This is a genomic window from Nocardia albiluteola, assembly GCF_018860155.1.
In the GTDB taxonomy this organism is placed as follows: Bacteria; Actinomycetota; Actinomycetes; order Mycobacteriales; family Mycobacteriaceae; genus Nocardia; species Nocardia albiluteola.
Window position 1 is genome coordinate 1 of sequence record NZ_JAHKNI010000021.1, and the last position, 57,671, is coordinate 57,671.

At 68.9% G+C, this 57,671-nt stretch carries 45 protein-coding genes; 29 read left to right on the forward strand and 16 right to left on the reverse strand.

The window, feature by feature from the left end:
• The 4 genes from KO481_RS38220 to KO481_RS38235 form a co-directional block, all read left to right on the forward strand.
• Nucleotides 1–2,717, forward strand: a 2,717-nt coding sequence (locus tag KO481_RS38220) for a condensation domain-containing protein (RefSeq protein ID WP_215923439.1), incomplete at its 5' end; no start/stop codon positions are given.
• Nucleotides 2,718–2,946: 229 nt separating this feature from the next.
• Nucleotides 2,947–15,207: a condensation domain-containing protein gene (locus KO481_RS38225; RefSeq protein WP_215923440.1), complete on the forward strand. Its 12,261-nt coding sequence runs from the start codon at nt 2,947–2,949 to the stop codon at nt 15,205–15,207.
• A 304-nt stretch (nt 15,208–15,511) separates the two neighbouring features.
• The gene (locus KO481_RS38230) at nt 15,512–16,510 is read left to right on the forward strand and encodes an alpha/beta hydrolase (protein ID WP_215923441.1); all 999 of its coding nucleotides are present in this window, start codon (nt 15,512–15,514) and stop codon (nt 16,508–16,510) included.
• A gap of 105 nt (nt 16,511–16,615) precedes the next feature.
• Complete coding sequence (locus KO481_RS38235) at nt 16,616–17,866, forward strand: Nramp family divalent metal transporter (protein ID WP_215923442.1); 1,251 nt, start codon at nt 16,616–16,618, stop codon at nt 17,864–17,866.
• A gap of 187 nt (nt 17,867–18,053) precedes the next feature.
• Here KO481_RS38235 and KO481_RS38240 read toward each other — a convergent pair whose 3' ends face one another.
• From KO481_RS38240 to KO481_RS38250, 3 genes are read right to left on the reverse strand one after another with little or no spacing between them, the layout of a single operon-like run.
• Nucleotides 18,054–18,902: an ABC transporter permease gene (locus KO481_RS38240; protein WP_215923443.1), complete on the reverse strand. Its 849-nt coding sequence runs from the start codon at nt 18,900–18,902 to the stop codon at nt 18,054–18,056.
• Nucleotides 18,899–19,711 carry an ABC transporter permease gene (locus KO481_RS38245; RefSeq protein ID WP_372452181.1) on the reverse strand — a complete coding sequence of 271 codons (813 nt, stop codon included), beginning with the start codon at nt 19,709–19,711 and terminating at the stop codon, nt 18,899–18,901. Before KO481_RS38245 ends, KO481_RS38240 begins: the two co-directional genes overlap by 4 nt.
• A gap of 37 nt (nt 19,712–19,748) precedes the next feature.
• The gene (locus KO481_RS38250) at nt 19,749–20,732 is read right to left on the reverse strand and encodes an ATP-binding cassette domain-containing protein (RefSeq protein WP_215923444.1); all 984 of its coding nucleotides are present in this window, start codon (nt 20,730–20,732) and stop codon (nt 19,749–19,751) included.
• Nucleotides 20,733–21,172: 440 nt separating this feature from the next.
• Here KO481_RS38250 and KO481_RS38255 point away from each other — a divergent pair, with 440 nt between their 5' ends.
• Nucleotides 21,173–22,693, forward strand: a complete 1,521-nt coding sequence (locus KO481_RS38255) for an aldehyde dehydrogenase family protein (protein WP_215923445.1) — start codon at nt 21,173–21,175, stop codon at nt 22,691–22,693.
• Nucleotides 22,694–22,829: 136 nt separating this feature from the next.
• Here the strand turns inward: KO481_RS38255 and KO481_RS38260 are convergent, their stop codons facing one another.
• Nucleotides 22,830–24,086, reverse strand: a complete 1,257-nt coding sequence (locus tag KO481_RS38260) for a TetR/AcrR family transcriptional regulator (protein ID WP_215923446.1) — start codon at nt 24,084–24,086, stop codon at nt 22,830–22,832.
• Between the two features lie 130 nt (nt 24,087–24,216).
• Between KO481_RS38260 and KO481_RS38265 the strand changes: the two genes are divergently transcribed.
• Together KO481_RS38265 and KO481_RS38270 are read left to right on the forward strand one after the other, a co-directional pair.
• The gene (locus KO481_RS38265; RefSeq protein WP_215923447.1) at nt 24,217–25,020 is read left to right on the forward strand and encodes an enoyl-CoA hydratase-related protein; all 804 of its coding nucleotides are present in this window, start codon (nt 24,217–24,219) and stop codon (nt 25,018–25,020) included.
• 56 nt (nt 25,021–25,076) lie between these two features.
• Complete coding sequence (locus KO481_RS38270) at nt 25,077–26,225, forward strand: SDR family oxidoreductase (RefSeq protein WP_245402130.1); 1,149 nt, start codon at nt 25,077–25,079, stop codon at nt 26,223–26,225.
• Nucleotides 26,226–26,389: 164 nt separating this feature from the next.
• On the opposite strand, the gene KO481_RS38275 is transcribed toward KO481_RS38270, so the two are convergent.
• On the reverse strand, nt 26,390–27,589 hold the full coding sequence (locus KO481_RS38275; protein ID WP_215923448.1) for a lycopene cyclase family protein: 1,200 nt from the start codon (nt 27,587–27,589) through the stop codon (nt 26,390–26,392).
• A 113-nt stretch (nt 27,590–27,702) separates the two neighbouring features.
• Between KO481_RS38275 and KO481_RS38280 the strand changes: the two genes are divergently transcribed.
• A complete protein-coding gene (locus KO481_RS38280; protein WP_215923449.1) occupies nt 27,703–28,194 on the forward strand; it encodes an RpnC/YadD family protein in 492 nt (163 codons plus the stop codon).
• Here KO481_RS38280 and KO481_RS38285 read toward each other — a convergent pair.
• Nucleotides 28,172–28,648: a hotdog fold domain-containing protein gene (locus tag KO481_RS38285; protein ID WP_215923450.1), complete on the reverse strand. Its 477-nt coding sequence runs from the start codon at nt 28,646–28,648 to the stop codon at nt 28,172–28,174. The genes KO481_RS38280 and KO481_RS38285 overlap by 23 nt on opposite strands.
• 14 nt (nt 28,649–28,662) lie before the next feature.
• Nucleotides 28,663–29,046: a MerR family transcriptional regulator gene (locus KO481_RS38290; protein WP_215923451.1), complete on the reverse strand. Its 384-nt coding sequence runs from the start codon at nt 29,044–29,046 to the stop codon at nt 28,663–28,665.
• Between the two features lie 128 nt (nt 29,047–29,174).
• Between KO481_RS38290 and KO481_RS38295 the strand changes: the two genes are divergently transcribed.
• From KO481_RS38295 to KO481_RS38390, 20 genes are all read left to right on the forward strand, one after another.
• A complete protein-coding gene (locus KO481_RS38295; protein ID WP_215923452.1) occupies nt 29,175–29,966 on the forward strand; it encodes an amidohydrolase family protein in 792 nt (263 codons plus the stop codon).
• 356 nt (nt 29,967–30,322) lie between these two features.
• A complete protein-coding gene (locus tag KO481_RS38300; protein ID WP_215923453.1) occupies nt 30,323–31,966 on the forward strand; it encodes a hypothetical protein in 1,644 nt (547 codons plus the stop codon).
• Complete coding sequence (locus KO481_RS38305; protein WP_215923454.1) at nt 31,963–32,454, forward strand: FixH family protein; 492 nt, start codon at nt 31,963–31,965, stop codon at nt 32,452–32,454. The genes KO481_RS38300 and KO481_RS38305 overlap by 4 nt, the downstream gene beginning before the upstream one ends.
• 67 nt (nt 32,455–32,521) lie before the next feature.
• On the forward strand, nt 32,522–33,715 hold the full coding sequence (locus tag KO481_RS38310; RefSeq protein ID WP_245402131.1) for a hypothetical protein: 1,194 nt from the start codon (nt 32,522–32,524) through the stop codon (nt 33,713–33,715).
• Entirely contained in the window at nt 33,712–34,260 is a 549-nt protein-coding gene (locus tag KO481_RS38315) for a hypothetical protein (RefSeq protein WP_245402132.1), read from the forward strand. Before KO481_RS38310 ends, KO481_RS38315 begins: the two co-directional genes overlap by 4 nt.
• Nucleotides 34,261–34,750: 490 nt before the next feature.
• A complete protein-coding gene (rpsJ, locus tag KO481_RS38320) occupies nt 34,751–35,056 on the forward strand; it encodes a 30S ribosomal protein S10 (protein ID WP_003938093.1) in 306 nt (101 codons plus the stop codon).
• Nucleotides 35,057–35,070: 14 nt separating this feature from the next.
• Nucleotides 35,071–35,736, forward strand: a complete 666-nt coding sequence (gene rplC, locus KO481_RS38325) for a 50S ribosomal protein L3 (RefSeq protein ID WP_215923455.1) — start codon at nt 35,071–35,073, stop codon at nt 35,734–35,736.
• The gene (gene rplD / locus KO481_RS38330; protein ID WP_215923456.1) at nt 35,733–36,404 is read left to right on the forward strand and encodes a 50S ribosomal protein L4; all 672 of its coding nucleotides are present in this window, start codon (nt 35,733–35,735) and stop codon (nt 36,402–36,404) included. Before rplC ends, rplD begins: the two co-directional genes overlap by 4 nt.
• Nucleotides 36,401–36,706, forward strand: coding sequence for a 50S ribosomal protein L23 (gene rplW / locus KO481_RS38335; RefSeq protein ID WP_040818433.1), 306 nt, complete (start codon nt 36,401–36,403; stop codon nt 36,704–36,706). Before rplD ends, rplW begins: the two co-directional genes overlap by 4 nt.
• Before the next feature lie 33 nt (nt 36,707–36,739).
• Nucleotides 36,740–37,570 (forward strand): 50S ribosomal protein L2, encoded by an 831-nt coding sequence (gene rplB / locus KO481_RS38340; protein WP_215923457.1) that lies wholly within the window; start codon nt 36,740–36,742, stop codon nt 37,568–37,570.
• Between the two features lie 15 nt (nt 37,571–37,585).
• Nucleotides 37,586–37,867: a 30S ribosomal protein S19 gene (rpsS, locus tag KO481_RS38345; protein ID WP_067581272.1), complete on the forward strand. Its 282-nt coding sequence runs from the start codon at nt 37,586–37,588 to the stop codon at nt 37,865–37,867.
• Nucleotides 37,864–38,262: a 50S ribosomal protein L22 gene (rplV, locus tag KO481_RS38350; protein ID WP_215923458.1), complete on the forward strand. Its 399-nt coding sequence runs from the start codon at nt 37,864–37,866 to the stop codon at nt 38,260–38,262. Before rpsS ends, rplV begins: the two co-directional genes overlap by 4 nt.
• Nucleotides 38,263–39,066: a 30S ribosomal protein S3 gene (rpsC, locus tag KO481_RS38355; protein WP_215923459.1), complete on the forward strand. Its 804-nt coding sequence runs from the start codon at nt 38,263–38,265 to the stop codon at nt 39,064–39,066.
• 3 nt (nt 39,067–39,069) lie between these two features.
• Entirely contained in the window at nt 39,070–39,486 is a 417-nt protein-coding gene (gene rplP, locus KO481_RS38360) for a 50S ribosomal protein L16 (protein WP_067819402.1), read from the forward strand.
• Entirely contained in the window at nt 39,486–39,725 is a 240-nt protein-coding gene (gene rpmC / locus KO481_RS38365; protein WP_215923460.1) for a 50S ribosomal protein L29, read from the forward strand. Before rplP ends, rpmC begins: the two co-directional genes overlap by 1 nt.
• Nucleotides 39,722–40,018: a 30S ribosomal protein S17 gene (rpsQ, locus tag KO481_RS38370; RefSeq protein WP_215923461.1), complete on the forward strand. Its 297-nt coding sequence runs from the start codon at nt 39,722–39,724 to the stop codon at nt 40,016–40,018. Before rpmC ends, rpsQ begins: the two co-directional genes overlap by 4 nt.
• A 239-nt stretch (nt 40,019–40,257) precedes the next feature.
• The gene (locus tag KO481_RS38375; RefSeq protein WP_308166941.1) at nt 40,258–41,751 is read left to right on the forward strand and encodes an ATP-binding protein; all 1,494 of its coding nucleotides are present in this window, start codon (nt 40,258–40,260) and stop codon (nt 41,749–41,751) included.
• A gap of 41 nt (nt 41,752–41,792) precedes the next feature.
• Nucleotides 41,793–42,437 (forward strand): DUF6461 domain-containing protein, encoded by a 645-nt coding sequence (locus KO481_RS38380; protein ID WP_215923462.1) that lies wholly within the window; start codon nt 41,793–41,795, stop codon nt 42,435–42,437.
• 519 nt (nt 42,438–42,956) lie between these two features.
• Entirely contained in the window at nt 42,957–44,204 is a 1,248-nt protein-coding gene (locus tag KO481_RS38385) for a DUF6585 family protein (RefSeq protein WP_215923463.1), read from the forward strand.
• A gap of 241 nt (nt 44,205–44,445) precedes the next feature.
• Nucleotides 44,446–44,820 (forward strand): VOC family protein, encoded by a 375-nt coding sequence (locus KO481_RS38390; RefSeq protein ID WP_215923464.1) that lies wholly within the window; start codon nt 44,446–44,448, stop codon nt 44,818–44,820.
• A 3-nt stretch (nt 44,821–44,823) separates the two neighbouring features.
• Here KO481_RS38390 and KO481_RS38395 read toward each other — a convergent pair whose 3' ends face one another.
• From KO481_RS38395 to KO481_RS38430, 8 genes are all read right to left on the reverse strand, one after another.
• Complete coding sequence (locus KO481_RS38395) at nt 44,824–45,222, reverse strand: VOC family protein (RefSeq protein ID WP_215923465.1); 399 nt, start codon at nt 45,220–45,222, stop codon at nt 44,824–44,826.
• Nucleotides 45,215–46,024: a phosphosulfolactate synthase gene (locus KO481_RS38400; protein WP_215923466.1), complete on the reverse strand. Its 810-nt coding sequence runs from the start codon at nt 46,022–46,024 to the stop codon at nt 45,215–45,217. Before KO481_RS38400 ends, KO481_RS38395 begins: the two co-directional genes overlap by 8 nt.
• A 28-nt stretch (nt 46,025–46,052) precedes the next feature.
• The gene (locus KO481_RS38405; RefSeq protein WP_215923467.1) at nt 46,053–47,276 is read right to left on the reverse strand and encodes an acyltransferase; all 1,224 of its coding nucleotides are present in this window, start codon (nt 47,274–47,276) and stop codon (nt 46,053–46,055) included.
• On the reverse strand, nt 47,276–48,796 hold the full coding sequence (locus tag KO481_RS38410; protein WP_215923468.1) for a class I adenylate-forming enzyme family protein: 1,521 nt from the start codon (nt 48,794–48,796) through the stop codon (nt 47,276–47,278). Before KO481_RS38410 ends, KO481_RS38405 begins: the two co-directional genes overlap by 1 nt.
• A 112-nt stretch (nt 48,797–48,908) precedes the next feature.
• Nucleotides 48,909–49,640 carry an SGNH/GDSL hydrolase family protein gene (locus KO481_RS38415; RefSeq protein ID WP_215923469.1) on the reverse strand — a complete coding sequence of 244 codons (732 nt, stop codon included), beginning with the start codon at nt 49,638–49,640 and terminating at the stop codon, nt 48,909–48,911.
• Between the two features lie 191 nt (nt 49,641–49,831).
• Nucleotides 49,832–51,619 carry a hypothetical protein gene (locus tag KO481_RS38420; RefSeq protein WP_215923470.1) on the reverse strand — a complete coding sequence of 596 codons (1,788 nt, stop codon included), beginning with the start codon at nt 51,617–51,619 and terminating at the stop codon, nt 49,832–49,834.
• Between the two features lie 175 nt (nt 51,620–51,794).
• Nucleotides 51,795–52,574 (reverse strand): CPBP family intramembrane glutamic endopeptidase, encoded by a 780-nt coding sequence (locus tag KO481_RS38425; RefSeq protein WP_215923471.1) that lies wholly within the window; start codon nt 52,572–52,574, stop codon nt 51,795–51,797.
• Between the two features lie 154 nt (nt 52,575–52,728).
• Nucleotides 52,729–53,658: an RluA family pseudouridine synthase gene (locus KO481_RS38430; RefSeq protein WP_215923472.1), complete on the reverse strand. Its 930-nt coding sequence runs from the start codon at nt 53,656–53,658 to the stop codon at nt 52,729–52,731.
• 324 nt (nt 53,659–53,982) lie between these two features.
• On the opposite strand from KO481_RS38430, the gene KO481_RS38435 reads away from it, so the two are divergent.
• Nucleotides 53,983–56,100 carry an amylo-alpha-1,6-glucosidase gene (locus KO481_RS38435; RefSeq protein WP_215923473.1) on the forward strand — a complete coding sequence of 706 codons (2,118 nt, stop codon included), beginning with the start codon at nt 53,983–53,985 and terminating at the stop codon, nt 56,098–56,100.
• Between the two features lie 34 nt (nt 56,101–56,134).
• Here the strand turns inward: KO481_RS38435 and KO481_RS38440 are convergent, their stop codons facing one another.
• The gene (locus tag KO481_RS38440; RefSeq protein ID WP_215923474.1) at nt 56,135–57,403 is read right to left on the reverse strand and encodes an alpha/beta hydrolase; all 1,269 of its coding nucleotides are present in this window, start codon (nt 57,401–57,403) and stop codon (nt 56,135–56,137) included.
• Nucleotides 57,404–57,671 lie beyond the last annotated feature (268 nt).

Sequence of the window (57,671 nt, forward strand, 5' to 3'; positions counted from 1 at the left end):
TTCGGTTGACCGGTGAGCTGGATGTGGAGGCGTTGCGGGCGGCGGTGGGCGATGTGCTGGAGCGGCACGAGTCGTTGCGGACGCGGTATCCCGCGGATGGTCTGGGCGGGTTGCCCTATCAGCAGATTCTCTCGGCCGCCGAGGCCCTGCCCGCGGGGCTGACGGTCGAATCCGGCGGCGATCCGATCGCGCGGATCGGTGCGCTGATGTCGACCGGATTCGATGTCAGCCAGGAGGTTCCGGTGCGGGCCCTGCTGCTGGAACAGGACCGCGACTACCTGCTGGCGATGGTGGTGCACCACATCAGCGCCGACGGTGCCTCGCTCGCGCCGCTCGCGCGGGACCTGGTGACGGCCTACGTCGCGCGCGCGCAGGGCGGCCAACCCGGGTGGGCGCCACTGGAAATCCAGTACGCGGACTACGCGGTGTGGCAGCGCGAGGTGATCGGCGACGACGGCGACGAGAATTCGGTCGCGGCACGGCAATTGGACTACTGGCGGGATCGGCTCGCGGTGTCACCGGCCCGGCTCGCAACCGACCGGCCCCGCCCGGTCGTGCCCTCGCTGCGCGGTGCATACATCGGGTTCACCGTGGATGCATCGGTCCACGAGCGTCTGACCCGTATTGCGGGCGAACACAATTCGTCGCTGTTCATGGTCGTGCACGCGGCGCTGGCCGCCGTGCTCGCCGGGCAGGCGGAGTCCTCCGACATCGTCATCGGGACGCCGATCGCGGGGCGTGGGGAACGCGCCCTCGACGACCTGGTGGGCATGTTCGTCAATACGCTCGCGCTGCGGACCACGGTCGAGGCGTCGGACACTTTCGCCGCGCTGGTCGACAAGGCCCGCGAGAGCGACCTTTCCGCCTTCGCGAACTCCGATATTCCGTTCGAGCGGGTTGCGGAGGCGGTGGCGACGGGGGCGGACCCCTTCGCCGCCCAGCGCCTGCTGCAGGTCGTGCTGTCGTTCCAGAACAACGAGCGGCCCACCCTCGAGCTGCCCGGCCTGACCATCGCCGCGGTGGACACCGACGCCGTCGCGGCGAAGTTCGATCTGCAGGTGAACGTCGAGCCGCACTACGACCCCGACGGTGCGCCCGCCGAGCTGGTCGCGGTATTCACCTATGCCACGGATCTTTTCGACGAGTCGACGGTCCGGCGGTTGGGTGAACGGTTCGAGCGGATACTGACGGCGGTTGCTGTCGATCCCGAGCTGGTTGTCGGGGCGATCGAGCTGCCGACATCCAATGGCGAGGTTGGCGCTGCACTCGACGGCGCTGCGCATGAAATTGTCGCGCGGGACGATGTTGCGCTGGATGGTGGCGCACAGGGCGTTGCTGCGCTCGATGGCGGTGGACAGGGCGTTGCCGCGCGAGATGGCGCTGTGCAGGGTGTCGGCTCGGACGATGGCGCTGAGCAGGGCGTTGCCGCGTATGTCGCTGCAGCACAGGGTGCTGCGGCAGCCGACGGCACTGAGCAAGGCGCCGGCGCACACGACGGCATTGCGCAGGGTCCTGACGCGAACGATCGCGCTCCGCAGGGAGCTGGCCCGGACGCTGACGCAGTGCCGGGTGCTGGCGGCGATGACGGTGCCGCACAAGGTGCTGCCGCGCACGATGGCGCTGAGCAGAGCGTTGCGGCGCCGGGTGTTGCCGCGTACGACGGTGCCGCACAAAGTGTTGGCGCACCCGACGGCACCCAGCAGGGCGTTGCGGCGCCGGGTGTTGCCACAGATGACGGTGCAGCACAGAGCAGTGCCGCGCACGATGCCGCTGCATCGGGCGCTTCGGCCCACGGCGCGCTCACTCATGAGCGAGTCGCCGAAAGCGCCCCCGCCGCAACCGAATCGGCGGCGGCAACTGTCTCCGCGACCAAGTCCACCGGTACCGCGCTGGCGCAGGTCCTCGCGGGGATCGTGGAGGAGGATCCCGAGAGTCCCGCACTGGTGTCCGGCGGAGACGAGGTGTCGTATCGCGAGCTGGATGCCCGGTCCTCGCGGCTGGCGCGGGTACTGATCGGGCGGGGCTGCGGGCCCGGCGTGGGGGTGGCGGTGCGGCTGGACCGCGGGATCGATGCCACCGTCGCCACCTGGGCGGTGCTCAAGGCAGGTGCCGCGGTGATCCCGGTGGGAGCGGATATGGTGCTGCCCACCGCATCCGGGGCGGACACCGTGCCCGGGATCGAGGTCGGGCTCGCGGCGCTCGCGCCGGTGCCGGCGGAACACCTGGACGGCATCGACTGGGTGGTGCTCAGAGATCCGGCCGTCATGTCCGAGATCGCCGCCGAGTCGGCCCGGCCGGTGACCTACGCCAATCGGATCGGCGCCCTGCGCGGCACGGATCCGGCCTTCGTCGCCGAGCACCGGGTCCTCGGATACGACGAGCTGGCCGCGGCCGTGGACGGATTGCGGTCGGGTACAGAGCTGACCTTCGAATCGCGGACGTTCCATCAGGGTCCGCCCGGAGCGCTCGCGGCGCTGCTGGAGATCCTGGCGGCCGGTGCGGCGGGCGCCTCGATGGTGCTGCCCGCCGAGGGCACCGCGGCGGCGCTGGCCGAGGAATGGGTGACCCACCTGTTCACCGATCACGACGGGCTGGCGCGGCTGGATCCGGAACCGCTGGAGGATCTGCAGGCACTGGTTCTGGATAGGGGTCCGGAACCGGTCTCTGGTTTTGGTGCGGCCGAAACGTTTATGGTGCTGGACGAGTTGGTGGGCTGAAATCAGGCCCACCGGGTGACCATCCGGTCTTTGTACCGGACAATGGTCTGATTCCGCGGGCGGTTACCCTCCGGCCGCGGGATCTCCGCACGGCGGTGGCATCCGCGACCGCCGTGCTCGATTGATCGTGGGTGGCGCTCTAACCAGCGCATGAGCAACAAACAGGCAGGGTGAGCAACGTGCTTCGGGTGGTTGGACGGCGCAACGTGACTCGGCGAGTGATTATCCGATGACGCGTTCGTCCCGCACTCGCCCGTCACGCGGTCGCCGGGCGCGCGTCACCACCCTGCCGCAGCTGCTGTCGACTGCGGTCGAGGCCGATCCCGACGCGATCGCCGTCGTCCTCGCCGACGCCGAGACCACGCTCGCCGAGCTGACCTACGCCGAGCTCGACGAGCGGTCGACCCGGGTGGCGCGCCTGCTGATCGGGCGCGGCATCGGGCCGGAGGATCTGGTGGCGGTGGTCGTGCCGCGGTCGCTGGAGGCCGTGATCGCGGTCTGGGCGGTGGCCAAGTGCGGCGCGGGATTCGTCCCCGTGGATCCGGACGCCCCGGCGCAGCGCATCGCGCGGATCGTCGCCGACTCGGGTGCGGTGCTGGGCCTGACCGTCGCGGCCGCCCGCCCCGGGTTGCCCGCGGCGGCGAACTGGCTGGCCATCGATACCGCCGAATTCGCGATGGAGCTGGAGGAATTCGCCGCCGACCCGGTCACTTACGCCGACCGGCTGCGCCCCTTGCGGGCCGAACATCCCGCCTACGCCGTCTACACCGCCGAGGATGCCGTGCCCGGCATCGTGGTCACGCAGGCCGGGCTGTCGGGACTGTGTGACGAGCAGCGGATCCGCTATCACGTCGACGGGGATGCCCGGACGCTGGCGTTCGCGGCGCCCGCGGATCACGCATTCGTGCTGGAGCTGCTACTGGCCATCGGGGGAACGGCCGCGATGGTGGTGGCCGCGCCGACGGTGCACGAGGGTGCCGAGCTGGCCGCGCTGCTGCTGCGCGAGGACGTGACGCACGCGTACCTCGCGCATGGTGTGCTCGAATCGGTGGATCCGGCGGGACTGGACGAGCTGCGGGTGGTGATCTGCGGCGGACTGCCGGCGCCGGAGCTGGCGCAGCGCTGGGCCGGACCGGTCAGCCCGGGGCCGTTCGGCGCGGCCGACCGGCAGGTTCTGCACGGATACGGTGCGGCCGAGACCACTGTCATGACCCATGTCGGCCCGCTCGGCGAGCCGTCGGTCGGCACCCCGGTGCGCGGCATCGCCGAATACGTTCTGGACGAGCGGCTTTCGCCCGTGGCAGAGGGCGACGTGGGCGAGTTGTACATCGCCGGTGCACAACTGGCCCGCGGCTACCGACGACGTCCGGTGCGCACGGCGCTGCGTTTCGTGGCGAATCCCTTCGCGGCGCCCGGGGGACTGCCCGGGGAGAACGATATGCGGCTGTTCCGAACCGGCGATCTGGTCCGGCGAACGGCCGAGGGGACGCTTGAATACGTAGGTCCCGCAGGTGTCGTCGATGAGGCGCGCGACGACGCAGCGAAGGCAGAGGCCCCGGACGACGGCCCGAGTTGGCTGGTCGGAAGGCACGATACGGTCGATGAGATCGGCGTGCGTGCGGTGGATGCGGCCAAGGCCGAGTTGGGGGACACCGCGGGGGTAGCGGTCGCCGCTATGAGCGAGGCGCCGCGTGCAGACGAGGCGGGCGCGCATACCGATGCAGGTGGCCGTTCGGTGACATCCGAGCGTGCGGGGGCCGGGGCGGCGCCGGACGTGCGCGAGGTGAGTGCCGAGAGCGGCGCTGGGCTGGACGCGCTCGAGGGCGCTGACGCTGCGCACCGAATCCCGTTGGGGCCTATGACGCGTCCGTCTACAACTGTGGAGTTCGAGGACACAGTCCTTCCCTCGGTGCCGCTATCGCTTGCGCAGCAGTCGATGTGGGAGATCAACCGGGGCGATCCGGAGTCGCTGGCCCACAATGTGTGCTTCGCCGTGCGGATCGGCGGGCACGTGCGGGTGGAGGCGTTGCAGGTCGCGGTCGTCGACGTCATCGAGCGGCACCAGATGTTGCGGACCGTGTATCCGGCGGTGGGCGACACCGGATCTCAGGCCGTGCTGCCGCTGGATCAGGTGCTGGCGGATCTGACGCCCGCGGAGCTCACCGAGTCCGAGATCGAGGGCTGGCTGGCCGACTACGCGCGGATCGCCTTCGATGTGACGGTCGAGGTTCCGGTGCAGATCGGGATCGCGGCGGTTGCGCCCGACGACCATGTGGTAGCGGTCGTCGCCCATCGCATCGCCGCCGACGAGGCCAGCATCACGCCGTTCCTGCGCGATCTGGCCGTCGCGCTGCTCGCCCGGCGCAACCGGGCCACGCCGCGCTGGGCGCCGCTGCCCCTGCAGTACGCCGACTTCGCGCTCTGGCAGCGCACGGTCCTCGGAGACGAAACGGATCCCGAGTCGGCCGCCGCGCGCGAGATCGAATACTGGCGAACGACTATGGCGGGAGTCGCGGAGCTGCGGCTGCCGGTCGACCGGCAGCGGCCGCAGATACCGCGGTCCGGGCGGGGTGCGGAGTATTCGTTCACCGTGGCGGCCGGGGTCCATGCCGGGCTCGAGGAACTCGTTACCGGCACGGGCGCAACGCTTTTCACCGCCGTCCATGCGGGATTCGCGGCATTGCTGGCGCGGCTGTCCGGGAATGGCGACATCGTCGTCGGGTCGAGGGTTGCGGGCCGCGGCATTCGCGAACTCGACGGGACCATAGGACTTTTCGAGAACACGGTGGCGCTGCGCACCCGGGTCGATGCGGCCGCCTCGTTCGCCGATCTGCTCGCCGGGGTGCGGCGCAGCGATCTCGAGGCGTTCGCGCACGCGGAATTGCCCTTCGCGCGCGTGGCGCGGGCGCTGCCGGTGGGCGAGGTCGCGCCGTGGCCGCGCGCGGCGCTGGTGGTGCGCGCGGCGGATCAGCCGCAGCTGGCGCTGCCGGGCCTGTCCGCGACGGGCGTGGAAGTCGCGGGCACGGACAGGCCGTGCGAGCTGCGGCTGGCCGTGGTCCCCCGCCGCGACGGCGATGCGCCGGGCGGGCTGTCGGCGACGTTCACCTACGATACCGAGCTGTTCGACGAGATCACCATCGCCGGATTCGCCGAGCGCCTGGTGCACCTGCTGACGGCCGGCGTCGCCGATCCGCGACGGCCGATCGGCGACATCGATCTGCTGCAGCCCGACGAGCGGGTTCGAATCCTCACCGCCTGGAACAACACTCGGTATTCGGTCGAGCCGGGACTGCTGCTCGATGGTTATCGGCAGGCGGTGCAGCAGGTTCCGGATGCGGTCGCGATCTCCTGCGGCGATGCGAAGCTGACCTACGCGCAGTTCGATAGTCGGGTCAATCAGCTGGCGCGCCTGCTCATCTCGCGCGGAGTCGGTCCGGAAACCGCGGTGGCACTGGCGATCCGCCCGTCCACGGAGCTGCTGGTCGGGATGTACGCGATCCTGACCGCCGGCGGTGCGTTCGTGCCGGTGGATCCGGACGATCCGATCGAGCGAATCGCGCACATCCTGGACGTGGCGCGGCCGGCGTGCGTGGTCACCACCGTCGCGGATACTGTTCCCGCGCCGGTCGATACGCAGGTCCTGCGGCTGGACACGATGGATCTGGGCAGATTCGATCCGAGTCCGGTGCGACCCGACGAGCTGACCGGCTCGCTGTTGCCCGGCCATCCGGCCTACTTCATGTTCGCCGGGGACGGCCACGGCGCGGTGGTCTCGCATGCGGCGATCGATCACCAGCTCGAATGGATGCTGGCGGCCTATCCGCTGGACAGCACGGACGTATACCTGCACCGGTCCGCCGCGACCCGCGCCCGCTCGCCGTGGGGATACTTCCTGCCCCTGCGGGTGGGCGCAACGCTGCGCCTGGCACCGCCGGAGGGGCGCCTCGATCCGCTGTACCTTGCGGAAACGATTGCCGCGCAGGGAGTTACGGTAACCGATTTCGCTCCCTCGGAACTGGCACTGTTCGCCGGGCGCACCGCGCCGGGTATCTGCCCGACGCTACGGGAGATATTCGTGATCGGCGAGGCGCTGACCGGACAGACCGTGGCTGCGCTGCAGCGGATCTGCGATGCCCGGGTGCATCATCTGTACGGGCCCGCAGGGGTCGCGGTGTCGGTGATGTACTGGCCCGCCGATGGTGCGGATCGCTCGAATGTGCCGATCGGCCTGCCGCAGTGGAACACCCAGGTCTACGTGCTGGACGACCGGTTGCGCCCGGTTCCCGTCGGCGTGCCCGGCGAGCTGTTTCTCGGCGGCGCGCAACTGGCCCGCGGATTTGCCGGACGGCCCCCCGCGACCGCGGATCGCTTCGTGGCCAACCCCTTTGCGGACGGCGATGCCGCGGGCTCCCGCCTGTATCGCACCGGTGATCTCGTGGTGTGGCGGGAGGGTGCCGGTGAGCTGCCCGCGCGCCTGGACTACCTGGGCCGCACCGATCCCACCGCCGAGGAATCGACCGAAGGTTCGGTTTCGGCCGCGTCGTTGGTGGATGCGCTGCGGCCGCACACGGATCGGCCTATCGACGCCGAGGACGAATCCGCGCCGGAGCAGTCCCCGCAGCATCGAATCGATCCGGTGTCGCCGGGGATCGGCGATCCGCTGCCGCACTCCGAGCGGCGGGCGGAGCCGGGGTATCGGGCGGATGCCGAGAGGTCCTCTGAAGGGACCGAGATCCCGGATCCGGCAACGATTTCGGAGTCGGAAGCCGGCACGAGCGATCAGCTACCCGAGCGGATGACGGGGCTCGAATCGGCCTCGCCGCACGAATCGACACCGGCGTGGTTGCAAGGGCACGAGCGCCCGCGGGAATGGGCGCTGGATCGCGAGTCACGAAATACCGCAACGGATTCGATGTCGTGGTCGGCCGGCTCGGAGTTGGCGGAACGGGCACTGGAGTCCGCTGTGGAATCCGAGGCGCAGGCGGATGCTGCGTCGCCGGGGGAGTCGCGATTGCGTGAGTCCTTCGAGGAGTCACCGGCGTCCGCGGAGGCTGTCGCGCCGGAGCGGACACCGGATTCGCCCGAGGATTCCCGGACCGAGGCGGATGCGCTCCCTTACCGGGAGCCGCTCGAGTCCCTCGTAGAGCTGCGGGCTGACGGGGAGGGGACGCCCTCCTGGGCGAAGCGGCCCGACTATCCCGTAGCCGAGTCGGAGTTCGGTGCCGAGGCCGTGCCGCCGTGGGCGATGCGGTCGCACGGGTCCGTCGAGGAGTCCGAGTCCGGTTGGGACGCCGGGCCATCGTGGCAGGCTCGGTCGGGCGAGTCAGCCGTGCCGTCGTGGGACAGGTCGTCGTACGGGCCCCTGGAGGATCTGGACTCGCCGGCGGACGCTGCGCCGCAGCAGGAGTCGGCGTCGTCCGGGCCCACTGAGGAACCGTCGATGCCATCGCGGCGGGAGTCGGTGACGTCGTCCGAGCCTCTTGCGGAGCCGCAGGCGCGGTCGGAGGCCGGTTCGGCGTGGCGGGCGCGGACGCTCGGGTCCGGCGTGAAGTCCGAGGCGTCGCGGGCGAAGACCGCGTGGCGGGCGGATCCGGCACGGGAGTCGAACGTCCGGGGGCGCGAGCTGCTCTCGCCGGCGCAGGAACGGATGTGGACGCTCAATCGGGCTGATCAGGTTGTCGGAGCGCGTGTTCCGGCCGCTTACCATCTGCCGTTCGTGCTGCGGCTGACCGGCAGCCTGGACGTCGAGTCGCTGAGTGCGGCCCTGGACGATGTGATCAACCGGCACGATGTGCTGCGCACCGTGTACCCGGCCGTCTGGGAGGGCGGGGCGGGCGTCTCGCGTCCGGGGCGCACGGTGATGGCCGCTCAAGCGCGGCCCGAGAACCCGGCGGCACAACGGATTACGGCGAACGAGGTGTTGGCCGCGGTCTGGGAGCTGGCCGCCGCGCCGTTCGATGTGACCACCGAGGCACCGCTGCGGGTCCGGTTGTTCGAGATATCCGATCTGGCGCCGGGCTCCCGCCGCGAATACGTGCTGGCCGTGGTGGTCCACCACATTGCGGCCGACACCACGTCGCTGGAGCCGCTGATCTCCGACCTGATGGCCGCGTATGCCGCGCGAACCGCCGGTCATGCACCGCGGTGGGAGCCGCTGCCCGCGCAGTACGCGGATTACCTCCTGCGGCACGAGGAGTTGCTCGGTGCGGAGTGGGATCACGAATCCGTTGCCGCCCAGCAGATCTCCTACTGGCGTCGGCAGCTCTCCGGCTTGCCCGCGGAACTTCCGCTGCCCGTGGACCGCATGCGTCCGGACGTGGCCACGCTGGCCGGCGCGCGGACCGGTCTGTACATCGAGGCCGCCGTCCACGCCGCCCTGCTGACCCTCGCGGACCGTTCCGGCGCAACGTTGTTCACCGTCGTCCATGCCGCCCTGGCGACCCTGCTGGGACGCCTGACCGGGAGTGACGACATTCCGCTCGGTACCCCGGTCTCCGGTCGCGGCGAGGGCGAATTCGATGACCTGATAGGGACGTTCGTCAATACGGTCGTGCTGCGGGCGCGCCTGAACGCGGCGGAACCGTTCACCGACCTGCTGATCCGTCAGCGGGAGATGGAGGCGGAGGCCTTCGCGCACTCCGACATTCCCTTCGCCAGGCTGGTGCGGGCGCTCGACGCCGAGAGATCCACCGCGCACCACCCGCTGTTCCAAGTCGGCGTGTCGGTGCGCAGCCGCCCCCGCCTGGCGGTGGAGCTGCCCGGGCTGACCGTCGATGACGTCGACACCGACCTCGAGGTCTCCCACTTCGACCTGAACCTGGCCCTGACCGAGACGCACGACCCCAACGGCATTCCGACCGGCATCGACGGCGAACTCACCTACGCCACCGATCTTTTCGCCGGCAGCACCGCCGAGGCCATCGCCATCGATCTGGTCGAGCTGCTGACCGCGATCGCCGATAACCCGGCGATCTCGGTGGGCGGCAACGATATCGACGCCCAGTACGAGGAAGCGCAGTACGCCGAACACGATTCGAACTCCGATGCCCCGTGGTGGTCGGTGGAGTCGGGGCAGGAGTCCCGCGAGTGGAGCGATGCGCCGGTGGACTCGTGGGAGGACGGCCACGCGTCCGGTGAATCGGTCGCGGCGGCATTCGAGGCCGGACACTCGGATCGCGCCGAGTACGAGGTGGATTCGGGCGAGTCCTCCGAACCCTCCGAGCCCGAAACGGCGTGGCGCTCTGCCGATGCGAGCCCGGACGGTCCCACGCTCGCCTCGCTCCTGGACCATGTCGCCTCGGCCGAACCCGATGCGGTCGCGATCGTCGCCGAGCTGCCGCAGGACGAGGGCGGCACGGCGGAATTCACGCTCGGTGACCTCGACGCGCGGGCCAATCGCCTGGCGCGGTACCTGATTTCGCTCGGTGTCGGGCCCGACTCGCTGGTTGTGCTGGCCCTTCCCCGGTCCGTGGATCTGGGTGTGGCCGTGTACGCGGTGGCGAAGGCCGGTGGCGCGGCCGTGCCGATCGATCCGGACGGGTCCGTGGAACGCGGCCACGAGATTCTTGCCGCCGCCGAACCGGTCTGCGTGCTGACCGACTCGGATCACCCCTTCGCGGAGCTGGATCGCGCCGGGTCGGGCGCCGATGCGCCGACCCGGCTGCTGGTCCCCATCGGCCGCCGGCCCGTGCACACGTCGCAGGGACAGCCGACTGTTATCCGGGTCGACGAGCTGAATCTCGAGGGTGTGCCGACCCATCGGCTCACCGACGACGACCGGATCGCTCCGTTGCACGCGCAGCATCCGGCCTGGGTGGTCTTCCCGTCGGGTACCGAGCGGGTCGTCGTCTCGCATGCGGGGGCCCTGGGCCAATTGCATGGCGATACTGCCGAATTCGGGCTCGACGGCGCGCAGGCGGCGTTGCTGCGGTCCGCCTCGGCCTTCGATGTCTCGGTGTGGGACTTCTGGACCGCGGTGGCGGGCGAGCAGATGGAGCTCGCCGCGGAGGCCGCCCGGCCCCGGACCCTGCCCGACCTCATGGCCGCCGCGGTGGCGGCCAATGCGAACAGTCCGGCCGTGGTGGCCCGTGGGCGCAGCTTCAGCTACGCCCAGCTCGATGTCGCGTCCTCGAAGCTCGCGCGGCGCTTGATCGAGCTCGGCGCCGGTCCGCAAGTGCCGGTGGCCGTGGCGATTCCGCGCTCGCTCGAGGCATTGGTGACGGTGTGGTCGGTCGCCAAGACCGGCGCGGCGGTCGTGCCCGTCGAACCGTTCCTGCCGCACGAGCGCATCGGCGATCTGGTCGCCGATTCCGGTGCGGCCCTCGGTGTCACCGTGCGCGGAGTATCCGCCGGACTGCCGCGGATCGGGCACGAATGGGTCGTGCTCGACGACCCGAATTTCGCGGCGCAGGTCGATTCGCGCTCCGGCGCGCCGATTACCGACGCCGAACGCGTCACCGCCCTGCATCCGGACGACGGTGCCTACGTGCTCTACGGTGCCGGCGATGCCGACCACCAGCAGGGCGCGGTGGTTGCGCACGGCGACCTGGCCCGGCTGTCCGGGCAGGCCGAACACTATCGGCTGCACCATGATTCGCGGATCCTGGCACTGGCCGCGCCGTCCTCGGACGAGGCGGTGCTGGAGCTGCTGCTGGCACTCGGCGCGGCCGCCACGCTGGTCGTCGTGCCCGCGGCCGTCGACGGCGGCCCGGAGTTGGCACGCCTGATCGGCGCCGAGCGGGTGACCCACGCGTTCCTGCCCGGTTCGGTCATGCGCTCGATGGACCCGTCGGCCCTTGCCGGCCTCGAGGTCATCGTCACCGACACGACCGAGACCGACGACGCCCACGATGCCGAGGAGCCCGCGGAATCCGCCGCGCCGGTCGAGCCCTCGTACCCCGTCGAGGCCGCCGCCGCTGTGGTGCCCGAACCGGTGCCGGCCCGCGCGCAGACCCCGGCCGAGCGCATCATCGCCGAGGCCCGGGAGCAGGCGAGCGCCGCCGGATTGGATATCGCCGCCGCCCCCTCGGCCGTCTGGCAGCTCACCCAATCCGAGGACCTCCGCGACCACGTCTCCCTCCCGGTTACAGGCGATCGTGAGGCGTACGAGTCCAAGTCCGCCGACGGCGTATCCGCCCCGCCGGAATCCGACGGCAATGCTTCCTCCTCCACCGGGCTCGCCGGCGGTGCGTCGCGGACAGATCCGGCCGAGTTCGCGGATTCACCGACCCGCGAATCGATCCGGACGAATTCGGTCGGCGATGTCCTGTCGTCCGGGGTGGGCGATCGTGGTGTACCCCAGGTAGATCCGGCTGAGCCGGCGCAATCGCACTCCGGCACCGGTGGCGAGATCTCATCGCCGGCAGATCCCATCGAGGCCGCCGAGCTCGTCAGCGGCACGGGGGATTCCGACGACGCCACGGTCCGTCCGACCCCGCCCCGGGCAGGCGAGGAACCGGATAAGGCCGGGCGACTTCCGCACAACGGCAGCGAGCACTCGGATCGCGCCGATGCACGACCCGCGGGCGTACTTCCGTTGTCGCCGCGCGCGATTCGAGTACTGGACATAGACCCGTCCGGCCGCGAGATCCGCGCCCTTTCCCTGGACGTCCCCGAGGACTGCCCCGCCGAGGGCGTCCTGACGGCGGCGCAGGGCCTGCTGGATCGGCATCCGCTGCTGTCCGCGCGCCTCGCGGTCGCCACCGGGTCCGGCCCGAATGCGTTGCGCACCTGGGCGCCCGCCTTCGCGCGGGGTACCCGGGACGCGCGCCTGGTGCTGGACGATGCCGCGCCACGGGCATCGGTGCGGCAGTTCGTCCGTGCGGAGGGCGTCGCGGGTGTGGCCCTGCGCGCGCTGACGGCGGAGCTGGATCCCGCGCACGGTCGCAACATTCGCTTCGGGCTCATCGCCGATCCGGAAACCGATGTGGCGCAGGGGAGCGTGGCGACGGTGGTGATCGTCGCCAACGGCCTGGTGGTGGACGACTCCTCGTGGCGGATCATCATCGACGAGCTGTGTGCCGCCTGGTCCGGCCGCGGCGCGCCCTTCGGTACCCCGAGCACACCCGACGGTGTCGCCCGCGGGCTGGCCGAGCGCGCGACCGACGCGTCGGCAACGGGTGAGATGTTCTGGTGGCGGCGCACGCTCGCCGGGCTGCCCGCCGAGACACCGCTGGACGGGGCGGATCTGATCACCCGCGGCCGGGTCTCGCTGACCCTGACCACAGAGGGCGCCGCCGCGGTGGACGCGGTCGCCGCGGCCTACCACGCGGAGGTCCAGGACGTGCTGCTGGCGGCGCTGGCGCTGGTGCCGCGCTCCCGCGGCACCGATGCCCTCGGCGCGGTGGTGCAGCTGCCCGCCGACGGGCGATCGATAGGTGGACCCGAATCCGTCAGGGTCGTCGGCGGATTCACCGCCGCGTACCCGCTGCCGCTGAACGTGGACGACATCGATATCGATGACGCCCTGGCCGGTGGCCCCGCTGCGGGCACGATCATCTCCCGGGTGAAGGAGCAGCGCCGCGCGGTGCCCGCGGGCGGCATCGGATACGGACCGCTGCGCTATCTCAATCCGGCCACCGCCGACGAGCTCGCCGCACTGCCGAACGGCCGCACGGCATTCCGGTACCGCGATCTACGGCCGGCCCGTGCCTACCCCGATACGCCGCCGGCCGATCTGTTCCTCGACATCACCGTCGACGCCACCGAGGACGGGCTGCGGGCCCGCTTCGACTACGCCTCGGCGGTTTTGGAGGCCGATGAGGTGAAGGAGCTGGCCGGGCACTGGGTCCGGGCACTCGGCGGCCTCGCCGAGCACGGGACCCGCCCGGACGCGGGCGGTTTCACGCCGTCGGACTTCCCGCTCGTGCCGCTGGCTCAGTCCGATATCGATCGACTGCTGCTGGCCCAGCCCGAGCTCGCGGATCTCTGGCCGATCACCCCGCCGCAGACCGATTTGATCGCACCACCGTCGGATTCGCCCACCCCGCAGGATGATTCGTCATCGGACGGTCATTCCGCGGCGGTCCTGCAGCTGCCGCAGCGGCGCGCGGGTCAGCGTGAGTCCGACTCGGAGACGCCCCTCCCGCAGCTGCCGCAGCGCCGGGGAGGCACTCGAACCCCGCCGTCGGATTCGGTGAAGCCCCGTGCCGAGCTGCCCAGGCGGCGGCCGGAGTCGTCAGTGGCACAGGAGGATTCGGCCAGCGATCTCCGCACGCGGATCGGCGAATCGTCCGCCACCCAGTTTGCGGTCGACCTGAACGGTCCGCTCGACGACCGCCGGATGCGATTGGCGGCCCAGGCCGTGCTGGACCGGCACGACGGCCTGCGTGTGGTGTTCGCCACGGCCGAGGGCGATCCGGTTCAGCTGGTGCTGGAATCGGTCGACGTAGCCTGGCGCACGCTCGATTTCACCGACATGGGCGAGGTCGGCGCCCGGACCGAGGTGGTCCGGTACGAGGCCGCGGATCGGCTGGCGCCCTTCGATCCCGAGCGCGCGCCACTGCTGCGCTTCGCCCTGCTCCGGTCCGCGCGCGAGGTCCATCGGATGCTCGTTACCGCTCACCCGCTCCTGCTCGACGACCGGTCCCTGCGCCTGGTCATGCGGGATCTGCTGACGGCCTATGCGCGCGGTCCACGCTCGCGCCAGCTCCCGGCGGTGTATCCGTACCGCGCGTATCCGGCCTGGCTGGCGATGCGCGACCTGCATGCCGCGCGCACGGCCTGGTACGCGGCGCTGTCCGGCTACGACGAGCCGGTGATGCTCGCGCGCTCGGCTCCGGAGCGCGAGATCTCCTCGGCGACCGCGCGTGTCGATCTCGATCTGGGTGCCGGCGATATCGCCCGACTGTCCGAATTGGCCGCGCGCCCGGGCATCTCGGTGCGCACGGTGGTGCAGGCGGCGTGGGGCCTGCTGATCGGCCGCACCGCCGATCGCGACGACGTGGTGTTCGGCCTGGCCGTGCCCGGACGGCCCGCGGCGGTCCCGGATTCGGACGCCATGGTGGGCCGCTTCGGCGGTGTCGTCCCGGCGCGGGTGTGCCCGGAGGCCGGTGAGACTGTCACGGAGTTGCTGCGGCGGTTGGGATCCGAGCAGGACCAGCTGCTCGGGCAGCGCTGCCCGGCGCTGCGCGAGATTCGCGAATCGCTGGGCATGGAACAGCTTTTCGATTCCGTGGTGGTATTCGCGGACGCGGCCGATCGGGTGGAGCTGACCGGGATACTCGACGGCATCGCCGTCGCGGAGGTGGACGGCGAGGCGGATGCGATATCCGCGTTCGGCTATCCGATCACCGTCGCCGTGGCGTTGAACGGAGCGGTGCACATCTCGCTGCGGTACCGGTGCGGCGCGATCAGTGAGCCGGTGGCGAATTATCTGGCATACGGACTTTCGGCACTGATCCGGCAGATCGCCGAGGCGCCGCAGGCCCGCGTGGCGGACCTCGATACGCGGATTGATGCCATGCCCGCCGATGCCCCCGCGGCCCGGTGAGCCGGATCCGCACCCCTCTACATGGGCATTCCGGGGTGAAACTGATTCGGACGCCGGGGATCCGGCATGATGAGGCGCCAAGAGGACAAGTGATTGCCCTTGGTGCGCCGGGCGCAAAGCCCGTATGGTCGCAGGCGAACACTCGACCGGCCCGCGGGGGCGCCGGGGTGTCCGGCCCTGCCCCGGACTGCTGAACCGATACAAACCGATAGTGAAGGTGTGAATTGTGATTCGTCGACACTTCCGGCGCGGTGTCAGAACCGCTGCCGTCCTAGCGGCCGCCACGGGGCTTCTCGCAGGTGTCGTGGCGGGAGTCGGCGCGACGACGGCCGCGGCGGCCGATCCGATCATCACGGGCAAGGCCCTGCTGGCGGATCCGACCGCGCCCGACGGTTCGAAAATCACCAAGGCCACCTACACCGACAACCGCAACATCCGCCTCTACGTGCACTCCGCCGCGATGGACGAGACCTATCCGGTGGATGTGCAGCGCCCGGCCGACGCCTCGGTCCCGCGCCCGACGCTGTACCTGCTCAACGGCGCCGGCGGCGGTGAGGACGACGCGAGCTGGGTCAAGAAGACCGACATCGTCGACGGCTTCCTGGCGCCCAAGAACGTCAACGTGGTCCAGCCCATCGGCGGCAAGTGGAGTTACTACACCGACTGGATCAAGGACGATCCGAACCTGGGCCGCAACAAGTGGAAGACCTTCTTCACCGAGGAGCTGCCCCCGCTGATCAACGCCGCGCTGGGCACCAACGGTGTCAACGCGATCGCGGGGCTGTCCACCTCCGGCACCAGCGTGCTGAACCTGGCGATCGCCAAGCCGGGCCTGTACAAGTCCGTGGCCGCATACTCCGGCTGCGCGCAGACCGCCGACCCGGTCGGGCGTGAGTTCGTGAAGCTCACCGTCAACACCTGGGGCGGCGGCAATGTCGTGAACATGTACGGTCCGGACGGTGCCCCGGCGTGGGCCGCGAACGACCCGTATGTGCACGCCGACAAGCTGCGCGGCATGAACCTGTACATCTCCTCCGGCAACGGGCTGCCCGGCCAGTACGACACCATGAACAACAAGTACGCGCTGCCCGGCGCCTACGGCCTGGCCAATCAGCTGCTGATCGGTGGCGTCATCGAGGCCGGGGTCAACTACTGCACCCACAACATGCAGCAGAAGCTGGCGTCGCTGGGCATCCCGGCGACCTTCAACTTCCGTAACTCGGGCACCCACTCGTGGGGCTACTGGAACGACGACTTCCTGAGTTCGTGGCCCGTGCTGTCCCGGGGGCTGGGCATCAAGTAGGTTCCGCCCACCCATCTCCACCACCCCGGCCGCGTGACGCAGTCGGGGTGGTCACTTTTTTAGGCAGCTCTACCGAAAAAGTTCGGTTCCCCATAAAATCTTGTCATGGGTACCGCGCTCGCCTCTCCGTCCACCGTGTTCAACCGGGCGAAGTCGGCGTCGCTGCTGCTCGGCCCGGCCTTCGTGGCGTCGATCGCCTACGTCGACCCCGGCAACATCGCCTCCAATGTCAGCGCGGGCGCGCAGTACGGCTACCTGCTGGTGTGGGTGGTGGTGCTCGCCAACGCGATGGCCGCGCTGGTGCAGTACCTCTCGGCGAAGGCGGGCCTGGTCACCGGCCGCTCGCTGCCGGAGCTGGTGCGCGATACGTCCGGGCGCCGGATGCGGCTGGCCTATTGGGCGCAGGCCGAATTGGCCGCGATGGCCACCGATCTGGCCGAGGTGATAGGCGGCGCGATCGCCCTGCAGCTGCTGTTCCACCTGCCGCTGGTGCTGGGCGGGGTCATCACCGGTGCGGTATCGATCGTGCTGCTGGGCGTGCAGAACCGGCGGGGGCAGCGGACCTTCGAGCGGGTGATCATCGGCCTGCTGGCGATCATCTCGATTGGATTCGTGGCCAGCCTGGTGATCTCGCCGCCGCCGCTGGGCGCCACCGCGGGCGGGCTGCTGCCGCGCTTCGAGGGCACCCAGAGCGTGCTGCTGGCCGCCGCTATCGTCGGCGCGACCGTGATGCCGCACGTGATCTACCTGCACTCGGGAATGTCCGTGGAGCGGCACGGCCACCCCGAGCCCGGACCGGTGCGCGCGCGGCTCCTGCGGGTGAACCGCTGGGACGTCGGCATCGCGATGGTGATCGCCGGCGCGGTGAACCTGGCGATGCTGCTGATGGCCGCGCACACCTTCGGCGGTCGCACCGACATCAACACGATTCAGGACGCGTACCACGCGGTACACAGCTCGCTCGGGGTCACCGCCGCGCTGCTGCTGGCGATCGCCCTGCTGGCCTCGGGCCTGGCCTCGACCTCGGTCGGTGCCTACGCGGGCGCGATGATCATGGAGGGGCTGCTGCGCCGGCGGATTCCGCTGTTGCTGCGCCGCGTCGTCACGCTGATCCCCGCGCTGGCGATTCTGGCCGTCGGTGTCGATCCGACCCGGGCTCTGATCGTCTCGCAGGTGGTGCTGTCGTTCGGAATTCCGTTCGCGCTGATCCCGCTGGTGCGCTTCACCGGGGACCGCGCGCTGATGGGGGCCGACGTCAACCGTCGTGTCACCACCGCGATCGCGTGGGCGATCGCCGCGGTGATCACCGCACTGAACCTGCTGCTCATCTACCTGACGCTGACCGGCCGGAGCTGAATTGGTGACGCGGCCCGGGGCGCTTGGCGGTCGCCGCGTGCGCACTGCCCACGAGGACAGGGACCCACCGACGAGCGCTACGAGTACCCGGTAGCGGCCGAGATGTCCGGCGGGGCTGAACGTCCATCGCCGGATCCCGCGCCGGTGTGCCCGCCGTCAGGCTGCGGGCACACCGGCGTTCGGGTTTCTACCCGCTGCTCTCCGCAGCACGCCGGTACCCACGAATCGCCGGGACGGCGAAGATCACGATCGCCCCGAAGGTCCACGCGAGGGTCTTCAGCAGCGGCGCGGTGATCGGCCCGTCCCAGCACAGCCCGCGCATGGCGTCGATCGCGGTGCTCATCGGCTGATTCGCCACGGTCGACTGAAGCCAGGTCGGATACGCCATGACGGGTACGAATCCGGAGTTGAAGAACATCAGCAGGGTGCTGAAGATGCCGACGGTGTTCACCAGCAGCACCCCCTCGGAGATGGTGGCCAGCGCGGTCACCAGTACCGCGAAGGCGACGCCGAACAGGACCGGCAGCGCGATCATTCCCAGCGCGGCGAGCGGTCCGTTCCAGAACCGGAATCCGATGCAGATGCCGACCACGATCACGAAGAGCGTGGTGATCAGCACCCGGATCGCCTCGGCCAGCAGCCGTCCCGTGAGTCCGGCCGCGCGGTGGATCGGCATCGTCCAGAACCGGCCCAGCAGCCCGGTGAACTGCTCCTTCTTGAAGCCCAGCCCGCTGACCACCGCCCCCGACATCGCCGCCACCACCGTGATCATCGGAACCGTGCCGTACACGCTGGGCATGCCCGTCGCGTTGCTGATCGAATCGCCCAGCACGACGCGCAGCATCAGCAGCGTCAGCGCCGGATAGATCAGGGTCTGAATGGTGGTCGCCGGGTCGCGGGCCCACACCTGGAGCAGCCGCTTGCACTGAATCAGGCTGTGCCGCACCAGCGTCGAGGCGGCCCGCTCGGACCGCGGCTCGACGATCGGCAACGGCGCCGATCCCAGCGTCGCCTCGGTCTCCATCACCGTACTCATTCGCGCCTCACACTCGCCCAGACCGCCAGCGGCACGAAGCAGACCGCGAGCGCGGCCAGCCACACCAGCGGCACCCACAGCACATGCCAGCTCACCCCGCCCGCCGCCATGTCGCGCATCGCGAAGGAGAACTGCGAGATCGGCTGGTTGCGCACGAACGGCCGGATCCAGTGCGGGAAGCCCGTTTCCGGGACGAATCCGCACGACAGCATCCCGAAGATCAGCGTTGGCAGCGTCAGCGCCTGGCTCAGCGATTCCGGGCTCTTGGTCAGGCAGCCCAGCGCGTCGGCGCCGATCGCCAGCACCGTACCCACCGCCAGCGAGGACAGGCAGAACAGCACCGACTGCCCGACGCTCGCGTGCAACCGGAATCCGATGATGAATCCGAAGATCAGCGCGGCGATCAGCGAGGTCACCGAGCGCACCAGGCCCGCGGACAGCCGCGCGGCCAGCGGCACCAGCCGCCCGACCGGCATGGTCTGCAGCCGGGTGTTCAGCCCGCTCGCGGTCTCGAACGCGGCGATCTGCGCATTGGACATCATCGTGAACGACATGGTCTGCAGCACGATGATCGGCATGACGAACTGCCCGTAGTCGATGCCCTGGATCTTCATCACCCACCGCAGCGGCAGGTAGAACCCCAGTGTGAACACCAGCGGCGCGACCACCGCGACGACCAGTTCTCCCTTGGTGGCCATGGTCCGGATGATCCGGCCGGTCAGCGCGCGCCACTGCGCGAGGGCGGACAGGCGCGCGCCGGGCAGATCGGCGAACAGTCGCACCGCGGGTGCGGTGAGTTGATCGGTCACTGCCGCGGCCCCGCCTCGCCGCGCTCGGATGAAGCGTTCACTCGTGCCCGCCCGAATGTCCGGTGATGGACAGGAAGACGTCGTCGAGCGAGGGCCGTCGCAGCCCGATGTCGATGAGCTCGACCTCGGCGCCGTCGAGTCGGCGCAGCGCCTCCGACAGGGTCGCGGCGCCGTCCGGGGCCGGGATCGAGATGCGCTCGGGCGCCTCGGACAGCTCCCCGCGCAACCCCTCGGGCACCAACTCGCCCAGCGCCGTCACCGCGGCGGGCACCTTGGCCGGATCCAGCGGCACGATCTCGCAGTAGCTGCCGCCGGTCTTCTCCTTGAGCTCGTCGGCGGTGCCCTCGGCGATGACCGTGCCCCGGTCGATGACGATGATGTTGTCGCTGAGCACGTCGGCCTCTTCGAGGTACTGCGTGGTCAACAGGACCGTGATGCCCTGGAGCTTGAGCGCGTTCACCAGATCCCAGACGCCCTGGCGGCTGCGCGGATCCAGTCCGGTGGTGGGCTCGTCGAGGAAGACCACCTCCGGCCGCACCACCAGTCCGCAGGCGATGTCGACGCGGCGCCGCATGCCGCCGGAGTAGCCGCGCACCGCGCGCTTGCCCGCGCCGACGAGGTCGAACTCCTCGAGCAGGGTGTCCGCGCGCCGGCGGGCGGCCTTCTTGCCTAGGCCCATGAGCCGGCCGAACAATTCCAGGTTCTCGCGGCCGGACAAATTCTCGTCCAGGGCCGCGTACTGCCCGGTCATCATGATCGACCGGCGCACGCCCGCCGGGTCGGCGATGACGTCATGCCCGGCCACCGTGGCGCTGCCGGAGTCCGGGCGCAGCAGGGTGGACAGGATCTTGACCATGGTGGTCTTGCCCGCGCCGTTCGGGCCGAGAATGCCCAGCACCGATCCGCGCGCGGCGGCGAAACTGATGCCGCGCAGCGCGTGGACCTCGCCGAAGGATTTGCGGACATCGGTCACCATGACCGCGGTTTCTGGCGGTGACTCTGCTTCGTCCAAGCTCGGCATCAACTCTCCACTAGGGCCGGGGCGGCGGGCTCGCCGATGGGTGCGTCCCGGTTGGTGATCCCTTCCACAGGGGGCGATGTTACTGGTTGGGGTGCGGATGGGTGCATGGCCGCGCGGGGGCGCCCGGGTGTGAAACAGCTTGAAGTCGTATCGCCCCGGGTGAACGCGGCGGGCGGCATTCGGCCGAGGATCGAAAGAGTGTGGTGTTACTCACATTTTGAGAAACTGGTCGGTCCGGGGTGGGATCGGCGCAGGCTATGCACAGACCGCGCGGTTTGTGAGGTGTTATCGGTTCTTGTCCGACGGGCCGGGACGCCCCTAACCTGGCGATAGGGGGCGCGAGAGTCCGCACGGATCTGCGGCTCCCTCGTCCGGCCCCTTGATGGGCGAGCGGGAGGGGCTCGCTGCCGAAGGTACAGGCAAGCGAGAGGGTGAGGGCGATGGCAGACTCGACCCGCAGAGTGAACGACGAGCGCGCGCCGGCGCGCCCCTCCAGGGTGCTCACCTCCTACGATCCGCGCACCGGGGAATTCGTCGGCGACTACGCCATGATGGGCCCGATCGAGCTGGCGCGCACCGTGCGATCCGCGCGTTCGGCCGAGAAGTGGTGGGGATCAATCGGATTCGCCGGCCGCAGGCGCTGGCTGCTGGACTGGAAGCGCGCCATCTCCCGCCGCGCGAGCGAGCTGGTCGACCTGGTGTGCACCGAGACGGGCAAGCCGGAGATCGACGCGGCTATCGAGGTCATGCTCGCGGTGGAGAATCTCGACTGGGCCGCCCGCAACGCCGAACAGGCCCTGGGGCGCCGGCGCCTGGGCGCCACCTGGCTCACCCGCAGCCAGCGCGCCTCGGTCGGCTACCTGCCGCTCGGGGTGGTCGGTGTGCTCGGGCCGTGGAGCAATCCGGTCTTCACCCCGATGGGCTCGATCGCCTACGCGATGGCGGCGGGAAATGCCGTGGTGTTCAAGCCCAGCGAGCTCACTCCCGGTGTCGGGGTGTGGCTGGCCGAGAGCTGGGCCCGGCTCGCACCGAATCAGCCTGTGCTGCAGGTGGTTACCGGCGACACCGCGACCGGCTCCGCGCTGTGCCGCTCCCGGGTCGACAAGATCGCCTTCGCCGGCTCGGAAGCCGGTGCGCGCGAGGTGATCTCGCTGTGCGCACGGAACATGACCCCGGTTGTCGTCGAGCGCGACGGCAAGGGCGCGATGGTGGTGCAGGTCGACGCGAAACTGGACGACGCCGCCGACGCGGCGGTGTTCGGGGCGATGTCCAATGCCGGGCAGAGTCCCGCGGGCATCCAGCGCGTCTACGTGGCGGAATCGGTCTACGAACCGTTCCTGAACAAGGTCGCCGCCCGGGCCGCCAAGCTGCGTCCCGGCGGGGATCGCCGCGCCTCCTACGGGCCGATGATCTCCGAATCGCAGATCGAGGTGGTGCGACGGCAGGTCAAGGACGCGATCGCGCGCGGCGGCCGCGCGGTGGTCGGCGGCCTGGAATCCATCCGCGAGCCCTATGTCGAGCCCATCGTGCTGGCCGGGGTCCCCGAGGACAGCACGGCGATCACCGGCGAGGCGGCCGGGCCCGTGCTCATCGTGAATTCGGTGGCCACCATGGACGAGGCCACAGAACGTATCAACGCCGCCGAGCACGGCCTGGCGGTAGCGGTGTTCACCCGCGACGTCCGCATGGTCCCCGAATTCGCCGAGCGCATCAAAACCGGTGTGGTGACGGTCAATTCGTCGATGGCCTATGCGGGGATCCCGGCGATGCCGTTCGGCGGCGTCGGCGAATACGGGCAGGGCCACACCCACGGCGAGGCGGGCCTGCGCGAGTTCAGCCGGACGCTGGCCATCGCTCAGAAGCGTTACAGCGCACCGGTCGATCTGTCCACCTTCGACCGGCATCCGCGGCACCTGCGGCTCGCGCGGGCGTTGTTCCGCCTCCGTCACGGACGCGGGTAGTAACGCGTCGTCTCGGCCGCGTCTCCGGTCGTCCCGTCGCGCGTTGGGCCCGAACAGCAGTGATCCGCTGTGTCCTGGCACATTCCGGTGCGATGTGCGCCGCAGGGACGGCAGGGCGTCGGGCCCACCGCGAGTCCTATTCGGCGGCGGGTGATTCCGTGCCCAGCAGGACCGCGCGCATCAAAGCGTGCACGCGGGCAAGGGATTCCGGACGGCGGTCGAAGCGCATCCCGCGACCGACGTCGACCACCTGCGCGATGGCGGCGTGCACGCGGAAGCGGGCCTCGGGCTGGTCGCCGTCGAGCAGATTCGCCCACTCGAGCACGTTCTGGCGCTGCACCGCGCGCAGCTTGTGCTGTTCGGCCGCGGGCAGATTCGAGAATTCGGCGAAGTAGACCGGCAGGATCTCCGGCGTGGCGAAAGTGAGCCGGGCGAAGCGGTCCGCGATGCGCAGCGCCGCGTCGGCGCGGCTGGTGGCCTCGGCCAGCGCCTCGGAGTTGGCGATCGCGACCCGCTCGCCGGTGCGGTGGAAGGCCGCGGCCAGCAGATCGGACTTGCTGGGGAAGTAGCGGTACACGCTCGAGGCGTTGATGCCCACGGCCGCACCGATCTCCTCGATACTGGCCTCGTGGTATCCCTGCCGGCCGAAGATCCGGATCGCCTCGAGGAGCAGCTGTTCGCGCTTGGAGCTCAGCGGCAGTCCGCGCATCCCGGCCTCGGGCGCGGGCTCGACGGGCGCGGGCGGCAGGTCCACGCGCAGGATCGACCAGCAGATGTCCTGCAGCAGATCGATCAGCCGGGCGTTGGCCAGCGGGGTGCGGTGCAGGGTGATGCTGCCGATCGCACCGAGCATGCCGGTGCCCAGCACCGCGACGTCGGCCGCGTCGGCCTCGGGGCGCAGCGCGGCGATCGCCGACTCCACGGTCTCGTGCAGGGCGGCGTAGACGACCCGGATGCGGCGGCGGTCCTCGGGCTCGAGATAGCGCCGCTCCCACCGGTACAGCCCGCCCTCGCGGCGCACCTCGATGGTGTGCTCGGACAGGGCGCGGATCAGCGAGGTGAGTCTGGATTCCGGGTCCGCCGCCGGATCCTCGGCAGAGCGGGCGGCCTCGAGCAGCAGTTGTGCGCCGCCCTCGGCGGCCGCGACCAGCAGCGCGTATTTGTTCCTGAAGTGCCGGTAGAGGGCGGGCCCGGAGATGCCGACCTCGGCGGCGATCTCGTCGACGCCGACGGGGTGGTAGCCGCGCTCGCTGAACGCCCGCGCCGCGACCCGCACGATTTGTGCCTTGCGGTTCTTCGGCCGCCGACGCACGCCAGTGTCGGCCCGGCCGTTCGTTCCCGCACCGTCCGGTCGCGCGGAAGCGAGTCCGGACTCGCTGCGATCCGCGACCATGCACTCTCTCCTTCGCCCGCGCCGCCGCCTGTTGACAGCGCCGCACAAGTCAACATAAGTTAACCACAATTCGCAAAGTTAACCATCATTCCGCCGCCGGCGGCAGCGACGGGCGAGCTTGGGAGTAGTTATGAGCAACATCGAACAGTCGACCGCTCCGACAACCCTGCAGGTCGTTCACGACGACCGCGTCCTGCGGATCACCATTGCCAATCCCAAGCGCAAGAACGCCATCAACTACGACACTATGGTCGCGCTCGGCGACGCGTTCGAGGCCGCGGGACAGGATCGCACGGTTCGCGCGATCGTGCTCACCGGCGAGGGCGGGGACTTCTGTACGGGCGCGGATCTGTCCGGCGCGGTGGCGGAGGCGCAGCGGGGCATCACCCCCGAGATGACGATGGACGCCGCGAACCGCCTGGTGCGGGCGATCGTCGACGCACCCGTTCCGGTGATCGCGCGCATCCGCGGCGCGGCGGCCGGGGTCGGTGTGGCCCTCGCGCTGGCCGCGGACCTGACCTACGCCAGCGAGGAGGCGTATCTCCTGCTGGCCTTCGTCAACATCGGACTGATGCCCGACGGCGGCGCCGCGGCCATGGTCGCCGCCGCGGCCGGACGCCCCCTGGCCGCGGAGATGGCGCTGCTGGGCGAGCGGCTGCCGATCACCGAGGCGGCCCGGCACAAGCTGGTCACCGCCGTGCTGCCCGAGGCCGAACTCGACGCGCGGGTCGAGGCCGTCGCGGCCAAGCTGGCCCACGGGCCCCGCCGCGCCCTCGAACTCACCAAGCGCGCCCTCAACGCGGCCGCGCTGACCTCCCTGGACGACGCGCTCGCCGCGGAGAAGACGGGCCAGAGCGAGCTGCTGCAGTCCCCGGACTTCCTGGAGGGCGCCTCCGCCATGCTGACCAAGCGCAAGGCGGTATTCGCGGACTGAATGCTGCTGCGCGCGCGTTTCGGTTACCGCGATACTTCGCGCGATAGTGTGGGCGCATGGCTTACCTGGTGACTGGCGCGACCGGGTGCATCGGTCGGTATCTCGTCTCGGAGTTGCTGAAGCGTAGCGATGAAATCCACGTGCTGGTCCGGCCCGGCGCGGACTGCGCCTACCGGTTCGACCGGTGCGCGCGGGAGTGGGGCGGCGGCGACCGGGTCCGGCCGGTGCGCGGGGACCTGGGTGCGCCAGGGTTGGGTATCGAATCGGAATGGATTGCGGCGCATCGTGGTTCGATCGACCACGTGATACACCTGGCGGCCGGGTACGATGCGGCGGAAGCGGCGCGCGGCCCTGGGGGCGAGGGCGTGATCGGTCCGACATCGGGCCGAGCGGTCGGCGGTGGCATCGGAGCCGGCCGCAGTGGTGCGGGCTGCGTCGCGGCATCGGATCGCACGGCGTCCGCGGCGGGCACCGCGCGCGTCGTCGAGTTGGCCGAGCAGCTGGAAGCCGGTGCGCTGCACCATATGTCGAGCATCGTGGTCGCGGGGTCGGCGGCCGGGCTGTTCGGTGAGAACATGTTCGACGCGGGGCAGACGCTGAGCACAGCCGAGCAGCGCGCCGCGTTCGAGGCCGAGCGGATTGTCCGCGAGCGCTGCGCAGTGCCCTGGCGGATCTACCGGCCCTCGATTGTGATCGGCCATTCCCGCACCGGCGAGATCGATCGGATCGCGGGGCCGTACTACTTCTTCCGGCTGCTGCGGATGGCGGCCCAGCTGCCCCGGATCCTGCCGCTGCTGGTGCCCAAGCTGGGCGAAACCAACATGGTCCCGGTGGATTTCGTGGTGCGGGCGCTGGGTCACCTCGTGCACCTACCCGGCGCGTCCGGGACCACCTACCACCTGGTCGATCCGCGCCGGCAGAGCGCCGCGGAGGTGCTGAACCTCTTCGCCGACGAGGCGGGCGCCCCGCACCTGGTCGAGGTCATGCCGCGGCAGACGCTGGACATGCTGCGCCGGGTACCGGGTGTCGGCTGGGCGCTGCCGTACCTCGGCGTGCCGCGTGAGGTGCTGGAGCAGAACGAATTCGGCTGCTGGTTCGACCGCCGCAACACCACCGCGGCGTTGGCGGGCACGGATATTCGGGTACCGCCCCTTGCCGGGTACGCCCCGATCATCTGGAAGTACTGGGCGGAGAATTGGGTCTGACCAAGTGTCGTCAGCGGCACCGTCACCGGCAGCAGCGTGATGCGGCCCGTCGGGGGCGTTGATTGCGCCGAGCCGGCACGCGACTGCGCACTGGACCTCGTGCCCCGGGTCGTCGGCGATCGCTCGCAGCGCTGGAGACAGACGCGGCGTTGAAGGCCTACTTCTCAGACCTCATCGAGTACCGCGGGCTCCTGGTCGTATTCGTAACCCACCCAGCGGTTCCGGTTGGTCCAGCCGACCAGGTCGTAGCGCCAGTGGAACGGCCAGGTGCGGGCCACGGTCATGAACAGCACGGTGGCGAGCGGGGCGTAGTCGTCGTGCGCGGAGAGCAGGGCGCGCTGCTGGCGGGGCGAGGCGGTGAAGAACGCCTCGAACATCGAGATCGACTGGGCGGTGGTCAATCGGCCCAGGCCGTACAGGCCCCGCTTGCGCATCCAGTACACCAGCCGGGCCTGCCGCGGCCACAGCGCCCGGACGGGATCCCGACCCGTGCGCAGCGCGTCGATTGCGGTGTCCACCAGGGCAAGTGAATCCGCCACGCTGTATCCGGAGCACGGGTGCATCATGCCGCCGCGGGAGCCGAACGGCACCGCCCCGCCCGAGCGGGCGGGCGGCGGGGGCTGATCCAGTGGATAGTGCGCGGCCTCGGTCGGCTCATCACCGCGCAGCCGGATGCCGTGCGCGGCCAGGCGATTCAGCGCGCGGCGACGCAGCTCCCGCTGCGGCATGCCGCCCCGCAGTCCCAGGCTGGTCTCCTCGAAGATCACCGTGCCGTCGCCGAGCGGCACCGAGTACAGGAACGACGGCGGCTCGTCCGGGCCCGCGCCGTTCTCCGGGCGCCAATCCAGCAGCAGCCCTTCACCGTCCGCGACCATCGGTGCGGCGGTCTCGGCGTCGACGAAGATGCCGTGTGCGCTGGCGGTGCGGCGCGCGCCGGGCGAGGGCAGTCCGCGGGTGTCGAAAACCGCTGCGGCCGTGATGGTCGTGCCGTCGTTGAGCTCGACGCGGTGTGCCCCGACGGCGGTGGCCCGCCCGGTCAGCACGGTCGCGTCGTCCAGTGGAAGCGCCTCGCGCAGACCCGGTTTCGACAGCACACAGTACGGCCGCTCGATCCGGTGCGCGGATTTCGTCCACACCGTCGGCGCCTCGATGCGCTGCGCGATCGCCTCCCGCGGCAGCCACTCCGGCAACTCGTCCACCCAGCACGAAAAGGTCGGCGGCCACAACCGCTCCGGCCGCGGATCCACCGCCACGACCCGCATCCCCGCCCGCATCGCCCGGTGCGCCAGCGCCCGCCCCGTGGGCCCGAGCCCCACCACACAGAGATCGGCTTCCGCGACACGCTGACCACTCATGCGTTTCATTCAATCAGGCGAACGTGGAGTCGCCGCACCCGTGCCACGACCGTTGGGAATCGCGGCCCGTCCGTTCGGCGGCCGGATCGGGCGGCACAGTTCGAGGCGACGAGGTTGTCCGGGTGTCGTCACCGTTCCGGACACCGCGTTTCGCGGCCTCGCGATGGAAGATCAACACACCCGGAAAACTGGCATTACCGATCTGGAATATCCAGTGCGGCAACAGTTTTGACCTGTCGGTGGGTCCGTGTACGGTGCGTGGCATGGCTCCCGATCCGTCCTGTCGGCATGATGCGCTGTTCCGCCCAGCCGAGCTGGATCAGTTCGCCGACCAATTCCCGCCCGCCGCCACGGAGGTCATCATGACAACCGGCGAAATGCTGCGCGCGGAAGGGCGCGATCAAGGACGTATCGAGGGACGTATCGAGGGACGGGCAGCGACACTACTCAAACAGTTCGCGCTGAAGTTCGGCCCGGTTTCCGAGGCGGTCGAGCGGGCCGTGCGTGCGGCCGGGATTGATCAGCTCGACGTATGGACCGAGCGGATACTTACCGCTGCAACTGTCGACGAGGTACTCGCCTGGCACGGGGTTATTTCGGCGTCACCCAGGTAGTTATGTCGGCGTGGACGACCTCGACGCCCGACTTGTCGTAGATCGACACCGGCACGATCAGGTCGCGGCCCTCGGTGATCTCGGAGAAGTCCGGGATTTCGGGGAGTTCGGCGACCGCCCGCAGGCCGGAGTCGGCCTTGGCCAGGTATTGGACGTTCATGGCCTTGGGGATCCAGCGGTGGGTGGTGGGGACAGTCGCCTCGCTGAGCATGCCCATCGCCACCTCGGCCAGGTTGCAGGCGGCGATGGCGTGGAAGGTGCCGAGGTGGTTGTGGATGCCGAACCACTTCGGGGCGGTCACTTCGCACAGGCCCGGTTGGAGCCGGTTCACGTTCGGGACGACCGTGCCGAAGTACGGCACCCGGACGACCATGCCGAGCGAGAACAGCGCGTGCCCGATGCGGTTGTCGGGCAGCTTCTTCCAGCCGCGGTAGGTGGCGGTCTCTTTCGTCATGCCGACATCTTACTTCAGAGTAAGTTACTTGGCGTGTGCTCCTGGCCCGCGGCGCGCTCGGTGGCGGCGATGGTCGCGCGCAGCATGTGCCTGGCCCGCGTCAGCTCGTCCGCGCGCTGGTCGAGGTCGTCGAGACGGGCGCGAAGCGTGTCCAGCACGCCCGGGCACGGCCGCAGCGAACTGTCGTCCCGGGTGCAGGGCAGCACCTGCCGGATCACGGCGGTGGGCAGCCCGGCCGCCAGCAGTACGCGGATTTGGCCGACCGACTGTTCAGCGGATTCGTCGTAGTCGCGATAGCCGTTGGCGCGGCGGGTCGAATCGAGTAGTCCCGCGCGCTCGTAGTGCCGCAGCAGGCGCTCATTCACACCGGTCCGCCGGGCCAACTCTCCGATCAGCATCAATTTTCCTGTTCTCCGGTGCCCTCGAATCGCCTGCCGGGCTTGACCTTCCAACGGTGTCAGGGTTCAACACTGGTTCGGCGGCAGTATTCCGCGGCCTCGAGGCCCCAGACGACCAGGAGCTATCAGTGATCATCGATGCGCATGGCCATGTCCACGATCCGGTCGGGACCCACCTCGCGCTCCTCGACGAGGCGGGCGTGGACCAGGCGGTGTTGTTCGCCACCCGCCCGCATCCCGAGCGTGCCACCGACCTGCCCTCGTACCGGCGCGAGATGCGGGTGCTGACCGAGGCGATGAGCGGCAATGCCGGGGCGGGCGGACCCGACGGCCACCGGATCGCGTGGCGCGAACTGGACGAGGCCCTGGCCGCGCATCCGGACCGATTCATCGGCTTCCGCTCGGTCCGGCTCGACGAGTCCGCCGAGCAACTCGCGGTCGCGATCGAGCGGGATGTGGTCGGCGGCGGCTACCGCGGCATCGGTGAGCTGACTCCGCCGCCGGGCCGCGCCGGCCTGCTCGAACCGGTGCTGCGGGCCGCATCCGACCACGGCGTCCTGCCGGTGGTCGTGCACGGCGCCGCACCCACCGCGGACGCCGATCTGGTGACCCTGGCCGAGCTCGCGCGCCGGTATCCGACAGTGCCCCTGATCGTCAGCCAGCTCGGCGGCGCACACTGGCTGACCGCGATCGAGCTGGTCCGCGATACCCCGAACATGTACCTGGAACTGTCGACCGCGGGCATCGTCTTCGCGGTCCGCCTGGCCATCACCGAGATTCCCGACCGCACCCTTTTCGGCTCCGACGCGCCGTACGGCGATCCGCTGCTGTCCCGGCAGACCATCGAACGAGTGACCCCGCCCGGTCCCGTGCGGGCCCGCGTCCTCGGCGAGACCCTCGCCGAACTGCTCGGCCTGTAACTGGCTGGCATACTCGGGCCTCACATCGCGCGTGCACGCCACCGCCGATGCTGCCGTGACGGACAGCCCGGGGTGGGTCATCTGGTTCGCGATCGGCGTGCTGTCGGCACTTGTGGCGGTGGGGCTCGGCACCGCCCGGCTCGGTGACGCTGGACTCGGGGTCGGTCGGGGCTGTACCCGGAGATATTCGGGGCGCGCATCACTCGTGTGGGGGAGGCAGGATCACCTTCTGTGGTGATGAATTCGTTCGCGCGGGGTTCATACGATGGGGCGGTGCGGGGAACCAGTAGTGCGTTGCCGTCGGTCGCGATCGCGGGAACCGTCGTGGCGGTGTCGAGCGCGGACGAGGTGAGGCCATGACCGGCGGGCGGTGGTCCGGGTGGGTCCGGGTTCCGTTGCTGTTGTGGGGGTTCGGGCTGCTCATGCTGGTTGGCGTTGCGCCCGCGGTTGCGGATGCGCCGTCGGCGGGTGGGGATGTTTCGGTGGCGCAGACGCTGGGGGATCGGGAGTTGACCGTTGTGCTGCGGCGGGTTACCTCGGTGCCGGGGCCGTTGCAGGTCGAGGTGGTTACCCATGCGGGTACGGCGGGTGGGCAGCTGACGCTGGATGCCACGCCGACCGGGGCCTCCTCGGCGACCTCGACGTTGCCGGCGCCCGGTGCGCCGACCAGCCGGGGGACGGTCGACCTCGGTGCTGCGCCGGGGATGTATTCCGCGACGTTGCGGGTGGATCGGCCGGGGCCCTGGGAGCTGGCGGTCGGCGACGGAACTCGCGTGGCGCGCATCCCCTTCATCGTGCCCAAACAGGTGACCACGCCACCGGAACGCCTGGTGTACGGCGGATTTCTGGCCGCGGGCGTGCTGCTGCCGGTGTCGATCGTGGTCGCGGTGCGGGCGCGGCGCACGGCCTGGGCGCTGCTTCCGGCCGGGGGCATGGTCGCGGGGATCGCGGTGGCGGTGACGGCCGGTGTGCTGTCCTCCTCGTTGCCCCTGCCGCCGCAGCCCGGTGTGCAGCTGGATCCGAGCGTGGACAATGTCGGCAACCCGTACGCCCTCGGACAGCCGCTGATCTCGGACTTCTCCCGGCCGCCGGTAATGCTGGCCCTCGGCGGCGCGCCCCTGAGTGCCGGGCGCGCAGGCGATCTCGACCTCTACCTGACCGACGCCGCCACCGGCGCACCCGTCGACGACCTGATCATCGAGGACAGCGCCCTCATCCACCTGCTGATCGTCGGCCCGACCGGTGAGCTGGCTCACCTGCATCCGATCCGGATAGCGCCGGGCCACTACCAGATTCACCTCACTCCGCCCGAGGCCGGACACTACGCCCTGTCGGCCGAGCTGGCGCGCCGCGGTGGCGGCGTGCAGATGGTCCGCGCCGCAACCGGTTTCGACGTCCAACAGGGGAATTCCCCTGCACCGCTGCCGAACACCGCCGCAACGGTCCACCTCGGCGGCACGACTGGCACCGCAACGACCGCCGTCGGCCCCACCCCCATCACCGTCGTGACCACCGACGCCGTCGCAGGCGCCCCGATCACGCTGACCGCCACCGTCGGCAGCGCGGGTGACCTACAGCCCTGGCTCGGCATGGTCGGCCACATGATCGTGGCGGGCCCACTTCCCCCCTCGGACGCCGACATCGGCACCGCCGTCCAGAACGCCCAGGTGTGGGGCCACGCCCACTCCATGGGCGGCATGTCGATGGCGGAAATGAATGGCCCGGGCACCATGCCGGACATGCCGGGAATGACAGGCATGACGAACGCTCCGAGCTCGAGCGCGACCCCTGGCACGAATGGTGGTGCGATGCTGATGCTTCCGGTGAACGGCGACAGCGCACCCGATGAAACGGTGGCCGCCTACGGCCCGGGAGTTCCCTTCACCTATACCTTTACGACTCCCGGCGAATACCGGGTGTGGATTCAGGTCGAGCGCAACTACACCGTGCTGACCATCCCGGTCGTGCTGGACGTCGCCGCATCGGGGGCGTCGCGATGAACTGGCAGTCGGCAACGAATTCGCACGCCCGGCCGGTCGCTGGCCATACCGCACTGCCACAATCCGAACCCGGCGGCGGCCGTCGTCTCGAGGTCGCGGGGATCGTCGTTGTCGTCGCCGCCCTGCTGGCCCTCGTCGGGTGGCTGGTGTGGCCGAGTCCGCCCGGCGCGCTCGTGCTGCACAGCGGCACAACCGATCACATCGTCACCGTCACCGTTGCGAGTCATCGGATGGGGGAGACGAGCATCGATCTGGTGGTCACCGATCGAGCCGGAAAGCCGGTGCCGCGGGCGGTGATCCGGGTGCAGGCGATCGAACCGCGGATGGGGTACTCCGATCCGCCGACCACCTCCACCGAGCTGGGGGCCGGTCGTTATCGCGCGGCGGATGTGTCGTTCATGATGACGGGCCCGTGGAATCTGCAGGTATCCATCGCCGCCGGCGGGGGGACCGATCAACTATCGCTACCGCTATGGATCGGTGGCTGAAGTGAAGGAAAGGAGCGCCACCGATGAGTGAGCGCAGACCGGAGCCCGGTCGCCGGGAGGTGCGGGCATGAGTACAGCCATACCGTTCGACGCGGCCGGACAGTCCGAAAACGTTGGGGGACGGGAGAAACCGGCGGCCCGCCCGATCGCGGTCGCCGCCGGCACCGGCACCGCCGCCCGCGCCGGAGCCTGGGTGGTGTTGCTGGGCATTATCACCACGACCGTCGGCACCAGCTGGGATATCCAGTGGCACAACGACGTCGGCCCCGACACCTTCTTCACCCTGCCGCACCTGTTCCTCTACTCGGGCAGCGCGATCTCCGGATTCGCCGCCCTGGCAATGGTCGTCCTGGCGACCTCGGCCCAGCGCGCAGGCCGGGAGGTGCCGCGCGCGGGCGGCACGCCCATCCGTGTCTTCGGCGGCACCCTCACCGCGCCGATCGGTTACATGGTCGCCGGCGCGGGCGCGGCGCTGTTCCTGCTGTACGGCCTGTTCGATCTGGAATGGCATTCGATCTACGGATTCGACGCGGTGCTGAACACGCCCTCGCATGTGGCGCTGTTCCTATCGATCACCACCACCATGGTCGGCAGCATCATCGTCTGCTCCGCGCACCGCGACGAGCTGTGGGGCCGCGCCGGACTGGTCCTGGCGATCGTGCTGCTGATCTCGTACGCGCCCATCCCGGCCGACGCGCTGAACAACCTGCCGATGCCGGTCGATCCGATCATCGCCGCCACCGTGTTGTTCGCACCGATGCTGCTGATCATGGGTGCGGTGATGATCGGCCGCGCGGGGGCCGCGCTGGCCATCGGGCTCGCGATGAGCGCCGCGCAGGGCCTGCTGTGGTGGTTCTCCCCGTGGGCCGCGCACGTCTACGCCGCGGCCGTCGGGCTGCCGTTGCGCGACGGGCTGCTGCCGTTCCCGCCCTCGTTCCCCAGCATCATGCCGATGTTCCTGATCGTGGCCGCGGTGGCCGTGGAGGCCCTGTTCTGGGTCGCCCGCACGCGGGCATCGAAGCCGATGCGGACGCTGCTGGTGACCGGCCTGGTCTCCGGGGTGATTCTCGGAGCGGGCCTGCCGCTGCAGATGATCCTCACCGACCCCGTGTCGCACCTGCCCGCGTCGTCGTTCCTGACCATCGTGGTCCTGGGCATCCCGTTCGGCCTGCTGGCGGGGTTCCTCGGCGGCCGCTTCGCCGCCATGCTGCGCACCCTCGCGCCGCTGGATCAGGCCCGCACCCCGCGGGAGGCGCGATGACCGGGTGGTGGCGCCGGTTGGGCGTGGTGCTGCTGACGGTCGCCGGGCTGGGGCTGGTCGCGGTCGGTCCCGCCGCCGCATATCAGCCGGTGAACATCGTGCACACCGAACACGTGCAGGTCGGGCCGTACGACGTCACCGTCGGCTTCACGACCTGGCCGATCCGGGCGATGCAGTCGCTGGACTTCACGTTCCTGCCCGCCGACGGCATCGCGGGCAAGTCCGGGACGCTGAAGATCGACGGCCCCGACCGCCGCGCCACCCGCCGGACGATGCCGCTGGTCCGGCACCCCCGCAAGCGCGACTCCTGGGGCCTGGACGTCAAATCCCTGAACGAGCCGGGCACCTACAGCTTCACCTTCACCATCGACGGCCCGCAGGGCCACGGCGAGGGCAGGCTCGGCAATCTCCAGGTGCTCTCCCAGCCCGGCCCGCCGCTCCCGCTGAGCTGGACATTGGGCCTGCTTCCGCTGGCCGGGCTGCTGATCTTCCTGGTGGTGGTGTGGCGCAGGTTGCGGCCGGGCCGGCTGCCACTGACCCTCTGAATTCCGTCGTCCGGCATGCTGGTGGCCGGGATCCACGCCGACCGAGCCGGTCGCGATGGGTCCCGGCCACCGTCGTCCGTATCACAGGGACCCCGATTTGAAGTCGGTATGGGCCCTCGTGCATACTTGTCGGGTTGCCTTCACCGGGTGGCGTCTGTCTGTCGGCCAAAACCGGCGGATACCAGGGCCTATCGGTGGCAGGCGAGCAGTACCCACTCAGTATCGGTGTCGAGTCCGGCGCGGATACGTTCGGGACGCGTTCTACGGCAAGTGGAAAATCCTTCCAGCGCCGAAGAATGAGCGGATGGGCGACACGCCCGACCGCGTGGACCGGATGAACCATGACAGATGAACAGCGGCGATGGATCGGTCGGTACCGGTCGTAGTAGTGAGATGCGTCTGCTGTCTTCGTAGGTTCGGGCATGCAAATGAGGGTGTTTCGGGAGGCGACTTCCGGGACACGACGAAAGCGGAGAAAAGGACACTCAGCGTGGCGGGACAAAAGATCCGCATCAGGCTCAAGGCCTACGACCATGAGGCGATCGACGCGTCGGCGCGCAAGATCGTCGAGACGGTGACCCGCACCGGTGCCCGCGTCGTCGGGCCCGTGCCGTTGCCGACCGAGAAGAACGTGTACTGCGTCATCCGTTCGCCGCACAAGTACAAGGACTCGCGCGAGCACTTCGAGATGCGTACGCACAAGCGGCTGATCGACATCCTCGACCCGACGCCGAAGACGGTGGACGCGCTCATGCGCATCGACCTCCCGGCCAGCGTCGACGTCAACATTCAGTGACGGGGACTTCGAATATGACTGACAACAAGAGCCGTCCGGCCGCGGGCATCCTGGGCACCAAGCTCGGCATGACCCAGGTCTTCGACGAGAAGAACCGCGTCGTTCCCGTGACCGTCATCAAGGCGGGACCGAACGTCGTGACCCAGATCCGCACCGAAGAGCGCGACGGCTATTCCGCCGTGCAGCTCGCCTTCGGCGCCATCGACCCCCGCAAGGTGATCAAGCCGGTCTCCGGCCAGTTCGCCAAGGCCGGTGTCACCCCCCGCCGCCACGTCGTGGAGATCCGCGTCGCCGACGCCGCCTCCTTCGAGGTCGGCCAGGAGCTGTCCGCCGACGTGTTCGAAGAGGGCACCTACGTCGATGTGACCGGCACCAGCAAGGGCAAGGGCTTCGCCGGCACCATGAAGCGTCACGGCTTCAAGGGCCAGGGCGCCTCCCACGGTGCGCAGGCTGTGCACCGCCGCCCGGGTTCGATCGGCGGTTGCTCCACCCCCGGCCGCGTGTTCAAGGGCATGCGGATGTCGGGCCGGATGGGTAACGACCGCGTGACCACGCAGAACCTCTCGGTCCACAAGGTGGACACCGAGAACGGCCTGCTGCTGATCAAGGGCGCGATCCCGGGCCGCAAGGGCGGCATCGTGATCGTCAAGAGTGCAGTGAAGGGTGGTGCCCGGGCATGAGCACCGAGACCAAGACCAACCTGACGCTTCCGGTCAAAGAGCCGGGCGGCAAGACCAACGGCACCGTCGAGCTCCCCGCGGAGATCTTCGACGCGACCGCCAACATCGCGCTGATGCACCAGGTCGTCGTGGCCCAGGAGGCCGCGGCTCGCCAGGGCACGCACGCCACCAAGACCCGCGGCGAGGTCCGCGGCGGTGGCAAGAAGCCGTACCGGCAGAAGGGCACCGGCCGCGCCCGTCAGGGCTCGACCCGCGCGCCGCAGTTCGCCGGCGGTGGCACCGTGCACGGCCCGCAGCCGCGCGACTACTCGCAGCGCCTGCCCAAGAAGATGAAGGCCGCCGCCCTGCGTGGCGCCCTGTCGGACCGGGCGCGTAACGAGCGCATCCACGTGATCACCGAACTGGTTGCGGGACAGGCTCCCTCGACCAAGTCCGCCAAGTCCTTCCTCGCCGAGCTGTCGGAGCGGAAGAACATCCTGGTGGTCGTCGGCCGCGAGGATGTCACCGCGTGGAAGAGCGTGGCGAACCTGCAGGGCGTGCACCCGATCGCCCCCGACCAGCTGAACACCCGCGACGTCCTCAAGAGCGACGACGTGATCTTCTCGGTCGAGGCGCTCAACGCCTTCGTGCACGGCCCCGCCGAAGCTGCACAGGAGGAGAGCAAGTGACCACCATCGCCGACCCCCGCGACATCCTGCTCGCGCCGGTGATCTCCGAGAAGTCCTACGGACTGATCGAGGAAGGCACCTACACCTTCCTGGTGCACCCGGACTCGAACAAGACGCAGATCAAGATCGCCGTCGAGAAGGTTTTCGGCGTGACGGTGACCAGCGTCAACACCGCCAACCGTCAGGGCAAGCGCAAGCGGACCCGCTTCGGTTACGGCCAGCGCAAGAGCACCAAGCGCGCGCTCGTGACCATCTCGGCCGACAGCAAGCCCATCGAGATCTTCGGAGGCTCTGTCGCGTAAGCGGCGGAGAATCCAGAAAGTAGAGAAGAACTCATGGCAATCCGTAAGTACAAGCCGACTACGCCGGGCCGTCGTGGCGCCAGCGTCTCGGACTTCGCCGAGATCACTCGGTCGACGCCCGAGAAGTCGCTGCTGCGCCCGCTGACCAAGTCCGGTGGTCGTAACGCGCACGGCCGCATCACGACTCGTCACCGCGGTGGCGGTCACAAGCGTGCCTACCGTCTGATCGACTTCCGTCGCCTGGACAAGGACGGCATCCCGGCCAAGGTCGCGCACATCGAGTACGACCCGAACCGCACCGCCAACATCGCGCTGCTGCACTACGTGGACGGCGAGAAGCGCTACATCATCGCGCCCAAGGGCATCACCCAGGGCACGAAGATCGAGTCCGGTGCGGGCGCGGACATCAAGCCCGGCAACAACCTGCCGCTGCGCTCGATCCCGACCGGTACCACCATCCACGCGGTGGAGCTGCGTCCCGGCGGCGGTGCCAAGCTGGCCCGCTCGGCCGGTATGAGCATCCAGCTGCTGGGTAAGGAAGGCGCCTACGCCGTCCTGCGTATGCCCTCGGGTGAGATCCGCCGCGTCGACGTGCGCTGCCGCGCCACCGTCGGCGAGGTCGGCAACGCCGAGCAGTCGAACATCAACTGGGGCAAGGCCGGTCGCATGCGGTGGAAGGGGCGTCGCCCTACGGTCCGTGGTGTCGTCATGAACCCGGTCGACCACCCGCATGGTGGTGGTGAGGGCAAGACCTCCGGTGGTCGCCACCCGGTCTCGCCCTGGGGACAGCCGGAAGGCCGTACCCGCAAGCCGAACCGTCCGAGCGACAAGCTCATCGTCCGCCGCCGCGGCAAGAAGCGTTAAGGAGGAGGTTAAGACATGCCACGCAGCCTCAAGAAGGGCCCGTTCGTCGACGAACACCTCCTCAAGAAGGTGGATGTCCAGAACGAGAAGAACACCAAGCAGGTCATCAAGACCTGGTCGCGTCGTTCGACCATCATCCCCGATTTCATCGGGCACACCTTCGCGGTGCACGACGGTCGCAAGCACGTGCCGGTGTTCGTGTCGGAGAACATGGTCGGGCACAAGCTCGGCGAGTTCGCGCCGACCCGCACGTTCCGTAGCCACGTCAAGGAAGATCGGAAGAGCAAGCGGCGATGAGCACTGAAACTCAGAACCCCACCGCGCGCGCGACCGCCAAGCACGTTCGCGTGACGCCGATGAAGGCGCGCCGCGTCGTGGACATGGTCCGCGGCAAGCGGGTCGAGGATGCGCTGAACATCCTGAAGTTCGCTCCGCAGTCCGCGAGCGAGCCGGTCGCCAAGGTCGTGGCCTCCGCCGCGGCGAACGCCGAGAACAACCTGGGCCTGAACCCGGCGACGCTGGTCATCTCGACCGCGTACGTCGACGAGGGCGCCACCATGAAGCGTTTCCAGCCGCGGGCCCAGGGCCGTGCGTTCCGGATCCGCAAGCGCACCAGCCACATCACCATCGAGGTCGAGAGCGTCGCCAGCGCCGCCCCGGCTCGTGCCCGCCGGAAGGGAGGGGCGAAGTAAATGGGACAGAAAATCAACCCCCACGGCTTCCGCCTCGGCATCACCACCGACTGGAAGTCGCGCTGGTACGCCGATAAGCAGTACGCGGACTACGTGAAGGAAGACGTCGCGATCCGCAAGCTCCTGGGCACAGGCATGGAGCGGGCCGGCATCTCGAAGGTCGAGATCGAGCGCACCCGGGACCGCGTGCGGGTGGACATCCACACCGCGCGTCCGGGCATCGTGATCGGCCGTCGTGGCGCCGAGGCCGACCGCATCCGCGCCGAGCTGGAGAAGCTCACCGGCAAGCAGGTGCAGCTGAACATCCTCGAGGTCAAGAACCCCGAGTCCGATGCGCAGCTCGTCGCCCAGGGTGTCGCGGAGCAGCTGTCCAACCGTGTGGCGTTCCGTCGCGCGATGCGTAAGGCCATCCAGTCGGCCATGCGTTCGCCGAACGTCAAGGGCATCCGTGTGCAGTGCTCGGGCCGCCTCGGTGGCGCCGAAATGTCGCGCTCGGAGTTCTACCGTGAGGGTCGGGTCCCGCTGCACACGCTGCGCGCGGACATCGACTACGGCCTGTACGAGGCTCGGACCACCTTCGGCCGCATCGGCGTGAAGGTCTGGATCTACAAGGGCGACATCGTCGGCGGCAAGCGCGAGGTCACTGCGGCCGCGGCTCCGTCCGGTGATCGTCGTGAGCGTCGTGAGCGGCCCAACCGCCCGCGTCGGTCCGGTTCGTCCGGTACCACCGCGACCAGCACTGAGGCCGGGCGCGCCGCCACCGCTGTGGCGGATGCACCGGCTGAGACACCCCAGGAGGGCTGACCCATGCTGATGCCTCGCAAGGTCAAGCACCGCAAGCAGCACCACCCGGGCCGCTCCGGCATGGCCAAGGGCGGCACCGCGGTGTCGTTCGGCGAGTACGGTATTCAGGCTCTGGAGCCTGCGTACGTGACGAACCGGCAGATCGAGTCGGCGCGTATCGCGATGACCCGCCACATCAAGCGTGGCGGCAAGATCTGGATCAACATCTACCCGGATCGTCCGCTGACCAAGAAGCCTGCCGAGACCCGCATGGGTTCCGGTAAGGGTTCGCCCGAGTGGTGGATCGCGAACGTCAAGCCCGGCCGGGTGATGTTCGAGATGAGTTACCCCAATGAGGAGACCGCTCGCGAGGCCCTGCGCCGCGCGATGCACAAGCTCCCCATGAAGTGCAGGATCGTGACCAGGGAGGAGCAGTTCTGATGGCTACCGGAACACCAGCCGCAGATCTGCGGGATCTGGACCAGGAAGCTCTCGTGGCCAAGCTGCGTGAGTCGAAGGAAGAGCTGTTCAACCTGCGCTTCCAGATGGCGACGGGTCAGATGACCAACAACCGTCGGCTGCGCGTGGTTCGTCACGAGATCGCGCGCATCTACACGGTCATGCGTGAGCGCGAGCTCGGTCTGACCACCGGTCCCAAGACTGAGGGAGACGCCGCATGAGCGACACCAAGGGCCCGGCCAAGACGCCGGCCAAGGAGACGGAGCGTGGCAGCCGCAAGGTTCGCGTCGGCTACGTCGTCTCGGACAAGATGAACAAGACGATCGTCGTGGAGCTCGAGGACCGTAACCGGCACCCGCTCTACGGCAAGATCATCCGCACCACCTCGAAGGTGAAGGCGCACGACGAGAACGAGATCGCCGGTGTCGGTGACCGCGTTCAGCTGATGGAGACCCGTCCGCTGTCGGCCACCAAGCGCTGGCGGCTGGTCGAGGTCCTGGAGCGGGCCAAGTAAGGTCCACTCCCGGCCGAGAGTCGTAATACGAAGGCCCGCTTCCCGATTGGGAAGCGGGCCTTCGTCGTATCGAGGGCTCGTGAGCCTCCGGGCTGCGTCTCCCATCGCGATTTCGGAGAACGCGGAACCATACTTCCGTGAACTACAGTGCCGCATGTATGGGGTATCGCTGTGATTGCGCGGTGGAGTAGTGCTGCCTGTTCAGAGGCTGAGTATTTGAGGAAGTATACTTATTGTAAGTGTACTTCCTCAAAATTGGGGGCAGGGTGGCGATAGCGAAGCCGGTCGACATGTTCGATCGAGATCGGGAGTGGCGTGCCTTGACGGGGTTCGTCACCAGCGGGCAGCCGCATGCAACACTCGGCATCGTCTCAGGGAGGCGCCGGCAGGGCAAGACGTTCCTGTTGGAGGCGTTGTGCGAGGCTGCCGGTGGCTTTTACTTCGCTGCCGAGGAGGCAACGGAGACTGAGACTCTGCGGTACTTGGCAGCAGCGGTGGGTGACTTCAGCGGGTCTCCGTTTCCGATCAGGTTCGATGATTGGCGGCAGGCGGTCGATGCACTGCTCGCGATGTCTACCGAACGAGAAGTGCCTGTCGTGATCGATGAGTTCCCCTATGCGGCGCGGGCCAGTCCGGTCCTGCCGTCGGTTATCCAATCGGCGTTGGCGCCCAGGCGGAAGGAGCGGTTGAACTCACGTGCCCGTTTGCTCCTGTGCGGATCGGCATTGTCCTTCATGGGCTCGCTGCTGTCCGGTGACGCGCCACTGCGCGGTCGTGCGGGGCTGGAGTTGATCGTGCCGACTCTGGATTACCGTCTTGCCGCGGAATTTTGGGGAATCAGCGATCCGCGATTGGCGGTTCGGGTGCATGCCGTCGTCGGTGGCACTCCCGCGTATCGGCGGGAGTTTGTTGAAGGCGACGCTCCTTCTGACAATGAGGATTTCGATCCGTGGGTAATCCGCACCGCGCTGAATCCGTCGAGTCCGCTGTTTCGCGAGGCGCGTTACCTGCTCAGCGAGGAGCCGGGGTTGCGAGATCTGGGCCTCTACAACTCGGTCTTGGCGGCGGTAGCGCAAGGCAATTCGACCAGTGGCGGGATTGCGACATACGTTGGCCGCAAGGCCAGTGATATCACCCATCCGCTGTCAGTGCTGGAGGGCTGCGGTTTATTGCGGCGCGAGCGAGATCTGTTCCGCGGCAATCGAATGATCTATCGCATCGCTGAACCATTGTTGACCTTCTATGAGGCTGTTCAGCGCCCGGACTGGAGTGACTGGGAACGCGGCCGAAGCTCGGACCGCCTCTGGGCTCGTCGTCAGCACCGCTTCGAAAGCAACGTGCTGGGACCGCATTTCGAAGAGATCTGCCGTACTTGGGTTTCCGACTACTCTCCCGAGGGCCTGTTCGGTGGACACGTCGGCACGGTTGGTAGCGGAACGGTCAACGACAGCGCGCAGAGGAAGAGCCACGAGGTCGATGTGGTCGTGCTCGGGGAGCGCGCTGACGGTCGCGAAGGCCTGCTATCCATCGGTGAGGTGAAGTGGAACGATGTGATGGGACTTGGCCACCTGGAACGCTTACGGCGAATCCGCGAGCTGTTGTCCGGGAAGTTCGACACCAGCCACACACGGCTGGCGTGTTACAGCGCCGCCGGATTCATGCCCGCTCTGCGGGAAGCCGCCAGTGGCGGAGACGTCGTTCTGGTCGATCTCGGCGACCTTTATCGGGCGTAGCGTGGTTTCGGGGGCCACCCGAAACGAGAGATGAGGTCGGTATGGCTGTGCCCGGATTTCCACCGAACACCCTCGACGAGGAGGGGGTGCCGCTGTGGATCAGCGGGCTGGTGGACGAGGATCCGAACTACAGCGTGCACGTTGTTCGCGGACTCGACCCCGCGGATGCGCTGGAGGCGCTGGGGGCCAAGCTGCGGCTGTTTCGGCCGTGGCAGCTGCCGGACACGCTGGACGATTGGACCTGGTTGTCGGCCGCGCCGCACGGCATCGACCTCGACGAATACTCGACGCTGCTGCTGGCCGGGCGCGTCGGTGAGTGGACGTTCGTCTACGACGACTTCATGGCGACGATGGACGACCAGACCCCAGTGCTGGCCGCCGCCGGCCGGGTCGCGGCGACCAGCACGATGTCCATCAATACCGACGCGAGCCTGACGTACTGCGTCGACGGGGAAAATCTCGCCTGGATCAACGTCGATGACCTCGAACTCGACCGGGGTCTGCCCGCCATGCCGGATGAATTGCGCGCAGCGTTCGAGGCGGCGGGCACCTTCGACCTCGATTATCTCGAGCCCGGGGAAGCCGATTACTCCATCGGCATGCGCGCGGTGAGCGCACTCGCCAACCTGCGCTGCACGCTCGCGGACCTCCGCGGAATTCCGCTGGTGATCACGCCTTTCGGCTGAGCCCGGCCCCGAGGCGCTATTCGAGTGTGACGCTGCTGATTCCGGCGGGCAGGGGTGCGGCGCCGGTCAGCGGGTCTCGCCGATCGTCGGGCCAGATCGAGAGCAGCACGACGACGGCCATGACGAAATGGATTGGGGCGGAGATGCTGTCGGTGAGTCGGGATCAGCAGCAGAATCCCCGCCTGGATCGTGAATTCCAGACCCAGGATCCAGCACAGGGTCGTGAGCAGCCAGCGGGGTAGCAAGGTGTGCCATATTCGGTTGACAGTTTCGGGGCGTCGAATGTGACGGATCGCCTGGGGGGAACCGAAAGTCCCAGCTCGCCGTCGTGGAATCCGGCGAGACTCTTGTTGGAGAGGGATGTTTCACATCCCGTTTTCCGAACCAAGTGTGTCCAGTAGTAGAAACTCTCGGTCCAGTCGAATACGCTTCGCGCGGAGAACCCGCCCATGGAGGGAAGAATTGAACACCCCGAGCATGCTCCAGCGAGGCAACGGGGGAACCGGAGACCGGCGAACGGTGCCCCTGACGCAGCTGATTCATCTGATGGCCGAGTATCAGAAACTGGGCGAACACCGCCAGACGTTTCTGACCGCATCTATGAGGGGCGATACGTTCGTGCGCGCCTGCGGGATGATCGCGGGCGGCTTGGCGATCGTGGCAGGTATCTGCGCTACGGCCGGCTGGTGGGGTGGCAGCGCGACGGTCGCCGTGTTCGCGGTGGTTACCCTGCTGGCCGCGGGATTGCGGGGGAGGCTCACCGGCCACAGCCGCGGCGCGCGGCTCGACCTGTTCGACTACGGTCTCACGGTATTTCGCTCCGGCCAGGAAATCCGCGCCTTCCGCTGGGAAACCCTCGAGGTGCGCCAGGAGGTCATCCCCTTCCACACCAGCGCGGCCCCGGCCACCGAATACTCGTTCGTGCTGACCGGCCCCGGCGGGATGCGCGAGGCCTTCGACGAGCACCAATTCGCCTCCGCCGGCGAATGGGGTCCGCTGATCCAATCCGCGGTCACCGCAACGCAACTGCCGAGTGCGGTCGCCGCGATCGACGCCGAGCTGACCGTGCACTTCGGCGAGGTCGCGGTCGATCTGCGCGAACTGGCCTTCGCGGGATCCAGTTATCCGTGGGAGCAGGTGCAGAAGATCGATTCCCAGGGCGGACTTGTCCGAATCAAATTCGACGGCCGCTGGATCTCGCTGGCCCCGGTCGAATCCATCCCGAATTTCTATATTTTCAACGAGGTTATCGAGCGACTGCGTATTGCCGCCGCCGAAGAACTCGCCGGAGATGTTGCGTCGCAGTCCGTTCGGGACGAGTCCGGAACGGCGGTGAGCGCGGAATCGGAATCCGCTGCGTCGGCAGACGTGAAATTGCAGGAGTCCGAATCGAAGTCGGCCGCGGCGGAATCGGTTGCGGTCAGTGCGAAGTCGGCGCGGTCCGCCGCCGAGCCGGTGGAGCTCTCAGCGGCGGAGTCGTCCGGCACGGAGTCTGTGGCGGCCGAGTCGGTCGAGTCATCGGATACGGAATCGGTTGGGCTCGAATCGAAGTCGACCGTGTCGGAGGCGGTCGACCCGGAGCCGAAGCCGGACGCCGCCGAGTCGATCGAGCAGTCCTCCGGCAGCGACGCCCGCAGGGTGGCATCGGTCCGTACGCAGACGATTGTCGCGGAGCCCGGCGAGCCGGTGCAGGCCGCGGCACACGATGACACTCCGGTACGTAAATCCAAGTCCGCCCGGCGGACACTCGCGGGCCGGCGCCGGTAGCGGCGAGCGGGCGGGAATCTCCGTGGTGGCGCGGGCGCGGCCCGCTGGGCTACGCTGAGCGACGATGACTACCGGGACGGCTTCATGCCACACACGGATCGGTGACCCGGTGCTCCGCTGAGCGCCGTTCGGGCCGACACCGGCCCGTGCCCGATTCACACCGAACCCAGCGCCCCCGCGCGCGCCCGACCTCCGTCGTGATGATCACACGCTCGAAAGATCAACCATGACAGGAGAATTCATGTCCGCACGTTTCAATCACACCATCATCGCGTCGAAGGATCGCACCGAATCCGCGGCCTTCTACCGCGACATCTTCGAGTTCGCCGAGGCGCCCTCGTGGGGAGTTTTCACCAACCTGCTCTGCGAGGACGGGGTCCTGCTGCAGTTCGCCGAACCACCGGTCGAGATCCAGATGCAGCACTACGCCTTCCTCGTCGACGACGAGCTGTTCGACCGCGCCTACGCCCGGCTGTGTGACCAGGGCATCGAGCACGCGGCCGACCCGTTCTTCAAGCGGCCGGGCACCACGAACACCGAGCACGGCGGGCGCGGGGTCTACTTCTTCGACCCCGCCGGGCACGGGATCGAGATGCTCACCAGGCCGTATCTCTGAGGCTCAGTACATCATCCGCGGGTCGAGGTAGTGCTTGAACTCGAGCAGATTGTTCGACGGGTCCCGGAGGACCATCGTGAGGTGCTCCTCCGCGCGGCCCTCGAACCGGGTCGAGACCTCGGCGAAGAACGGAAGCTTGCGCAGCTGCGCGAGGCGCAGCAGCCGGTCGAAGTCGCCTCGCTCGCGGAAGGTGACGCCGAAGTGACGCGGATACAGCTGCGGGTCCGCGTCGATCTTGTCCGACAGATGGCACACCACCTGATCGCCGAAGAAATCCAGCGTGATCCGATCGTCGTAGCGGCGGGCCAGTTTCACGCCGAGGCCGCTGACGTAGAACTCCTGCGCCTCGTCGAGATTCCGGACCGGGATGGCGAGATGGAAGGCGTCGCGCTGGTCACGCATGGGTGGGCAGCTCCTGGTCGACGGCGGGGAGGTCGGTACCGGCGAAATCGGTGAGGGTGTCCGCGCGCAAGCCCAGCCGCAGCGTCTCGAGCCCGATCACCTCATTCGAGTGGACATTGCCGAGGTTGGCGTGCGGTCCGATGCGCTGCAGCAGGTGCACCTGCAGTTCCTTGGTGGGCGCCTCGAACATGACCCGGGTCATGTCGATTCCGGAATCGGCGATCTCCTCGATCAGGCCGTACCGCAATTCGCCGTTGGGCCTGCAGATTCCGCTGCGGCCGCTCTCGCGCGCCTCGGCGATGACGAGCTGGGCGCCCGCCTCCAGATCCTGCTGGATGAATTCGATCCACCGATTCGGCGGCAGCCGCTCCGAGCGCGCCGGATCCTTGAATCCGACCTCGGAGATCACCGTGAACTCGCCGGCGAACCGGCGGATGTAGTGGGCCTTGTCGGCGTTCGACAACGCGATGGCGCCGTTGGAGATCTCCACGGTCTGCGCCCCGGCCTCGTGACAGAACCGGCTCCACTCCTCGATCCTGTCGTTGAGCAGGAACTTCTCGAAAAGTGTTCCGCCGAAGTAGAAGTCGATTCCGTTGCGGCGCAGCGCCGCGATCTTCTCGGGCAGTTTCGGGGTGGCCAGGCAGGTGCCCCAGCCGAATTTGACGACATCGATCAGATCGCCGTAGCTGTCGACGACGTCGGTGAAGTACGCGTTGGGTAGCCCGGGATCGATCACCATGGTCATGCCACGCCGACGCGGTTTGGCATCACGATCGGGCAGTCTCAACGCAGTGGTGTACATGGCATCTCCTCCACGGCCGTCTATCTGTTTATGACTGGTGTGCGCGCTCCCGTCGGAACTTCCGGACGAGGACGAACGGATCGGTGTGCAGCATGGGCCGCCCGGTCAGCCAGAGGCTGCCCGGGATGCGCCGCAGCACCTCGGTGGCCGCGATGGCCATCGTCAGCACGCAGATGTACAGCACGACCGTGCCCCACAGCAGGCCGAAGGCGCTCTGCAGGTCGGGAATTACCGGTGCGAGTATCTGCAGGGCGAGCGGGTGCACCAGGAACACACCGAACGAGCGGTCCGAACCCCACTTCACGATGCGCGCGGTGGCGTGGTCTTCGCGCCGATGAGCGGCCCACCAGCTACTGAGCGTGTACTGGGCGGCGATGATCAGCGTGTAGCAGACCAGCAGGTGCAGCATGAAGACGTTGCTGGCCTGCCAGGGTGCGAGCTCACGGAGCTGCCGGAAATAGATCAGCTCGGACACCACCGTCGCGAGCAGCCCGCCGCCGAGCAGCAGCGGCCCGAACCGGCGGATCGCCGCCGTCACCGACTCGATGTGCCACGCGGCCACCGTGCCGAGCACGACGTAGAACTGGTACGGGAGCACCGTGGCGAACAGGTGATTCCAGATCCCCGCGGGCCGCCCGGTCTCCACTGGCGGATGGACCATCAGATACAGGGCGCCCACCTGCAGGGTCGCGCTCACCGCCAGCACCCAGCGATGATGCCCCCGCGTGGCCCGCAGCAGTTTCAGAATCAGCGGGAACAGCAGATACACCTGCATCGTCACCAGCAGGAAGTACAGCTGATACCAGGCGCCGCCGGTGGCGGTCTCGAACACCAGCCGCCACAGGGCCGATTTCATGCTCTCGCCCGGATGCAGCCCGGCGACGATCGAATACACCCAATAAAGCACCGACCAGGCCAGATACGGAATGCCCACGAGGGGGAAGCGTTTGCGCCAGAATGCGCGCGTGTCCAGCGGCCGCTGCCCGTACTGATAGATCAGCACGAATCCGGTGAGCGCGAAGAACGCCTGCCGCGTGAAGTGCAGGATCACCGCCACACCGTTGGCCGGGACGTTCCCCGGATCGAGCGAGTTGCCGACCACGTGGGCGCCGATGACGCAGGCGAAGGTGAGGATCCGGAACAGATCGATCTGGTGCAGATGTGCCCGCTTGGGCCGGGCGGCGGTACCGGTGCGAGTGGTGCGGGTGCCTTCGTCCGTGACTCTGGTGGGGCTTTCGACGGTGACGCTCATTAGACGACCGCAACTTGCAAACGGCTGCGCATGCGGTGCCGCTGCACCTTTCCGGTCGGCGCGCGCGGGAAGTCCTCGACGAGCACGATCTCGGCGGGCTGCTTGATTCGGGACAGCTCCATTTCACATCGCGTGCGCAGCTGGTCCAGCAGCTCGGTGTGGTCGTCCCAGCGGGCCGGGATGACGTGGGCGACCGGAACGCTGCCGAGAATCGGATCCACCCGGCCGACGACGACCACGTCCCGCACGCCGGGCTCGGCCTGCAGCACCTCCTCGATCTCCCGCGGATACAGCAGCTCGCCGCCGCGGTTGATCACGTCGTCACTACGGCCGGCCAGGTAGACGAAACCCGCCTCGTCGATCCGGCCCATATCGCCGGTATCGAGCCAGCCCTGCGCGTCGAAGCGCTCGGCGGCGCGGCCGCCCATGTACCCCGTGATGACCCCCGCGCCTCGAATATGCACCCTGCCCACGGTATCGCTTCTCACTACGCGGTTCTGGGCATCCCGGACTTGTAGTTCGATTCCGACCGGGCGACCGCACGAACCCGCAGGTGCGGGCTCCGCTAGGCCGGTGGCGGTGATCTGGCTGGCCGCCTCGGTCATGCCGTAGCTCTCCACGATCGGCACTCCGGTCGCGGCGGAGATGCGCTCGCGCACCGGGACGGGCAGCGGCGCGGAGGCCGAGCGGATGAAGCGCAGTTCCGGTGGCACGACGGGTGCGGCCGCGCCGTCGGCGGTCAGCACGCCCAGGATGGCGGGCACGGCGTTGAGCCAGGTGATTCGCTTCGCGGTGAGCAGCGGCCAGAATCCGGTCGCGTGGAATCGCTGGTCGAGGACCAGGCAGGCGCCCGCGCGCAGGGTGGCCAGCAGCGCGACAACCTCGGCGTTGATGTGGAACAGCGGCAGGCAGTTGTAGCCGCGGTCCTGGACGCCGAGCTTGTTGTGGTCGGCGATGGCCGTCGCGACGTGCAGCAGCTGGTCTTCGGTCAGCCGCATCGCCTTGGGCGCTCCGGTGGAACCCGAGGTCGCCAGCAGTACCGAGCCGCCTGGAGCGCGGTGTGCCGCATGAGGCGTGCCGGGCGTGGTGTGCGGCTCGGGGCTCGTCGGCAGCGCGAGGATGCCCAGGGCGCGGGCGAGGTCCGGACGGTCGCCGATGACGGCGGACGGGGAGATCGGCTCGAGCGTGCGGCGGCGTTCGGCCATCGGGGCGTGCGGGTCCACCGGGACCGCGCAGCGGCCGGCGGCGATGACCGAGAGATAGATGATCGCGAAGGTGAGCGGATCGGCGATGTCCAGCACGACGGCCGCGTCGGGCGGCGTCTGGGCGTCCAGGTAGGCGGTCCAGCGCGCGGACAGCGTCGCCAGTGCTCCGTAGGTGACTTCGCCGTCACTGCGGGCATCCTCGAGGAACGTGCTCGTGGAACGCTGATCCGCATGGTCGGCGATCAGCGCGGCCACGGACGTCTCGGTTACCCGATCCTTGCTCTGCGTCATCTGCTTCCCTCGGTCGGCTGTCATCGAGCCATCGTTCCCACCGAGCCTGTGAGCCATATGTGAGCCATATGATCGGTTCCTCCGAATCGACTGTGCCGCTTGACAGCAGCCCGTCAACGGGCGTCGACGCCGGATCTTAGTGCGTCAACCCGCGGGTTAGGCCGTCATGACGGAAATCATCGGCCAGCTTGTCCGCGATCCAGCGGTGACCCGCCGATGTGGGGTGCAGACGGTCCGACACTGTGGGGAATACCCAATGTGAGGTCAGGGGATCGAAGACATACACGTGGGGATCGGTGGCACGGGCCGCCGCGACGATCGTTTCGTCGGTGGCCCACGCCGCCGAGGAGGGCTGGCCCTTCGGGAAGACCGTCATCACGCCGAGCGCCGCGTCCGGGGCCTGGGTCTGGATCTCGCCGATGACCTTGTGCACGCTCGCGGCCAATTCGGCCGGGGGCATGCCGATGTCGTTGTAGCCGGACTGCACGATCACCATCGTCGGGTGGTGCTCGTGGAGCTGCAGCTTGGCCAGCAGCTTCAGCATCGGGCCCAGCCGGTGCTTGCCGAGGGCGATGTAGCCGGCGCCGGGATCCGCGCTGACCACCGATTGCCAGCCGAGCTGCTGAGCCAGCACCTGCGGCCAGGCGTCGTCGGGCTTTGTCGCGCCGACGCCGTCGCTGATCGATGCGCCGACGACCGCCAGGATCGGGCGCTCGGCCGTCACCGTGTTGGGGGCACTCGTGGGGCCGGGGGCCGATGCGGCGTCCGGTCCGGTGGCACTCGCATGCTCGTGCTGGGCAACCAGGCCGACCAGCGACGCGCACGAGACTACTGCGGCGCAGACGCCGATCCTCCAGGCATGCTTCACGACGTCAGTGTTATCAGGACGACGGACTCGGTCAAGCAGGCGGGCCGGGTGAGCTGGGCCGCGGCGGTTTTCGGGATCACCCGGTGATTTTCTCATCGGATGCGTGCTGTCGCATACCCCGTCACCTAATGGGCGCCGGCGGCGAAGCCGTCCTCAGCCCGCGCATGGCCGGAGCGAATGCGGAGGTACGCCTACCCGCTAATGGCGTAGGGGCCGCGGAGGCGGCGGGCGGCCTCGAGGATGCCGAGGATCCGGGAGCCGGGCAGGCCGATGGAGGCGCCGATCGCGGCGGGGGTCCAGGATTCCTCGGCGAGAGTCAGGACCTCGGCGAGCTGTTCGACGGGGAGTTTGGAGAGGCGGCGTTCGGAGAGTTCGCGGGCCACCGTCCAGACTTCGGCGCCGTCGTCGAATTCGGCGGGCGCCTCGTCGGTGTCGTCCCAGGGTTCGGGGGTGTCGTGGTCGTCCCGGGGGGCGGTGAAGTCGTGGGAGATCGGGCGGGGGACAACGGGGTTCGGGGTCGGCACGATGTGCGGACGGCGGGGGGCAGCGGGTTCGGGGGTTGGCTGCTCGTCGAGGGAGAGTTGGGTGCCGCGCTCGGCGGGGCCGGCGGGGGTGGGCTCGACGGGGCGAGCCGGGGTGGGCTCCGCGGGGCGGGGCGAGGTGGTGGGCTCGACCGTTGTGATCTGGCGGTGCTCGTACGGGTGCTGTGCCGCGGTGTGGTTCGACCACTGAATGTCGTCGGTGTGAATGCCGTTGGCGCTGTCCGGGGATTCGATGTGGGGTGGCTCGTCGACGGCTGCGCCCGCGGCCTGGGGTGCGGGTTCGTTCAGTGTCGTGGGAGCGGGCTCATGATGTACGGAGGCGGTGTTGTTGTCGGTGGCGGCGGGATTCGCTGCGGCAGCTGGGCGCCGGAGCTCCTGCGGTTGCCCGATGCTTGCCGCATGCTCGATCGACATGTCCGTCGCGCCGGATTGCGCACCGGCGGTGACGGAATCGCCGACGGCCGCAGCGGCCTGCGGGGCAGGTGCGGCGGGGGGAACGAACTGCCCGGCGGTCATTCCGAATTGTCCGGAGTCGGGGCGAAACGTATGGCCTATCGGCAAGGCGGCGGATTCAGCGGTGCCGGGGGCGAATTCGGCGAACGTCGGGCACAGCTCGCCGAATTCGACCGTGGTGGCCGGGTATTGGCGGGACGGGTCGTCGGGGGTGGTCTCCGCCTCGGCGGGGATGGCCTCGATGAGCTGGGCGTAGCGCGCGGAGACCCAGGCGTGCAGCCAGATCACCACGCCGACCATGACCGGGGCCACGGCGGCCTCGGCGGCGCGGGCCAGGGCCCCGGCGGCCAGGTGCGGGCCCGCGTTGAGGGCGATGGTGACGCCCAGCAGCGCGACCTCGAGGAAAACCACCTTGCCGCGGGCGATTTCGCGGCCCCAGCGGGCGGCGGTGGTGGCGACGACCATGATGGTGATGATCGGGATCGAGATCATCGCCTCGAAACCGTAGCTGAGCCAGTACAGCGGATCGGCCATATCGCCGCTGGGCACCAGGTTGTGCTGCACGTTCACGCCGGCCCACAGCATGCCCAGCACGACGACGCCGATCAACGCGCGCGAGGACCATTCCGCGCGCCGGTACAGCTGGGCAAGGCGCGCATCGGGATTGGCGACCCGCCGCCGTGATGCCAGCGCGCGGCGATGCCAGCGCGCATCGTCCTCGTCGTCGCGGCGCAGGGCCAGCGCGACGCGGCGGTCCCGCTTCTCGGCGGCCAGCTCGGCGGTGACCGCGCGCCGCCGCTGCTTGCGACGCTGGGTCCGCATCCACTCCGCGAGCTCGCGTTCGGCCGCGATCTCCGCCTCCGACAGCTCCGCGAACAGCGCCGGATCCGACTGCAGCGGTAGCTTGCCGCGCGCGGTGGCGACTCGATCCGCCAGGGCGGCGACCTCGGATTCGGAATTGCCGGTCGACCGATTGTCGAGCATGGCGCGCCTTCCCGGGAGCGGATGCGGCCCGGGCTCATGCCGGGCCGGATTACTCGAACGTATGTGTGATGCGCTGAGTGAGAATAATCCGCGACCTATCCCAGGTCAATGATTTGTCCGAACATCAGTTCGGAAATAGTTCGAAAATGCCCGTCCACCGGCAACTTTCGAGAAATCAGTGGAGTGCGGTGTGCCACACCAGCGCGGCGGCCAGGGCCCCGGCGCCGTTGAGCGACCAGTGCAGCGCGATCGGCGCCAGCAGGCTGCCGCTGCGCCGCCGCAGCCAGGTGAATACCGCACCCGCCGCGGCCGTCGCGAGCACCGCCAGCGCGATACCGGCGATCTGCGCGGCCGGACCGCTACCCAGGATTCCGCTCAGCCCGCGATTGCCGCTGGTGAGGCCGAGCGACGACGCGATATGCCAGAGCCCGAAAAGCAGTGAGCCCGCCGCGAATACGCCGCGCACGCCGTAGGCGCGATCGAGCGTGCCGTGCAGCACGCCGCGGAACGCCAATTCCTCGGGGATGACGGTCTGCAGCGGAATGACGATCATCGAGGCGATCATCGCGCCGGAGATGGTCGCGTAGCGATCGGCCAGGAAGAACGGACGCGTGAGCGGGAGCAGGGCGCCGATCGTCACCGCGCCGAGCACGATGCCCACGGCGCCGACCGCGTAGAGGGTGCCGCGCCGCCAGTGCCGCGGCGAGAGGCCGAGCTCGGACCAGCCCAGCCCGCGCCGGCGCATCAGCAGCGCCAGCACGATCGCCGCCGCGGGCACCGTCAGGATGTTCGCCCACGCCGAGGTGAAGTGGGCGATCAGGTTGGTGCACGCCAGCGTCAGGACCACGACGGCTACGTCGATATACGCGTGAATCCGCCGGGCCGGGCCGGTGGGGGATGCGGGGAGGGCGGATCCGCCCTCGGCGGACACGCCGTCGTTATCGTTTCGAGACATCGCAGCCAGTCTACGTACATTTGCTGAGAGTGCGCCGTGATTCTGGGTCTCGATTCGAGACGACTCCCGTGTTGTATGTATATGTCTACGTATGCGGCGTCATTCGAGCGTCGATGCGGCGAGCGCCGGGCGCAAGGCTTCGAGGAGTCGCTGCCTACGCCGCCCATCCCTGCGGATCGGTCCATGCCTGCAGTGTGCGGGTCGTCTCGAACCGGCGTGGTTCGCCGGAAATGGGATCGGTGAATTCCAGTGTGGCGGCGAGTAATTGCAGCGGCCGGGTGAAATCGCCGACCGGCTTGTCGGTGAGTTCGGGAAAGAAGTCGTCGCCGAGAATCGGGATGCCGAGGCCGTTCATGTGGATGCGCAGCTGATGCGTACGGCCGGTGTGTGGCGAGAGCCGGTAGCGGCCCAGGCCGTCGCGGTGCTCGAGCAGCTCCACGAGGGTCTCGGCGTTCGGCTCGCCGTCCTCCTCGAAGGCCCGGATAATGGTGCGCTTCTTGATGATTCGGCTGTGCACGGTCCGTGGCAGCGCGAGATCCGGGTCGTATCGGGCGATCGCCTCGTACTCTTTGCGGACACGCCGGTCCCCGAACAGTTTCTGATACGCGCCGCGGCGGGCGGGGGTGATCACGAACAGCACCAGGCCCGCGGTGGCACGATCCAGGCGATGGGCCGGAATCAGATCCGGCAGTTCCAGTTCGCGCCGCAGTCGCACCAGTGCCGTCTGCAGAATGTGCTGCCCGCGCGGGATCGTGGAGAGGAAATGCGGTTTGTCGACGACCAGCAGATCCTCGTCGCGGTGCACGATCGAGATCTCGAACGGCACCTCGGTCTCGTCCGGCAGGTCGCGGTGAAACCACACCGCCCCGCCCGGGTTGTACGGCGCATCGGGTGCGATCGGACCCTCCAGGTCGACGATCGCGCCCGCGGCGAGCAGCTCATCGATGCGGCTCGGGGCGACCCGGGGTAGCCGCTCCACGAGATGATCGCGGATGGTCGCCCAGGAGTCGTCGTCCGGCAGCCGCAGCCGCGCCGGATCGAGTCCGTGCCGCTTGGGGAGCGGTGGGTTCTGCCTGCGTCTCATCAATAACGAGACTAATTCACCCTTCTCGAGCGGATGTGATCCTGCCCCGGACCGAACTGGGCCGGGCGGATGCGCAACGCGCTGTGCGTGGACGATTGGCCCCGGCGGCCGCACAGGAGCGGCTACGCTTCTGTGCCTGGGCAGGTTCACCGAGCTCCGAACCCGCCGAGAGGCGATGCCGAGAAGAAGCTGTTGTCCCAGGCACAATGTCCGCTGTTCCCGGTGCGGTGGGAGGAGCTGTTCGTCGATGGTGATGATCGAGGCGATGGTGTGCGGCACGCCCGCGATGGCGTTGCGCCATGACGCGGTGCCGGAGGTGATCGTATGAATCTCAGCCCGCTGAATGCCGGCGAACCCGCCACCCTGGGCGGCGCCGGGGGCGCTATCACGCTGGTCGAGGGCAGTACGTTCTGCCTATCGGACCGCGTCGGCGATATCGAGCCGGGTACCTCGCACGGACTGTTCTATCGCGACGCGCGCGTGGTGTCGCGATGGGAGCTGCGAGTGGACGGGCACCGGCCCGATTCGCTGTCGGTGCTGAGCCCGGAGGCCTTCACCGCGCGATTCATCCTGCGGCGGCCGCCGCGGGCGGGCGTGGCCGACAGCACCCTGCTGGTGGTGCGCGAGCGCCTCGTCGCGGAGGGCCTGAGCGAGACGGTCACGCTCGAGAATCTCGGCCACGAACCCACCGCGGTCGTCCTCGAGCTGCATGCCGACGGGGATTTCGTGGATCTGTTCGCGGTCAAGGAGGGCCGCGGCGGGCACGGGCGGGCCGAGGTGCTGGTGACCGACAGCGAGCTGCTGTTCACCGACCGGTCCGACCGGGCCCGCGGACTGGCGATCACGTCCTCGGAGCCGCCGCAGATTCTGCCGGGCTCGCTGACGTGGCGGATCGTGGTGCCGCCCGGCGGCCGCTGGCAGACCGAGATCCAGGCGCAGCCGACGATGGCCAATCAGCGGGTGCGGCTGCCGGTGCGACCGGGCGAGCACTACGGGGCCAGCGAACCCGGCCGCAAGATCGAGGCGTGGCGCGACACCGCAACGAAACTCACCGCCGGCGATCCGCTGCTCACCGCCGTATTGCAGCGCACCGAAAGCGATCTGGGCGCGCTGCGGATTCACGACGAGATGCGCGAGGGCCGCACCTTCGTCGCGGCGGGTGCGCCCTGGTTCATGACGCTGTTCGGACGTGACAGCCTGCTCACCGCGTGGATGGCGCTGCCCCTGGATGTCGGCCTGGCGCTGGGCACCATGCAGCAGCTGGCCGAGATGCAGGGCCAGCGGGTGGATCCGCTCACCGAGGAGGAGCCGGGCCGGATCATGCACGAGATCCGGCGCGGCCCCTCGGGCGGTCTGGCGCTGGGCGGGGAGATCTACTACGGAACCGTCGATGCCACACCGCTTTTCGTGATGTTGCTGGCGCAGGTGCGGCGCTGGGGCGCGAATCCCGAGGCGGTGCAGACGCTGCTGCCCGCGGCCGACGCGGCCCTGGATTGGATCCGGCGCTTCGGCGATCGCGACGGTGACGGCTTCGTCGAATACCAGCGCGCGACCGACCGTGGCCTGATCAACCAGGGCTGGAAGGACAGTTTCGACGGAATCAACGATATCGCGGGGCATGTGGCGGAGGCGCCGATCGCGCTGTGCGAGGTTCAGGGGTACGTGTACGCGGCGCTGATGGCCCGGGCCGAATTGGCCGACGAGTTCGGCGACCCGGAAGATGGCGAGGCTCTGCGCGATCAGGCTGCCGTGTTGCGTGCCAAGTTCGCCGAGGCGTACTGGATTCCCGAGAGGGGTTGGTACGCGGTCGCTTTGGATCGTCACAAGCGACGCGTCGATGCGCTCACCAGCAATGTGGGGCACTGCCTGTGGTCGGGCATCGCCACCGACGAACACGCCGAGCAGATCGTGAAGCATCTGTCCTCGCCGCGGATGGACTGCGGATTCGGCGTGCGCACACTGGCTTCCGACATGGGCGCGTTCAATCCGATGAGCTACCACAACGGTTCGGTGTGGCCGCACGACACCGCGATCACCGTCGCCGGGCTGATGCGCTACCGGCACATACCCGGCGCGGTCGAACTGGCCACCCGGCTATCCGACGGCTTACTGGACGCGGCGTCGGCCTTCGGCGGCCGGCTGCCCGAATTGTTCTGTGGTTTCCCGCGTTCCAGGTTCCCGGCGCCGGTGCCGTATCCGACCTCCTGCTCCCCGCAGGCGTGGGCGAGCGCGGCCCCGCTGCTCCTGGTTCGCTCGTTCCTCGGTTTGGAACCCGACGCGCCGAGGCGCACGCTTACGTTGCTACCGCATCTGCCCGAGCGGTGGGGGCGGGTGGAGCTGACCGATCTGCGGTTGGGTGGAACGGTGCTGGATCTGGCCGTCGAGGGTGGGCAGGTGAGCGCGTCGAACCTACCCGACGATTGGACGCTGATCACGCACTGAGCGCTCGAACCATTTTCCGAGCGACGCGTCCTGATTATCGGGAGGCGATCCACTCGGCGATATCCGCGACCAACTCGGGGTCGACATGTTGCGCCGGTTCGTATTCCGCGGGCGTCGACGGGCCCGACCCGGGGAAGAACAGGTGGTTGTCCGGCTCGTAGACGCGGATGGTGACATCGTCTCGATCGGACAGCGCCGCGCGCCAGGCGGGCAGGTCGTCGGCGACGGTGACCTGGTAGTCGCGGCCGCCCTGGGCGATGAACATGGGGATGGTCAACGCCGCCGCGGTGGCCGCCGGGTCGTAGGCGAGCAGATCGATCCAGTAGGAGGCGGGGACGCCGAAGGGGAGGTCGTCGGCGGGGGTGGCGGCGGAGAAGTCGGGGCCGTCGATGACCGCGGCCTGGCGGGTGATCTCCCGGACGCTCGGGTCGGCGTCGACGTCCGCGTCGGGGCGTAGCGAGGCCAGATAGCGGATCTGCCGAATCATGGTGTGGTGCAACGGTTGTGTCGAACCGGCGAGAATGACGAGTCCGGCGACGGAGGGGTCGGCGGCGGCGATCCGCGGTGCGACCATGCCGCCCTCGCTGTGGCCGAGCACCAGGATGCGGCCGGAGTCGATCGACGGGTGCGCGCGGAGCAGGGCCACCGCGGCGACGGCGTCGTTGACGTATTCGTAGGCCAGGGTCGGGTCGTCGGGGTGCGCATCGCGGTGGGTGTAGGTGACCTTGTCGAAGCGCAGGGTGGCGATGCCACGGCTGGCCAGGCCCCAGGCCAGGTCCTTGAGTACCTTGTTGCGCCCGATCGTGCCGTCGCGGTCCGCGGGGCCGGATCCGGCCAGCAGCACCACCGCGGGCAGCGGGCCGGGGCTCGTGGGTAGCGCGAGGGTGCCGGGCACGGCGAGCGGGCCGTCGCCGACGGTCACCTCGCTCTCGGTGAAGCCCTCGGTGTGCACGTAATCCGGTGTGGCCCAGGGCTCCAGCGGCGCCGCCGCCTCGATCGGCCCCAGCCGCAGGCCCAGCAGCCTGTCCCGGCCGTCGACCGCGACGATCACCGCGAATCCTCCGCGCTCGCACCGGACGGGCAGGCGTACGGTGGTCGCCGCGTCGGCGGGATCCGCAACGGGGGCACCGACTTCGGCGATCGGGCCTTGTGACTGGAGCATCGCCTTCCACGGCGGCCCCAGCACCTCCGTGGAGACATGGGCGGCCAACTCGGGTGCGAACAGCTCGCACACCTCCTCGAACCGTTCCTGCTGAAGCAACTCCACCACCGCAAGGCCGCGCGCCACGGGATCCATGCCCATGGGCAGCCACACTACGCCTGACCGCCCCCTGTGGGTTGGCTGGGAAAATCATGTGAGTTCGCGGGGTGCCTGCCCACGTGACGGGGCGGTCGGGCGGCGGAATCCGGGCAATTTTCGGCGTTTGCGAATGATCTCTCAGAATGACCCATTAGAAACAGGACAACATGAAGTGACGGCAACCAGCGTGGTTGCCCGGTGATGGGAGCGGGTTGACAACCTCGAGGGACTGGGGACACGAACTACAGGCTTCGGCCGTTTGGCTCCTCAT

Bases quoted from the DNA above. Each gene is read 5' to 3' on its own strand.
- rpsS (WP_067581272.1), top strand. From the start codon at position 37,586: ATGCCACGCAGCCTCAAGAAGGGCCCGTTCGTCGACGAACACCTCCTC.
- rplP (WP_067819402.1), top strand. From the start codon at position 39,070: ATGCTGATGCCTCGCAAGGTCAAGCACCGCAAGCAGCACCACCCGGGC.
- KO481_RS38255 (WP_215923445.1), top strand. From the start codon at position 21,173: ATGGCAGACTCGACCCGCAGAGTGAACGACGAGCGCGCGCCGGCGCGC.
- KO481_RS38250 (WP_215923444.1), bottom strand. From the start codon at position 20,732: ATGCCGAGCTTGGACGAAGCAGAGTCACCGCCAGAAACCGCGGTCATG.
- KO481_RS38425 (WP_215923471.1), bottom strand. From the start codon at position 52,574: ATGTCTCGAAACGATAACGACGGCGTGTCCGCCGAGGGCGGATCCGCC.
- KO481_RS38270 (WP_245402130.1), top strand. From the start codon at position 25,077: ATGGCTTACCTGGTGACTGGCGCGACCGGGTGCATCGGTCGGTATCTC.
- KO481_RS38235 (WP_215923442.1), top strand. From the start codon at position 16,616: ATGGGTACCGCGCTCGCCTCTCCGTCCACCGTGTTCAACCGGGCGAAG.
- KO481_RS38440 (WP_215923474.1), bottom strand. From the start codon at position 57,403: ATGGGCATGGATCCCGTGGCGCGCGGCCTTGCGGTGGTGGAGTTGCTT.
- KO481_RS38290 (WP_215923451.1), bottom strand. From the start codon at position 29,046: ATGCTGATCGGAGAGTTGGCCCGGCGGACCGGTGTGAATGAGCGCCTG.
- KO481_RS38225 (WP_215923440.1), top strand. From the start codon at position 2,947: ATGACGCGTTCGTCCCGCACTCGCCCGTCACGCGGTCGCCGGGCGCGC.
- KO481_RS38420 (WP_215923470.1), bottom strand. From the start codon at position 51,619: ATGCTCGACAATCGGTCGACCGGCAATTCCGAATCCGAGGTCGCCGCC.
- KO481_RS38400 (WP_215923466.1), bottom strand. From the start codon at position 46,024: ATGTACACCACTGCGTTGAGACTGCCCGATCGTGATGCCAAACCGCGT.
- KO481_RS38395 (WP_215923465.1), bottom strand. From the start codon at position 45,222: ATGCGTGACCAGCGCGACGCCTTCCATCTCGCCATCCCGGTCCGGAAT.
- rplV (WP_215923458.1), top strand. From the start codon at position 37,864: ATGAGCACTGAAACTCAGAACCCCACCGCGCGCGCGACCGCCAAGCAC.
- rpsC (WP_215923459.1), top strand. From the start codon at position 38,263: ATGGGACAGAAAATCAACCCCCACGGCTTCCGCCTCGGCATCACCACC.
- KO481_RS38315 (WP_245402132.1), top strand. From the start codon at position 33,712: ATGACCGGGTGGTGGCGCCGGTTGGGCGTGGTGCTGCTGACGGTCGCC.
- KO481_RS38240 (WP_215923443.1), bottom strand. From the start codon at position 18,902: ATGAGTACGGTGATGGAGACCGAGGCGACGCTGGGATCGGCGCCGTTG.
- KO481_RS38285 (WP_215923450.1), bottom strand. From the start codon at position 28,648: ATGACGAAAGAGACCGCCACCTACCGCGGCTGGAAGAAGCTGCCCGAC.
- KO481_RS38430 (WP_215923472.1), bottom strand. From the start codon at position 53,658: ATGAGACGCAGGCAGAACCCACCGCTCCCCAAGCGGCACGGACTCGAT.
- KO481_RS38305 (WP_215923454.1), top strand. From the start codon at position 31,963: ATGAACTGGCAGTCGGCAACGAATTCGCACGCCCGGCCGGTCGCTGGC.
- KO481_RS38260 (WP_215923446.1), bottom strand. From the start codon at position 24,086: ATGGTCGCGGATCGCAGCGAGTCCGGACTCGCTTCCGCGCGACCGGAC.
- rplD (WP_215923456.1), top strand. From the start codon at position 35,733: ATGAGCACCGAGACCAAGACCAACCTGACGCTTCCGGTCAAAGAGCCG.
- rplC (WP_215923455.1), top strand. From the start codon at position 35,071: ATGACTGACAACAAGAGCCGTCCGGCCGCGGGCATCCTGGGCACCAAG.
- KO481_RS38390 (WP_215923464.1), top strand. From the start codon at position 44,446: ATGTCCGCACGTTTCAATCACACCATCATCGCGTCGAAGGATCGCACC.
- KO481_RS38300 (WP_215923453.1), top strand. From the start codon at position 30,323: ATGACCGGCGGGCGGTGGTCCGGGTGGGTCCGGGTTCCGTTGCTGTTG.
- KO481_RS38310 (WP_245402131.1), top strand. From the start codon at position 32,522: ATGAGTACAGCCATACCGTTCGACGCGGCCGGACAGTCCGAAAACGTT.
- KO481_RS38410 (WP_215923468.1), bottom strand. From the start codon at position 48,796: ATGACAGCCGACCGAGGGAAGCAGATGACGCAGAGCAAGGATCGGGTA.
- KO481_RS38265 (WP_215923447.1), top strand. From the start codon at position 24,217: ATGAGCAACATCGAACAGTCGACCGCTCCGACAACCCTGCAGGTCGTT.
- rpmC (WP_215923460.1), top strand. From the start codon at position 39,486: ATGGCTACCGGAACACCAGCCGCAGATCTGCGGGATCTGGACCAGGAA.
- rplB (WP_215923457.1), top strand. From the start codon at position 36,740: ATGGCAATCCGTAAGTACAAGCCGACTACGCCGGGCCGTCGTGGCGCC.
- KO481_RS38405 (WP_215923467.1), bottom strand. From the start codon at position 47,276: ATGAGCGTCACCGTCGAAAGCCCCACCAGAGTCACGGACGAAGGCACC.
- rpsQ (WP_215923461.1), top strand. From the start codon at position 39,722: ATGAGCGACACCAAGGGCCCGGCCAAGACGCCGGCCAAGGAGACGGAG.
- KO481_RS38275 (WP_215923448.1), bottom strand. From the start codon at position 27,589: ATGAAACGCATGAGTGGTCAGCGTGTCGCGGAAGCCGATCTCTGTGTG.
- KO481_RS38435 (WP_215923473.1), top strand. From the start codon at position 53,983: ATGAATCTCAGCCCGCTGAATGCCGGCGAACCCGCCACCCTGGGCGGC.
- KO481_RS38380 (WP_215923462.1), top strand. From the start codon at position 41,793: ATGGCTGTGCCCGGATTTCCACCGAACACCCTCGACGAGGAGGGGGTG.